General features: G+C 40.8%; 37 protein-coding genes (1 of these 37 running past the window's edge). 20 read left to right on the top strand and 17 right to left on the bottom strand.

What is annotated here, in order from left to right; genetic code table 11:
- Positions 1-3,514, bottom strand: partial view of a DNA polymerase III subunit alpha gene (gene dnaE / locus AB5935_RS02760; protein WP_038611147.1) — the 5' portion only. Its footprint begins 284 nt before the window's first position; the window shows 3,514 of its 3,798 coding nt (coding positions 1-3,514); the start codon lies at positions 3,512-3,514; its stop codon lies off the left edge, out of view.
- A gap of 191 nt (positions 3,515-3,705) precedes the next feature.
- Between dnaE and AB5935_RS02755 the strand changes: the two genes are divergently transcribed.
- The 3 genes from AB5935_RS02755 to AB5935_RS02745 are packed head-to-tail and all read left to right on the top strand — an operon-like array spanning position 3,706 to position 5,460.
- On the top strand, positions 3,706-4,392 hold the full coding sequence (locus AB5935_RS02755; protein ID WP_007845884.1) for a phosphatidylserine decarboxylase family protein: 687 nt from the start codon (positions 3,706-3,708) through the stop codon (positions 4,390-4,392).
- A gap of 11 nt (positions 4,393-4,403) precedes the next feature.
- Positions 4,404-5,111 (top strand): CDP-alcohol phosphatidyltransferase family protein, encoded by a 708-nt coding sequence (locus tag AB5935_RS02750; protein ID WP_007840653.1) that lies wholly within the window; start codon positions 4,404-4,406, stop codon positions 5,109-5,111.
- 52 nt (positions 5,112-5,163) lie between these two features.
- Positions 5,164-5,460, top strand: coding sequence for a DUF4834 family protein (locus AB5935_RS02745; RefSeq protein ID WP_007839287.1), 297 nt, complete (start codon positions 5,164-5,166; stop codon positions 5,458-5,460).
- A 3-nt stretch (positions 5,461-5,463) separates the two neighbouring features.
- Here AB5935_RS02745 and AB5935_RS02740 read toward each other — a convergent pair whose 3' ends face one another.
- Both AB5935_RS02740 and AB5935_RS02735 read right to left on the bottom strand, forming a co-directional pair.
- Positions 5,464-5,898, bottom strand: a complete 435-nt coding sequence (locus AB5935_RS02740) for a nucleoside deaminase (protein WP_005839880.1) — start codon at positions 5,896-5,898, stop codon at positions 5,464-5,466.
- A gap of 1 nt (position 5,899) precedes the next feature.
- Complete coding sequence (locus AB5935_RS02735) at positions 5,900-6,133, bottom strand: hypothetical protein (RefSeq protein WP_008674910.1); 234 nt, start codon at positions 6,131-6,133, stop codon at positions 5,900-5,902.
- A gap of 75 nt (positions 6,134-6,208) precedes the next feature.
- Between AB5935_RS02735 and AB5935_RS02730 the strand changes: the two genes are divergently transcribed.
- From AB5935_RS02730 to AB5935_RS02720, 3 genes are read left to right on the top strand one after another with little or no spacing between them, the layout of a single operon-like run.
- The gene (locus AB5935_RS02730; protein WP_007845885.1) at positions 6,209-6,574 is read left to right on the top strand and encodes a YraN family protein; all 366 of its coding nucleotides are present in this window, start codon (positions 6,209-6,211) and stop codon (positions 6,572-6,574) included.
- A 17-nt stretch (positions 6,575-6,591) separates the two neighbouring features.
- A complete protein-coding gene (locus AB5935_RS02725; protein ID WP_007856201.1) occupies positions 6,592-6,948 on the top strand; it encodes an MmcQ/YjbR family DNA-binding protein in 357 nt (118 codons plus the stop codon).
- A complete protein-coding gene (locus tag AB5935_RS02720; protein WP_007856200.1) occupies positions 6,932-7,699 on the top strand; it encodes a biotin--[acetyl-CoA-carboxylase] ligase in 768 nt (255 codons plus the stop codon). The genes AB5935_RS02725 and AB5935_RS02720 overlap by 17 nt, the downstream gene beginning before the upstream one ends.
- Here AB5935_RS02720 and AB5935_RS02715 read toward each other — a convergent pair.
- Positions 7,696-9,135 carry a S41 family peptidase gene (locus AB5935_RS02715; protein WP_007856199.1) on the bottom strand — a complete coding sequence of 480 codons (1,440 nt, stop codon included), beginning with the start codon at positions 9,133-9,135 and terminating at the stop codon, positions 7,696-7,698. The two genes, AB5935_RS02720 and AB5935_RS02715, sit on opposite strands and share 4 nt — an antisense overlap.
- 156 nt (positions 9,136-9,291) lie before the next feature.
- On the opposite strand from AB5935_RS02715, the gene AB5935_RS02710 reads away from it, so the two are divergent.
- The 5 genes from AB5935_RS02710 to AB5935_RS02690 all read left to right on the top strand — a co-directional run bounded on the left by AB5935_RS02710 (position 9,292) and on the right by AB5935_RS02690 (position 18,307).
- A complete protein-coding gene (locus tag AB5935_RS02710) occupies positions 9,292-10,617 on the top strand; it encodes an MATE family efflux transporter (protein WP_038611150.1) in 1,326 nt (441 codons plus the stop codon).
- Between the two features lie 38 nt (positions 10,618-10,655).
- The gene (pyrH, locus tag AB5935_RS02705; RefSeq protein WP_005839859.1) at positions 10,656-11,366 is read left to right on the top strand and encodes a UMP kinase; all 711 of its coding nucleotides are present in this window, start codon (positions 10,656-10,658) and stop codon (positions 11,364-11,366) included.
- A 257-nt stretch (positions 11,367-11,623) separates the two neighbouring features.
- Positions 11,624-12,862: a glycoside hydrolase family 105 protein gene (locus tag AB5935_RS02700; RefSeq protein ID WP_007840648.1), complete on the top strand. Its 1,239-nt coding sequence runs from the start codon at positions 11,624-11,626 to the stop codon at positions 12,860-12,862.
- Positions 12,863-12,916: 54 nt separating this feature from the next.
- A complete protein-coding gene (locus tag AB5935_RS02695) occupies positions 12,917-15,025 on the top strand; it encodes a hypothetical protein (RefSeq protein ID WP_038611153.1) in 2,109 nt (702 codons plus the stop codon).
- Positions 15,026-15,049: 24 nt separating this feature from the next.
- On the top strand, positions 15,050-18,307 hold the full coding sequence (locus AB5935_RS02690) for a DUF4450 domain-containing protein (RefSeq protein ID WP_038611156.1): 3,258 nt from the start codon (positions 15,050-15,052) through the stop codon (positions 18,305-18,307).
- Between the two features lie 22 nt (positions 18,308-18,329).
- Here AB5935_RS02690 and AB5935_RS02685 read toward each other — a convergent pair whose 3' ends face one another.
- Positions 18,330-18,848: a histidine phosphatase family protein gene (locus AB5935_RS02685; protein ID WP_007836370.1), complete on the bottom strand. Its 519-nt coding sequence runs from the start codon at positions 18,846-18,848 to the stop codon at positions 18,330-18,332.
- A gap of 526 nt (positions 18,849-19,374) precedes the next feature.
- Between AB5935_RS02685 and frr the strand changes: the two genes are divergently transcribed.
- The 7 genes from frr (at position 19,375) to AB5935_RS02650 (ending at position 29,306) form a co-directional block, all read left to right on the top strand.
- Positions 19,375-19,935 (top strand): ribosome recycling factor, encoded by a 561-nt coding sequence (frr, locus tag AB5935_RS02680; protein ID WP_005839846.1) that lies wholly within the window; start codon positions 19,375-19,377, stop codon positions 19,933-19,935.
- Between the two features lie 121 nt (positions 19,936-20,056).
- Positions 20,057-20,989, top strand: a complete 933-nt coding sequence (gene rsgA / locus AB5935_RS02675) for a ribosome small subunit-dependent GTPase A (protein ID WP_007836371.1) — start codon at positions 20,057-20,059, stop codon at positions 20,987-20,989.
- A 13-nt stretch (positions 20,990-21,002) separates the two neighbouring features.
- Positions 21,003-22,025, top strand: a complete 1,023-nt coding sequence (locus tag AB5935_RS02670) for a M28 family metallopeptidase (RefSeq protein ID WP_007836372.1) — start codon at positions 21,003-21,005, stop codon at positions 22,023-22,025.
- A gap of 86 nt (positions 22,026-22,111) precedes the next feature.
- Positions 22,112-23,188 carry an efflux RND transporter periplasmic adaptor subunit gene (locus AB5935_RS02665; protein ID WP_007840643.1) on the top strand — a complete coding sequence of 359 codons (1,077 nt, stop codon included), beginning with the start codon at positions 22,112-22,114 and terminating at the stop codon, positions 23,186-23,188.
- Positions 23,189-23,207: 19 nt separating this feature from the next.
- On the top strand, positions 23,208-26,243 hold the full coding sequence (locus AB5935_RS02660) for an efflux RND transporter permease subunit (protein ID WP_007840641.1): 3,036 nt from the start codon (positions 23,208-23,210) through the stop codon (positions 26,241-26,243).
- On the top strand, positions 26,240-27,559 hold the full coding sequence (locus AB5935_RS02655; protein ID WP_007836385.1) for a TolC family protein: 1,320 nt from the start codon (positions 26,240-26,242) through the stop codon (positions 27,557-27,559). The genes AB5935_RS02660 and AB5935_RS02655 overlap by 4 nt, the downstream gene beginning before the upstream one ends.
- An 88-nt stretch (positions 27,560-27,647) precedes the next feature.
- Positions 27,648-29,306, top strand: coding sequence for an amino acid permease (locus AB5935_RS02650; RefSeq protein ID WP_007840639.1), 1,659 nt, complete (start codon positions 27,648-27,650; stop codon positions 29,304-29,306).
- A 171-nt stretch (positions 29,307-29,477) separates the two neighbouring features.
- Here the strand turns inward: AB5935_RS02650 and AB5935_RS02645 are convergent, their stop codons facing one another.
- Together AB5935_RS02645 and AB5935_RS02640 are read right to left on the bottom strand one after the other, a co-directional pair.
- Complete coding sequence (locus AB5935_RS02645) at positions 29,478-31,634, bottom strand: alpha-N-acetylglucosaminidase (RefSeq protein ID WP_120053236.1); 2,157 nt, start codon at positions 31,632-31,634, stop codon at positions 29,478-29,480.
- Positions 31,635-31,735: 101 nt separating this feature from the next.
- Positions 31,736-33,379, bottom strand: coding sequence for a fumarate hydratase (locus tag AB5935_RS02640; protein WP_007840635.1), 1,644 nt, complete (start codon positions 33,377-33,379; stop codon positions 31,736-31,738).
- A gap of 139 nt (positions 33,380-33,518) precedes the next feature.
- Here AB5935_RS02640 and AB5935_RS02635 point away from each other — a divergent pair, with 139 nt between their 5' ends.
- Positions 33,519-35,426: a CocE/NonD family hydrolase gene (locus tag AB5935_RS02635; protein ID WP_007840633.1), complete on the top strand. Its 1,908-nt coding sequence runs from the start codon at positions 33,519-33,521 to the stop codon at positions 35,424-35,426.
- A gap of 143 nt (positions 35,427-35,569) precedes the next feature.
- Here AB5935_RS02635 and AB5935_RS02630 read toward each other — a convergent pair whose 3' ends face one another.
- From AB5935_RS02630 to AB5935_RS02585, 10 genes are all read right to left on the bottom strand, one after another.
- On the bottom strand, positions 35,570-37,555 hold the full coding sequence (locus AB5935_RS02630; protein WP_007836397.1) for a DUF4954 family protein: 1,986 nt from the start codon (positions 37,553-37,555) through the stop codon (positions 35,570-35,572).
- Between the two features lie 13 nt (positions 37,556-37,568).
- Entirely contained in the window at positions 37,569-38,822 is a 1,254-nt protein-coding gene (gene hflX, locus AB5935_RS02625) for a GTPase HflX (RefSeq protein ID WP_007856181.1), read from the bottom strand.
- A gap of 91 nt (positions 38,823-38,913) precedes the next feature.
- The gene (locus AB5935_RS02620; RefSeq protein WP_007836399.1) at positions 38,914-40,500 is read right to left on the bottom strand and encodes a RagB/SusD family nutrient uptake outer membrane protein; all 1,587 of its coding nucleotides are present in this window, start codon (positions 40,498-40,500) and stop codon (positions 38,914-38,916) included.
- A gap of 23 nt (positions 40,501-40,523) precedes the next feature.
- On the bottom strand, positions 40,524-43,523 hold the full coding sequence (locus tag AB5935_RS02615; protein WP_080549534.1) for a SusC/RagA family TonB-linked outer membrane protein: 3,000 nt from the start codon (positions 43,521-43,523) through the stop codon (positions 40,524-40,526).
- Between the two features lie 990 nt (positions 43,524-44,513).
- Entirely contained in the window at positions 44,514-45,302 is a 789-nt protein-coding gene (locus AB5935_RS02610) for a hypothetical protein (protein ID WP_038611164.1), read from the bottom strand.
- A gap of 24 nt (positions 45,303-45,326) precedes the next feature.
- Entirely contained in the window at positions 45,327-46,868 is a 1,542-nt protein-coding gene (locus AB5935_RS02605) for a RagB/SusD family nutrient uptake outer membrane protein (RefSeq protein WP_007836406.1), read from the bottom strand.
- A 24-nt stretch (positions 46,869-46,892) separates the two neighbouring features.
- Positions 46,893-49,898, bottom strand: a complete 3,006-nt coding sequence (locus tag AB5935_RS02600) for a SusC/RagA family TonB-linked outer membrane protein (RefSeq protein ID WP_257219793.1) — start codon at positions 49,896-49,898, stop codon at positions 46,893-46,895.
- A 183-nt stretch (positions 49,899-50,081) separates the two neighbouring features.
- A complete protein-coding gene (locus AB5935_RS02595) occupies positions 50,082-51,578 on the bottom strand; it encodes a RagB/SusD family nutrient uptake outer membrane protein (RefSeq protein ID WP_007836414.1) in 1,497 nt (498 codons plus the stop codon).
- Between the two features lie 12 nt (positions 51,579-51,590).
- Positions 51,591-54,503 carry a SusC/RagA family TonB-linked outer membrane protein gene (locus AB5935_RS02590; RefSeq protein WP_007850892.1) on the bottom strand — a complete coding sequence of 971 codons (2,913 nt, stop codon included), beginning with the start codon at positions 54,501-54,503 and terminating at the stop codon, positions 51,591-51,593.
- Positions 54,504-55,864: 1,361 nt separating this feature from the next.
- Positions 55,865-57,025, bottom strand: a complete 1,161-nt coding sequence (locus AB5935_RS02585; protein ID WP_007836410.1) for a site-specific integrase — start codon at positions 57,023-57,025, stop codon at positions 55,865-55,867.
- 368 nt (positions 57,026-57,393) lie between these two features.
- Here AB5935_RS02585 and AB5935_RS02580 point away from each other — a divergent pair.
- Positions 57,394-57,671 (top strand): carboxypeptidase-like regulatory domain-containing protein (locus tag AB5935_RS02580; RefSeq protein WP_151849976.1); only part of this gene is annotated, 278 nt, incomplete at its 3' end.

The raw sequence follows: 57,671 nt of genomic DNA, 5'->3' as shown, positions 1-57,671 counted from the left end.
CCCATTCTTCCTGCCGCCATTGTTTTGGCTGACATTTCCCTCGCATAAATAAAAACATACCAGTCATAAAAAAGTTCTTCTTCTCTACCCATTCATTACCGAAGAAAGCAAATTCCGCTGAGCCCGAATAATCTTCCACTTTAGCAATACCGTATGGTTTTCCCGTCTTGGTATATCCCTCACGCACTGCACTCACAATCCCCCCCATGGTTAAGTCTCTGTTCTGCAAAGGGGTTAAATCGGCAAGTTCCGCCATGTGGACATTACATACATTCTCTAATATAACAGCATACTCATCCAACGGATGGGCAGAAAGATAGATACCTACCAAATCACGTTCTTTATTCAAACGTTCCAAATCCCCCCATGCAGGAGACGGAATGATTTCGGGAGTAGCAATATCCACTTGATTCTCACCTCCAAACAAAGAATTTGCAGCTGCGGCTTTATCCATCTGATACTTATTTCCATAACGTACCAAAACTTCGGTAAAGGTTTCATCCTTAGCGTTCTTTACAAAGAAGTCTTCACGCTTTATTCCCGTGAAACTATCAAAAGCACCTGCCAAAGCCAAGTTTTCTATATTCTTACGATTACAAGCCGAAAGATTTACACGCTGTACAAAATCGAAAATATCTTTATATTCTCCATTTCTCTCACGTTCTTCAAGGATAGACTGCACAGCACTTTCCCCCACTCCCTTAATGGCTCCCAGCCCAAAACGGATATCCCCTTTACGGTTCACAGAAAACTTCAGATAACTTTCATTCACATCGGGTCCCTTGGTCATGATGCCAGTCGCCTTACTCTCATCCATCAATTTAGTAATTTCCGTGATATTCGAAATATTCCGGCTCATCGTAGCTGCCATATATTCCGCGGGATAGTTTGCTTTCAGAAAAGCAGTCTGATAAGCCACCCATGAATAACAAGTAGCATGAGATTTATTGAATGCATAAGAAGCAAACTTTTCCCAGTCCGTCCAAATCTTCTCAAGTACTTTGGGATCATGACCGTTCTTTCGTCCGCCTTCAATAAACTTAGGCTTCATATGGTCTAGTTTATCTCTTAGTTTTTTACCCATTGCTTTACGCAAGGCATCGGATTCGCCACGAGTGAAATCCGCCAACAAACGTGATAAAAGCATGACCTGCTCCTGATATACCGTAATACCATATGTATCTTTCAAATATTTCTCCATAATAGGAATATCATACTCAATAGGCTTACGGCCATGCTTACGGTCGATAAAGTCCGGAATATAATCCATAGGCCCCGGACGATAAAGAGCATTCATCGCAATCAAATCCTCAAAAGTACTAGGTTCCAATTCCCGCAAATATTTCTGCATACCGGCAGATTCGAACTGGAATGTACCAATCGTCCGTCCTTCACTATAAAGAGCATAAGTAGGAGGATCCGAAATGTCAACCTCGTCAATGTCCAAGATAATCCCCTTACTATGCTTAATATTTTCAATCGCCTCTTTGATAATAGAAAGAGTCTTCAGACCCAAAAAGTCCATCTTGATCAATCCAGTATCTTCAATAACTGAACCTTCATACTGAGTCACCAGCATTTTTTCACCGGTTTCCTTATCATCTGCCGTACTTACAGGCACCCAGTCCGTTATATCATCTCGACATATAATAGTACCGCACGCATGCACACCTGTATTACGGACATTCCCCTCCAACATCTTTGCATACTTTATCGTATCACGCAAAATAGGATCAGGTGAGACTTCCGCTGCCTGTAGTTCAGGAACATAAGCTATGGCATTAGTCAAATTCATTTTTTTATCAGGAATCTTATCCGGAACCAGCTTACACAAACGGTCAGACTCCGATAAAGGTAATTTCTGTACACGGGCTACATCCTTGATCGCTAGCTTGGTTGCCATCGTACCATATGTAATGATATGCGCCACCTTTTCCTGACCATATTTTTCAGTTACCCAATTCAGTACTCGTCCACGACCATCATCATCAAAATCCACATCAATATCAGGCAAAGAAATACGGTCGGGATTCAGGAAACGTTCGAACAGCAAATCGTATGCAATAGGGTCTATTTTAGTGATACCCAAACAATATGCTACGGCAGAACCTGCCGCCGATCCACGTCCCGGCCCTACAGACACGTCCAATTCTTCACGCGCGGCACGAATAAAATCCTGCACAATCAAGAAGTAACCCGGAAAACCCATCGTCTTCATAATATGAAGTTCGAATTTGATCCGTTCCTGCACTTCCTCATTCAAGACTTCTCCATAACGCTTGTACGCACCTTCCAACGCTAATTTCTTCAGATAATCAGCTTCCAGTTTAATACGATAGAGTTTGTCATAACCACCCAGTTTCTCTATTTTGGCTTTGGCGGCCTCCTCACTCATTACCACGTTACCGTTTTCATCTTGAGTGAACTCATCAAACAAGTCCTTTTCTGTATATTTCTTCCGATACCCCTCTTCTGTCCCAAAATCTTCAGGAATAGCAAAAGTAGGCATAATCGGTGCATGATCTATACTATAAAATTCCACCTGATCACAAATATCCACCGTATTTGAAAGAGCCTCGGGGACATCAGCGAAAACTTCATTCATCTCGGCACGTGTCTTCATCCACTCTTGCTTTGAATAGAGCATACGGTTAGGATCATCCAAATCCTTACCCGTACTCAGACAGATCAGCCTGTCGTGTGCTTCAGCATTCTCTTCATCTACAAAGTGAACGTCATTAGTACAAACCAGCTTGACATTGAATTTTCTAGAATACTCTATCAACTTTTCGTTAGCAATTTGCTGCAATTTATAAGCTTCATGATTCGCACGAGGAACCGTCGCTTTATGACGTTGCAATTCCAAATAGAAATCATCTCCGAATACACGTTTATACCATTGGATAGCCTCCTCTGCCTCTTCATATTTTCCAGCTATTATATTTCTAGGCACTTCTCCGGCAATACACGCTGTACAAACAATCAGCCCTTCATGGTATTTTTCCAATTCCACACGATCAGTACGCGGACGCATATAAAACCCTTCCGTCCATGCCTTTGACACTAATTTTATGAGGTTGTGGTATCCTTTTTCATTTTTAGCAAGCACTACCAAGTGATAACCACTTTGATCGGGTTTTCCTTCTTTGTTAAATAAACGACGGCGTGCCACATACATCTCACAACCGAAAATCGGTTTAAACAATTTCCTCTTTGCCGCCTCCAACTTCTCCTTGCACGCCACAAGTTCCGCCTCGGGATTATCACATTCCACCGTACCTTTTTCCAGTCCGGCTATTCTTTTCTTCAAATCCTTTATCTCACCGTTAGTACTGCTATTCTTCTTATTCACATAATTGAAGAATTCCTTGATACCGAACATATCACCATGGTCTGTTACGGCTATACCTTTCATTCCATCAGCCATAGCCTTGTCTACCAAACGTGGAATAGACGCCTGGCCATCAAGGATGGAATACTGGGTATGGACATGTAAATGGACAAAATCCTGCATAATCGTTACTCTCCTAAAAAATTGTCTAAAGATACTCCGCTTTCATAAAACCTGCAAAAAGATAAAGAAGAAGTTATCAACATTCGCTTTTTTTATCTTAAATGAAGTCGAAATAGGCATTTCTAACAACTTTTATTTGCAGGGTTTTCAAAATAAGTTTATTTTTGCACGATAATTGGTTTTATACAATCATGAACCGACTGAAGAAATTAAAGAAAATAAGACTACATAGAGAAGGAACAAGCATTTTAATTGTCAGTGCCATCCTATTAATTGGTATCAATGCCCTGTTGTTTTGGGGAATTGAGTGCAAAATTCCATTCTATATATTTGCCGCCGCAAGTATCGTTGTTTACCTGTTAATGGTTAACTTTTTCCGTTGTCCCATTCGATTATTCGAGCACGACACCGAAAAAATCGTAGTAGCCCCGGCAGACGGAAGGATAGTAGTTATAGAAGAAGTAGACGAACATGAATATTTTCATGACCGCCGGTTAATGATTTCTATTTTTATGAGCATTGTCAATGTACATGCCAATTGGTATCCCGTAGACGGAGTAGTGAAACATGTAGACCATCATAACGGTAAATTTATGAAAGCATGGCTGCCTAAGGCCAGTACGGAAAATGAACGTTCTATGGTCGTTATTGAAACTCCCGAAGGACATACCGTCATGGCGCGCCAAATAGCAGGAGCAATAGCCCGTCGAATCGTGACCTATGCCGAAGTAGGAGAAGATTGCTACATTGATGAACACATGGGTTTTATTAAATTCGGTTCGCGTGTAGATGTTTATCTTCCCTTAGGAACCGAAGTCTGTGTCAAGATGGGACAAGCGACTGTAGGTAACGAAACCGTCATTGCTAAACTAAAATAAAAAAATCACCAATGGCAAACTGTATCACACGCCACATTCCTAACGCAGTAACTTGCTGTAATCTATTCTCCGGTTGTATTGCCAGTGTCATGGCATTTAATGAAGACTATACCTTGGCCATCTCTTTTATTATACTAGGTGCTGTATTTGATTTCTTTGATGGCATGTTGGCACGTTTGTTCAAAGTATCAGGTCCTTTAGGAAAAGAATTAGACTCGTTGGCCGATGACATCACTTTTGGATTCGCTCCTTCCGCCATTGTCTTTTCCTTATTTAAAGAGGTACACTATCCTGATTTTCTATTGCCTGTTGCCGATTATATGCCTTATACCGCATTCCTTATTTCCGTATTTTCAGCTTTGCGTTTAGGCAAGTTCAATATAGACCCACGTCAGAGCAGTAGTTTTATTGGTATGCCCACTCCGGCTAATGCTTTATTTTGGGGATCATTGACTGTAGGAGCACATTCTTTCCTTATATCCGATTCTTTTAATGCGGCATATCTTTTCATTTTGGTAGTTATTATGTCATTATTGCTGGTGGCAGAAATCCCAATGTTCTCATTAAAATTCAAGAGTCTTGCCTGGAAACAGAACAAAGTCAGCTATATTTTCCTCATTGTATGCATCCCCCTGTTGATTTTTTTTAAAATCAGCAGTTTTGCAGCTATCATCCTGTGGTATATCATTCTATCTCTTTTAACTAAAAAAAGAGCGTAAACAATAAACGTGGCACGCTTGTTGTACGTGATATATAAAAAAAGAAATTACTATGTTTGGATTTTTAGGCTTTCTACTTATTATTTTTCTGCTGATTGTTTTTATCGGCTTCACTATATTAGGTAACATTTTGCGTGTATTGTTCGGGATCGGCAAACGTCCCCCCTATCAAAATCGAACTTCCACCCACCAGAAACAAAATACATATACTCAGAATCAAGCGAATGACGAGAATGAGAATTTTGCAGAATCCTCTTCTTCAAATAGACGTTCTCATTCGTCGGGAAACAGAAAAAAAATCTTTGATGAGGATGAGGGAGAGTATGTAGATTATGAAGAGGTGAAATAAGAATCATCGTTTTTTCTTAAAGAAATCTTTCATCAATCGGGCACATTCATCGGCAAGTATTCCTTTCACCACGATCGTCTTTGGGTGCAAGGCATCGGGAGCATATTTTTGATATCCCCTCTTTGGATCTTCAGCACCAAAGACAAGTTTTCCTGTCTGTGCCCAAGCTATAGCACCGGCACACATCACACACGGTTCCACTGTGACATACAAAGTACATTCATTCAGGTATTTTCCCCCCAATGTATTAGCCGCAGCAGTAACAGCCTGCATTTCGGCATGAGCTGTAACATCATTCAATGTTTCTGTCAGATTATGGCCACGGCCAATGATGCGGTCACGACAGACTACCACCGCCCCCACCGGAACTTCTCCCTGTTCAGCTGCTTTTACAGCCTCCATCAAGGCTTGTTTCATATAATAGGTATCATCTGCCATCTTATCTTCTCATATCATGTTCATTAAACAACGTAGGATAATCCTCTTCCATCTTCTGATGGATAAAAGTCAATACTGTTTCGCGTAACCAACGCGCCTTATTGGTTATCTTATATTTTTTAAGATAACAATCCACAATCCGTACCTCCTCTTCACTCATCAGACATACCATACGCTGCTTGCGTTTAGGGGTTGATGCCGGTACTTTTACCCTCTTTTTTACGTTGTTTGCCATATTCTCTGCAAAATTAGCTTTACTTCTGTAAATACAAAGCATAAAAAAGAGTATTTTTGCGCAAAAAGAAACAGAATGGCAGAACACAACGAATTTGGCAAGGAGGGAGAAGAAGAGGCCGCTGCATATCTCATAGATAAAGGATATTCCATCCGCCACCGGAATTGGCATTGCGGGAAAAAAGAACTGGATATTGTCGCCGAATATCGAAACGAACTAATTGTTATAGAGGTAAAGACCCGCAAGAATACTAGATTCGGTAATCCGGAAGATGCAGTAACAGATAAGAAAATTCGCAGAATCATAGCTTCAACTGATGTATACTTGCGTAAGTTCTCAGTAGATTTACCTGTACGTTTTGATATCATCACCTTAGTGGGCGAAAAGGCTCCTTTCACTATAGAGCATATTGAAGAAGCCTTTTATCCTCCGATTTGGTAGAAATATATACATTATATATGGACATAGAAACAATACGCGATTACTGTATCAGAAAGAAAGGAACAACAGAAGAATTTCCTTTTGATAATGTCACCTTAGTATTCAAAGTCATGGGGAAAATGTATGCCTGCATCGGATTGGACAACCCGGAATGGCTATCTTTAAAATGTAAACCCGAATATGCCTTGGAATTAAGAGAACATCATTCCGGCATTGAAGGAGCCTATCACTTCAATAAGAAATATTGGAACCAAGTATCATTACAAGGTGACATTGACGACAAACTGATTTTATTACTGATAGACCACTCATACGAAGAGGTTATCAAAAAATTCACCCGTAAACTTAAAAAAGAATATGATAAAATCCCCTAACTGGTTAAGCAAAATCTTAAAAGAAGAAACTGTAACCTCTACAAACGACCGACTTGCAGAACTTTGTCAGGAAAAAGAAATCAAGGAATTCACCACGCTTATGGCAGAATATCAAACCGCCGGAAAAGGGCAGCGTGGGAATTCATGGGAATCAGAATATGGCAAGAATCTGACATTCAGCACTGTATTTTATCCCCAAACAATCGCCCCCGCCAGTCAGTTCATTTTATCTATGGCGGTAGCTTCTGCCATTCGTACCGCATTGGCCCATTACGTCCATGCAGATTGCCTGCAAATAAAATGGCCCAATGATATCTATTGGAAAGACAAAAAAATAGTCGGCATATTGATTGAAAATGATTTAACAGGAAGCCAAATTTCACAAAGCATTGTTGGAATAGGAATCAATATTAACCAGGAAGAATTTCATTCATCCGCCCCCAACCCTGTTTCATTAAGACAAATTACTCAAAAGGAAACAGACAGAATGGAAGTTTTAAACAGCGTATTGGAACATATCATAAACCTCTATTCCCGGATAGAAAACAGAGAAACTGATATCATCACCAAAATTCAGGAATACTACCTGAAAGCACAATATCGCAAGGAAGGTTATCACCCCTATTGCGATGCAAAAGGAGAGTTTACTGCCAAACTGATCCGTGTGGAACCCGACGGACATTTGATTCTGAAAGATAAAAACGGTTCTCTTAGAAAATATACCTTCAAAGAAGTTAAATATATCCTTTAGTTGTCCTTCCCTTCAGGAACCATCAACATTCCTCCAGTGGCATGGCGTTCTGTCGATTGATACACAGATTCCCCCCTCATAATCGATTTAGATAACGTATTCATGCCTCTGGCTGATCGTTTTACTCCTGTAATCAAGGAGATGGCTTTACCCAGCATGAATTCATCCGGATCACCCAATGGTAATAAAGCGTCCGTCGGATTTTGAGTCAAATCATACTCGTTCCATTCTATATCCGGTTTAAAACCGGCACTGTAGTCATAATTCACCGCATTAGTCACTCTCAATGTAATAGGCCAATACATCCATTCATATTTATCATTTTTCTGCATCTCCATTCCTACATTTTTTCCTTCTGTCAATTCGCCAATAAGGATAACATCCATAAATGGGTTGAGGCTGTTAATAACGACTTCCGAAGAAGAAGCCGTACTTTGGCTTGTCAATATATAAATTCGATTGGAATTAAGTTTCAAGTAACCTGCCGTTCCTTTCGTCTCCACACAAAAATCATTAGAATAGGATTGTCCTTTATTGTCAGAGAAAACAGCAAATACTTTTTTTCGAGAAGCTTCTGGTATGAGGAGTCCTGCAAGCATATTAGCAGAATTCTCATATCCACCTCCATTATATCGCAAGTCCAACACAAATTCGTTCACACCTTGTGCCTGAAATCCGGCAAATATCTTCTTCATTTCCTCATCATAGGTACGATCCGAATACCCATTCGGTCCGGGAGTAAAATGATTATAAACCAAATACCCTATCTTTTTATCTCCCCGAGTATATACATTGTGATAGAATAAGGGATTGTCCTCCACGGCCCGGGAAGCTTCTATATCAATAGTTCTGACCTCTGTATCGCCACGTTTGACGAGCCATTGAGTCCTATCCCCATTTAATAAGATTCCATAATTATCGGAATTAATATTATTTTTCCCTTTAACACCCACGATCCAATCCCCTCTTTCCAAACCTGCACTTGATGCCGGACTATTAGGAAGAACATACAGGATACGGGCATAATAATATCCTAAAGGTTGATTACTATCGTTTACAACATTAAATAAAGTAAACTCCATACCATAAGTATCATCCGCATCAATGCTGGTACGTGCTTTATAATCTTTATTCTTCTCCATATAAGAATAATAATAAAGATGCTTTCCGTTTCTCGTCTTTCCATCTTTCAAACTGAGCATAGAGCTAAAAAATGTTTGGGGATCAGCAGAGAAATCCAATTTATCTTGAGCAGGAATGTCGTTATTCCACAAATAATCACTGCGCATGACACTCTCTATCCACTCATTGACTTCCAACTCCGTGTTGCCATTTCCCGGTTCATTTCCTTTAGCCGGAGTATCATCCGAACATGACATACCTAACAGACATAACAATAAGCCCAACCAAATATGGATTTGAAAATTCTCTTTCATAATTCTCCTGTTTTGATCATTTTAATAACCGCAAATATATCTATAATCCAATGATATATCATCTTAAACAACAACAAATTTCAGTTCAAATTTAAATTTTCATTGGTTATTTATGAGAAAGAGAGTACCTTTGTATCCATCTATCAATCTACACTCATGATTCAACTTAATAACGGAAACAAAAAAATACTTCAAATTGCCATCCCTTCTATCGTTTCAAACATTACAGTTCCTCTGTTGGGTTTGATTGATGTTACTATTGTAGGTCATTTGGGCTCTGCCGCCTACATCGGAGCAATAGCTGTAGGCGGAATGCTTTTCAACATCATCTACTGGATTTTCGGTTTTCTGCGTATGGGAACCAGCGGCATGACTTCACAAGCATACGGCAGGCACGACCTGAATGAAGTCACCCGGTTACTACTCCGTTCCGTCGGAGTAGGATTATTCATTGCATTTACTTTGCTAGCCTTGCAATATCCTATAGAAAGAATTGCATTCACCTTTATCCAAACGACTGAAGAAGTAGAACATCTGGCCGGTCTCTATTTCCGTATCTGTACTTGGGGAGCACCGGCTGTATTAGGGCTTTACAGTTTTGCCGGCTGGTATATCGGTATGCAAAATTCCCGTTTCCCCATGTATATAGCCATCACACAAAATATAGTGAACATTGCGGTCAGTCTTCTTCTAGTATATGGATTAGGAATGAAAATAGAAGGTGTCGCTATCGGAACATTAACTGCACAATATGCCGGGCTAGTCATGGCATATTTGTTGTGGTTACGCTACTACAGCACCCTGCGGAAACGCATAGAATGGCATTCCTTCTTTGACAAACAGGCCATGTACCGTTTCTTCCAAGTAAACAGGGATATCTTTTTCCGTACCATCTGCCTGGTGGCGGTTACTGTCTTTTTCACCTCGGCAGGTGCGGCACAAGGAGAAGTGGTGTTGGCGGTCAATACATTACTTATGCAATTATTCACTTTATTCTCCTACATTATGGACGGCTTCGCATACGCCGGAGAAGCATTGACAGGAAGATATATCGGAGCCAATAATCAGAAAGCACTCCACACGACGGTTCGCCAACTATTCGGCTGGGGACTAGGATTATCACTTAGTTTCACCTTATTATATAGTATAGGAGGACAATCCTTTCTCGGATTACTGACTAACGAAACAACTGTCATTCATGCTTCCGAAAGTTATTTTTATTGGGTACTTGCCATTCCTTTGGCAGGCTTCTCTGCTTTTTTGTTCGATGGAATATTCATCGGTGCGACAGCCACCCATCTGATGCTGAAAGCCATGATAGCAGCTTCTGTCAGTTTCTTTCTTATTTACTACGGTTTCCGGGGAGCAATGGGCAATCACGCTTTATGGATGGCATTCATTACCTATCTTCTACTTCGCGGAGTAATGCAAGGAGTTATGGGAAGAAATATTTTAGGATATAAAACAAGTAAAAAAGATTAATATTTTTATCTTTGCAAAAAACTAAAAAACAAACCAATATGGCAAGATTTAAAAGAATTCTACTAAAGCTGAGCGGCGAAAGCCTGATGGGCGAAAAGCAATATGGTATAGACGAAAAGCGTCTGGGTGAATATGCGCAACAAATCAAGGAGATACACGACCTTGGCGTACAAATAGGTATTGTAATCGGTGGTGGAAATATCTTCCGTGGGCTGAGTGGAGCTTCTAAAGGTTTTGACCGTGTAAAAGGTGACCAAATGGGAATGTTGGCAACCGTTATCAACAGCTTGGGATTGAGTTCCGCATTGGGAGCAGCCGGAGTCAAGGCACGTGTATTGACAGCTATCCGCATGGAACCCATCGGTGAGTTTTACAACAAATGGAAAGCGATTGAAGCGATGGAAAACGGAGAAGTTGTAATTATGTCTGCCGGAACAGGCAATCCGTTTTTTACTACCGATACCGGGTCTTCCCTACGTGGTATCGAGATAGAAGCCGATGTGATGCTGAAAGGAACACGCGTGGACGGCATTTATACAGCTGATCCTGAAAAGGACCCCACTGCTACGAAATTTGACGATATCACCTACGATGAGGTATTAAAGCGCGGTTTGAAAGTAATGGATCTTACAGCAACCTGCATGTGCAAGGAAAACAACCTACCCATTATCGTTTTCGACATGGACACAGTAGGTAACCTGAAAAAAGTAATGACCGGTGAAAATATAGGAACACTGGTACACAACTGATATTCTCATCAAGTTCATCCATTTGTCATTCCTTATTTCCTTCTAAATGACAAATGGGTGAACAGTTTTTCTCTGTCTTACCATTTTTTCCACAAATTCGTTCTTTATTGACACATATTCCTTAAAAAAGAGACTCAACCGATAGATTTTCCATCTAAATGAACAATTATTCATGGACTTATAGCGTTAATTAGCCTATTTTTACATCAGCAAAAAATGTAAATCATTCAAAGACTATAAAAACGACAGGAAATACCATGAAAAATTACTGTTACATCTATTTATTGGCCGCCTGCATGGCACCCATGTCTCTCCAAGCTAAAAAAGCAATTCCGTACAGTGGAGAAGTATGCATAGCCCCTCTCCCTACAGTCCCCACACCCCTTCCCGGTATATCTTCCGATTCATATGCCCAGCGCTTTGCCGACTCTGAGATGCTCCGCTTTCCCAAAGCCTATCAGCTAGATCATGGCAAACGGCTCTTTTTCGGGTATTCACAAGGAGTAGGCTGTTGCGCCATGCTGGATATGTGGAAAAATACCGGTGACAAACGTTACTTTACTTATGTTGAGGAATGGGCGGATAGTTTGATTAACGAAAAAGGAGAAATCCACCTCTATGATATGTCAACTTACAACCTAGATTACATCAATTCAGGAAAAGTTCTGTTTGACCTCTATAAAGAAACAGGCAAAGAAAAATACAAAGCAGCTATGGACTTACTGGTAGAACAACTCAAAAGACAACCACGTACGCTGGAAGGTGGCTTCTGGCATAAATTGATCTATCAACATCAGATGTGGCTGGACGGACTTTATATGGCTTCCCCTTTCCTAGCCCGCTATGGAGCGGAATTCAACCGTCCTGATCTGATTGATGAGGCGGTAAAACAATTCACACTTTGCCACAAACATACCTATTCACCGGAAACCGGATTATATCATCATGCCTGGGACGAGAGCAAATCCCAACGTTGGGCAAATCCGCAAGACGGTACTTCACCTAATTTTTGGGGACGCAGTATAGGCTGGTGGTTCATGGCCATGGTAGATGTACTGGACTATATTCCCGACAACCACCCCGGACGTGCCTCGCTTATCAGTTGGATTCAAGGTTTGGCAGAAAGCCTGCCCAACTATCAAAGAGACGGTCTATGGTATCAGGTAATAGACCAGCCCGAGCGTGAAGGTAATTTTCCCGAAGCATCCGTAACCACCCAATGTATGTATGCTTATGCCAAAGCGGTGAACAAAGGATATATAGATGCCCAATACCGGACCATCGCGGAAAAAGCCTTCAACGGATTAAAGCAAACATTGCTTCTCGAGAACCCCGACGGAACTCTGACGCTGACCCGTTGCTGCCAAGTAGGCGGACTAGGCGGCACTCCTTACCGCGACGGAAGCTTTGAATATTACATTGGCGAAAAAATGCGTGACAACGATGCCAAAGCTACCGGTCCTTTCATCATGGGTTGCCTGCAGCTTGGCAAATAGAATCATATCGCATAAACAACAGAATTATCCATCTTTTTAAATTAGCTATATACAATGAAACACACCATTTATGCTCTGACAATGTTTGCATTGGCTGCTTGCACCCCTCCCAAAGAGAAAGCCATAGACCGCCATGCACTGGTAACACGCAATAATCCGGAAGTGACTGCCATGGATTCATTATCCTCCCTGTCGGTAGGGAACGGAGAATTTGCCTATACGGTAGATGCTACAGGATTGCAGACTTTTCCCGAAGTCTATAAAAACGGAGTTCCACTGGGTACACAAAGCCAATGGGGATGGCACAGCTTCGGAAATCCCGAAAACTATAAACCGGAGGAAGCCTTGGTGGAGTATGACTTCGGCCACGGGCACAAAGAGCTATATGCCACCCAACCCAAAGAACCCGGCAGAGCAAAGGAAGCATCCGACTGGTATCGTGTAAACCCACACCGCCTGCATCTGGGTATCATCGGACTCGAATTAGGAAATGAAGTACGTCCCTCGGATGTGCAAAACATACAGCAATCACTGGATATGTGGAACGGTATTATCAACAGCCGGTTCACTCTCAAAGAAACTCCCTACTACATTCAGACAGTCTGCCATCCGGAGCGTGATATGATTGCCGCACGCCTATCGGCCCGACAACCTGCCGGCATCAAGTTTCACTTCCCCTATCCCACGGGCGGTCACTGTGACGATGCTTGTAATTGGGAGGCGAATGATAAGCATAGCACGACCCTGATCAGTGAAGACGCACAATCGGCCGTGTTAAAAAGAACACTCGACGCAACCACCTATTATGTAACAATCAGTTGGGAAGGCCCTGCGAAGCTAAGTGAGAAAAGTGCAAACTATTTCGTACTCACGCCAACGGACAGTATATTTACATTCACCTGCCAATTCACACCACAAGTATCCGCTTCTCCCATTCTGACTTTTACAGAAGTACAACAAGTCTCTTCCGGACACTGGAAAAATTACTGGACACAGGGAGCTGTTGCCGACTTCTCACAATGTACTGATGTCCGGGCCAAAGAATTGGAACGCCGGGTCGTATTAAGCCAATATCTGCTCGCTATCCAATGCGCAGGCTCAACCCCGCCACAGGAAACCGGACTAACTTACAACTCCTGGTTCGGGAAATTCCATTTGGAAATGATCTGGTGGCATCAGGCACAATTCGCCTTATGGGGACATCCCGAATTGTTGGACCGCACTTTATCCTGGTATGAAACCGTGGAACCCATAGCCCGCCAGATAGCGGAAAGACAAGGTTTCAAAGGCATACGATGGATGAAAATGACTGATCCCAGCGGTCTTGAAGCCCCCTCTAAAGTAGGCAGCTTCCTGATCTGGCAACAGCCTCATCTCATCTACCTGGCAGAATTGCTCTATCGGGCTAATCCATCGGAAGAACTGCTAAAAAAATACAATAACCTGATACAGGAAACCGCCGAATTCATGTATTCATTCGCCACATACGAGGAAGAGCACGACCGTTATGTCTTGAAAGGTGCTATCCCCGCACAGGAAACGTTGCGCGCTGCCGAAACTGTCAATCCGCCTTTTGAGCTTTCGTACTGGCATTTCGCCATGCAAGTTGCCCAAACATGGCGTGAACGTACAGGGATGGAACGTGTACCCGAATGGGATGTACTGATAGAGAAATTATCTCCGCTGGCATACAACGACGAACAGCTGTATCTGGCAGCCGAGACCGCGGTGGATACCTATAAAGATATCCGTTTTACCTCAGATCACATGGCAGTGCTGGGCGCTGTCGGCATCCTGCCCATGAATCAGCTGATTCATGCCGGATATATGAAAAACACCCTGCACTGGATTTGGGATAACTGGAACTGGGACAAGACCTGGGGCTGGGATTATCCGATGACAGCCATGAATGCCGCCCGAATGGGTGAGCCTGAGAAGGCAGTCAGCGCATTATTGATGGACAAACGTACCAACACCTATCTGGTAAACGGTCACAATTACCAGGACGGGCGTCTGCGTATTTACCTGCCCGGCAACGGTGGATTACTGACCACAGTCGCTATGATGTGCGCCGGATGGGATGGATCGGAAGGGAACAATCCCGGATTTCCGAAAGATGGCAAATGGAATGTACGCTGGGAAGGATTACAGCCATTACCGTAAGAACAGGAGTTAGTAGTTATCATCATGAAAACGACATATTTACTTCTATGCCTGTTGGGCATCGGTAGCGTTTCCGGCGCAGGACAAACCAAGCAGCCACAAAAGATAGGCGATTTCATAGAATCCACTTCGTACAACGAGCATCGCCGGAATGCCACCCGAAGCCTGCAATATACTCCTGACGGAGACGATTTTGTCTGCATCAACGGTAAGAATCGCTTTACCCGTGCCTTATACGGCAGCCACACAGCATTCCGGCTGGAGACAAGCGACCGGCCCGTATTCGCTGCTTATACCAAGAAGAACCCGAAACACATCTGCTTTAAACTGCAGACCTCCGGAGGAACGGTAGCCCTTGATTCTACCGAACACTGCGAGTCCCGTTATACAGCGGGACGCCGCAGCTACAATTTATTCCACCCATCCTTCGAAGGTGGAAACTTATCTATTGCCACATTGGCACTTCCCGATAAAGAAGGGGCCATCTGGCAATTCAACGCCCGGAATTTCAAGGGATCCAATCCCATTCTACTGACATCCATTTCAGAGATACGTAATTCCAAGCTAAACCGTAACGGAGATATGGGAGCCGACCCTGCCGACAGTTTCGAAGCTCCTCTCCAGCCTCAACAGTTACAATCCTGCCCGGCACAGATAGATGGAACACTTTATATTCTATTGGAAAACCAGGAACTACGTACACTGACAACTGCCGAAGGCGAAACCCTGTTTAAAAAAGCAGAAGCTGCCCGCTCCGAAACAGCCTCACGCATCCGCATTGAAACACCCGACCCTTATTTCAACACCTTAGGAGGCACTCTGGCCATGGCAGCTGATGGAATCTGGGACGGCGAAGTATGGTTACACGGTGCCATAGGATGGCGGATGCCACTCAGTGGTTGGCGAGCCGCTTATACCGGCGATGTTTTGGGATGGCATGACCGTGCCCGGACCCATTTCAACGCATACGCGGCAAGTCAGGTCACCGAAGTGCCCAACACCCTCCCCCATCCGGCACAAGATTCCGCCCTGCATCTGGCACGTTCCGTCAAGAAATGGGGTACCCCCCAATACAGTAACGGATACATCTGCCGTAATCCGCATCGCAATAATCAGATGCACCACTACGACATGAACCTTTGTTACATAGACGAATTGTTATGGCATTTCAAATGGACGGGGGACTTGGATTATGTCCGCCAAATGTGGCCTGTCATCACCCGTCACCTCGCATGGGAAAAGCTGAACTACGACCCAGATAACGACGGGCTGTATGACGCATACGCCTGCATTTGGGCCAGTGACGCCCTTTATTACAATAGCGGAGGAGTCACCCATTCATCGGCTTATAACTACCGTGCCAACAAGACAGCGGCCCAATTGGCTGAAAAGATAGGCGAAGATCCCACTCCTTACCGCAACGAAGCCGAAAAGATTCTGAAAGCCATGAACGAGAGGCTATGGCTTCCCGGTAAAGGACATTGGGCGGAATATCAAGATTTTATGGGACACAAGCGAGTACACGAAAGTGCCGCTGTATGGACCATTTATCATGCTATAGACAGCGAGACAGCTAACCCGTTCCAAGCCTATCAGGCTACCCGTTATATAGACACAGCCATTCCTCATATTCCCGTCACAGCCCATGGATTAAAAGAGAATGGATATGCCACTATCGCCACCACCAACTGGCTACCCTACTCATGGAGTGTCAATAATATCGCCTTTGCCGAAGTCATGCATACCGCATTGTCATACTTCCAGGCCGGACGTGCCGAGGCCGGATACAAACTTTTGAAAAGCTCTGTTCTAGACGGCATGTATCTAGGAGACAGTCCGGGCAACTTCGGCCAGATCAGCTTCTATGATGCCGCACGCGGAGAATGCTACCGGGATTTCGGCGATCCCATCGGGGTCGCTTCACGAGTACTGATCCAAGGACTGTTCGGTATCCTGCCGGATGCCCTGAACCAGCAAATCATCCTCCGGCCGGGCTTTCCGGACGACTGGGACAAGGCTTCCGTCAGTACTCCCGATATAAGCTATCGCTTTACCCGAAAAGAAGATACGGACACCTATCATATCACACAACGGTTCCAGACTCCTCTCCATCCGGTATTGCAAATCAATGCCAGAAAAGAGAAGATCCGTTCAGTAAAAGTGAATGGTGTTCCTGCCACATGGCAATCCATCGAATCGGCCCATGGCTATCCTCTTCTTTCAATCCAGGCGGAAGGAACATCTTCAACCACCATTACCATCGAATGGGAAGGAGCATCACTTCATACGTTGGCAGTCCAAGAACTAGTCATCGCTTCAAACGGGAAGTTGGCTTTGCAAATACCTTCGGGAGCATCCATCTCCCAAGTATATGATCCTCAGAGCGTTTTAGCAAAACACACAGTGGAAGCCACCGCTTTCAACGCACAGCTAAAAGGTGAACCGGGACACCACACTTTCTTTGTTTACACTCATCAAGGAGAAATGGATTGGTGGCAACCTGTTAATATCTATATAGAGAACACCCAGAAAGCCCCTTCCTATACAGACTTTGCAGATATCCGTCCCGAAAAATGCCGGATGATTGATTTTGACAGACAACTGAATGCTTCTGTCACCGATATTTATCAAAATGAATACCTGTCTCCCCGGTCTCCATACACTACTTTGCAACTTCCCACACAGGGAATAGGAGAATGGTGTCATCCGCTGCTGAGCGCTACCATAGACGACTCGGGATTACGCAGCCTTGTACATCATGATACTTTCCAAACGTCTTTAGGCATCCCTTTCCGTCTGAAAGAAAAAGGGAACAACATTCTTTTCACCTCCCTATGGGATAATTACCCGGACAGTTCCACCATCTCACTATCTGGTACAGCCTCACATGCTTATCTGCTGATGGCGGGAAGTACCAACCACATGCAATGCCACATTGCCAATGGAATAATCCGCATACACTATGCAGACGGAACTTCCCAAGCAACGGAGTTGATCAATCCGGACAACTGGTGTCCCATAGAACAAGACCTCTATGTGGACGGCAAAGCGTTCCAAGTACCTGCTCCCCGGCCGTACCGTCTGCACTTGAAAAGCGGTAAAGTAAGCCGTGACCTGGGTAAAGAACTCAACATCACTGGTGTATATGGACGTGAGATAGAAGGTGGTGCAGGCATATTGCTCGATATTCCTTTGGATCATTCCAAGGAACTAAAAGGGCTGACCCTGGAAACCCTGTCCAATGATGTAGTGATAGGAATAATGGGAATCACTTTGCAATAACCACGTGTTATTCAATGCGGAATTACGTTAACTTGAACCGGCGTAGTTCCGCATTATTCATCTTTGGCACACTACGCAAATGTTCCAAAGTTACTCCTTGAATGTGTGCCTGTACCGCCCTGTTTATCAGTCCATGTCCGACAGCCAACACCTGTTTTCCATCATATCGCTCTTTCAAGTAGTCCACAAAACGCCCCGCACGCTCATACAGCATCGCCTCCGTTTCCACATCTGCCGGAAAATGTCGCAAATCAACTTCTTTAATGGCAAGCCCCGTCCAGCTCCCCCAATCGATTTCACGCAACAAAACCATTTTCTCCCAAGGCAGGTTCCGACCTTCCACCGCGATACGGGCCGTATCCACACACCGCTTCAAATCACTACTGACCACTGCGTCCAAAGAGATGTCCCGCAAAGTATCACGCAGCGCTTCAGCCTGTGCTATTCCTTCAACAGTCAGCGTGCCCGGCATATGTCCTTGGAAAATACGGGTCATATTCTCTTCTGTCTGCCCGTGACGGGCTAAATATAAAGTTATCATCTTTTTTAATGCAAAGATAATGCTTACCAACCAAATTTACCCTAATTCTGTTGATGTCTTTGTCTGTCTCGTCGTTATACCTGATTACAAAAGTATTCTCCCCGTAGACTAAGGGCTTTCTTCCGCACAGCTAAGGCCTTTCATACGGCAACCTACTACAGACTCCGTCAGTGGACCGTACAGTCTATTACAGCAGACCCTACAGTCCACTACAATAGTTTATACAGTCCATTATCGGAGTCTGTAATAGGTTGCCGTATGAAAAAGCTTAATCATGCAATAAAAAAGACTTAGTACACAGGGAAGAAAGGCTTAAGGTGTTCATCATTTCAATCCTGTTATCCGATAGGACACAAAAACTTTTCACCTATTTTTAATAAAGCCTCAACAACTTAAACTGGTGATGATAAAGTAAAGAGCCGTTAGAAATATAAAATCATCCCCCTTTTATTGCAGATAATCAAAAAATAAATTACTTTTGTTTCACTTAAAACGAATCAATAAACAACTTAAATAACAGAACAGTATGATAGACGCAAAAACTTGCATCAACGACGCACAAGAGAAAATGGACATGGCCGTTATGTATTTGGAAGAGGCCTTAGCGCACATTCGTGCAGGAAAAGCCAGTACCCGGTTGCTGGACGGCATTCGTGTTGACTCTTATGGAAGCATGGTTCCCATCAGTAATGTAGCTGCCGTGACTACTCCCGATGCACGCAGTATCGCCATCAAGCCATGGGACAAAAGTATGTTCCGTATCATCGAAAAAGCTATCATGGACTCTGATCTGGGCATCACTCCCGAAAACAACGGTGAAATCATCCGTTTGGGTATTCCGCCATTGACAGAGGAACGCCGCAAGCAACTGGCCAAACAATGTAAAGGCGAAGGCGAAACCGCAAAAGTAAGTATACGCAACGCACGCCGTGACGCTATAGATACACTGAAAAAAGCTGTTAAAGAAGGTATGCCCGAAGACGAGCAAAAGAATGCGGAAGCCAAACTTCAGAAAGTACACGATAAATATATCGCGAAGATTGAAGAACTTCTGGCAGAGAAAGATAAAGAAATTATGACGGTTTAATGAAGAAACTTAAAATAATGAAGCAATAATAATGAAGAAGGAAGAATTGTCCTGCACAGCCTTGCTCTTGTCCGTGCGGTCCAATCCCTCTTTCTTCATTTTTCATCCTTCATTTTAATTTATGAAAGGACTAGTAATAAAAAACACAGGCAGCTGGTATCTTGTCAAAACAGAAGACGGACGTACCATCGAATGCAAGATCAAAGGAAATTTCCGTTTAAAAGGTATTCGGAGTACCAATCCCATTGCTGTAGGAGATTATGTACAAATCATTATCAACAATGAAGGAACCGCCTTCATCAGTGAGATAGAAGACCGCAAGAACTATATCATCCGGCGCGCCTCTAACCTTTCCAAACAATCGCACATACTGGCGGCCAATCTGGATCAATGTATGCTGATTGTTACAATTAATTATCCCGAAACCTCAACTATATTCATTGACCGTTTTCTAGCCACTGCAGAAGCATACCGTGTACCCGTCAAACTGATATTCAATAAAATAGACAGGTATAATGAGGATGATACACGCTATATGGATGCTCTGATAAACCTGTACACATACATCGGTTACCCTTGCTTCAAAGTTTCCGCACTGAACAACATAGGTACAGACGAAGTGAAAAAAGACCTGAAAGGAAAGGTCACTTTGCTTTCAGGCAACTCAGGAGTAGGGAAATCAACATTAATCAATGCTATTTTGCCTGAACAAACCTTGAAAACAGGTGAAATTTCCGATTACCATAACAAAGGAATGCATACCACAACCTTTTCCGAAATGTTCCCAGTAGACGGTGGTGGATACATCATCGACACTCCGGGTATCAAAGGTTTCGGAACATTTGATATGGAAGAAGAGGAAGTAGGACATTACTTTAAAGAAATATTTGAATATTCCGCTCAATGCAAGTATGGAAACTGCACCCACAGGCACGAGCCCGGATGCGCCGTACGCGATGCAGTGGAGAAACATCTAATCAGCGAGTCACGCTATACTTCTTACCTGAACATGTTGGAAGACAAGGAAGAAGGCAAGTATCGCGCCGCTTACTAAAAACCACAACTTTATGAAAAAACACCTCTTAGCTATTGCACTGTTTGCATTATGCACCACCGGGCTGAATGCCGCTTCTCCTAAAAAAGTGACTCCTGAAAAAAAAGGAGTAGAAACTATCAACCGTGCCACAGCCGAAGCACATATCGGCTTTCTGGCCTGTGACGAACTGGAAGGACGCGAAGCCGGATGGAAAGGTGGACGCATTGCAGGCAATTATATCATTTCCTGCCTGAAACAGATGGGAATAAAACCACTGCTAGCCGGAGATTATATACAACCCTTTGATGTATATCATGCTGAACGGCAAGTGAAAGGAAAACGCTGGCAAGTACATCCCGATTCTATTGCGGAACTGAAAAAAGTGGTACATCAAAAATTGGCATTACGTAATATCTTAGGTAAAATAGAAGGAAAGAATCCAAATGAAATTGTCATTATCGGCGCACATTACGACCACATAGGCTACGATCCTATGCTGGAAGGAGATCAGATTTATAACGGTGCAGATGATAATGCATCAGGCGTTCAAGCCGTATTACAGGTAGCCCGTGCCTTTCTTGCTACCGGTGAGCAACCGGAACGTACCGTTATCTTCGCCTTTTGGGATGGTGAGGAAAAGGGATTGCTGGGATCCCGTTATTTCGCCATGAACTATCCGGATATTAAGAAGGTAAAAGGCTATTTGAACTATGACATGATAGGACGTAACAACCGGGAGGACCAGCCCGATTATTTCGTTTACTTCTATACCGCAGCCCATCAGGCCTTCGGTGACTGGCTGAAAAAAGATATTGAAGATTACCGCTTGCAGCTATCTCCTGACTACCGGGCTTGGGACAATCCGGTGGGAGGCAGCGACAACGGCACGTTCGCCAAACTGGGAATACCTATTATATGGTATCACACTGATGCCCATCCCGATTATCACCTTCCGGGAGATGAAACACAGAAAATTAATTGGCTGAAGATAGTCGATATAACCAAAGCCTCTTTCCTTGCGATGTGGAAGCTGGCAAACGAAAAAAAATATTAAAAAAGAACGTGGCGTTTAAACTGAGCGCCACGTTTTTTTATCTAACCTTACATTAACGTATTTATTTAACCCATATAGAAAGGCACATGAACAAACGAATCAAATGGGGCATCATTATATTAATCGGAGCCGGCTTGGCCGGACTAGGCATCTATCAATTTACCCCTCACGAAAATGAAGAACTGACAGCCGCCGACGCGTTACCTAAAGAAAACAAGCAACGTACATTGAAAGTCAATGCACAAGTCATAAAACCACACTTGCTGACAGATGAAATATTGGTTACCGGACGCCTGGTTCCTGACGAAGAAGTGAGTTTGTCTTTTGAAACCTCCGGAAAGATCACCGATATTTTTTTCACAGAAGGCACATTGGTAAAACGAGGAGAATTACTTGCCAAAGTAAACGACCGGCAGTTACAGGCTCAATTAAAACGTCTGGAAGCACAAATACCTTTAGCCGAAGACCGTGTGTTCCGTCAAAACGCTCTGTTAAAACGAGATGCAGTCAGTAAAGAAGCATACGAACAGGTAAAAACCGAACTTGCCACCCTTAACGCCGATATCGAAAATATCAAGGCCAATATTGACATGACCGAACTCCGCGCACCATTCGACGGTATCATCGGATTGAGACAGGTCAGTACAGGAGCATACGCCTCCCCTACCACTGTAGTAGCCAAACTGACCAAAGTGACCCCATTGAAAGTAGAGTTCGCTGTACCGGAACGTTATGCCCGGGAAATAAAAAAAGGGACTAATCTGGAGTTCAAAGTAGAAGGAAAACTGGATACCTATCATGCACAGGTTTATGCAACCGAATCCAGTATAGATATGGAAACCCATTCATTGAACATCCGTGCCATCTACCCCAACCGCAACGGCGAACTGCTGGCAGGCAGATATGCAGATATTCAATTAAAACAAAAAGAAATAGAAGACGCGATAGCGATTCCATCCGAAGCTATTGTCCCCGAAATGGGTAAAAATAAAGTATTTGTTTATCGTAGCGGAGTTGCAGACCCTGTAGATGTTATTATAGGACTCCGTACCGAAGCCGAAGTACAGATTGTACGAGGATTGTCTGTGGGTGATACCATCCTGACATCGGGTACACTGCAATTACGTAAGGGAATGCCTGTGGAACTTCAGGCCATTAACTAACAACTAAAAAAATACTTTTATGAATATTTCCGAACTTAGTATCCGTAGGCCTGTGCTTGCCACCGTGCTTACCATCATCATATTACTTTTCGGACTGATCGGTTACAATACATTGGGAGTCCGCGAATATCCTTCGGTAGATAATCCGATCATCTCTGTTACCTGTAGTTACTCGGGTGCCAATGCCGATGTAATCGAGAATCAGATAACCGAGCCTTTGGAACAAAACATCAACGGTATTCCGGGAATCCGTTCTTTGTCCAGTGTCAGCCAACAAGGACAATGCCGTATCACAGTGGAATTTGAATTATCCGTCGATTTGGAAACTGCCGCCAATGACGTACGTGACAAAGTGTCCCGCGCACAACGTTACCTGCCACGCGACTGTGACCCTCCTACTGTATCCAAGGCTGATGCCGATGCAACGCCTATCCTGATGGTAGCTATCCAAAGTGACAGCCGCTCTCTGTTGGAACTGAGTGAAATAGCAGACTTGACCGTAAAAGAACAACTGCAAACCATTTCGGATGTAAGCAGCGTATCTATTTGGGGAGAAAAACGTTACTCCATGCGCTTATGGCTCGACCCCACCAAGATGGCAGGGTATGGCATTACTCCGGTAGATGTAAAGAACGCGATAACCAATGAAAATATAGAACTCCCTTCGGGCAGCATTGAAGGTAATACCGTAGAATTGACCTTACGCACCATGGGACAAATGCACACCGCTAAAGAATTCAATAACATCATATTAAAAGAAGTAGGCGGAAGAGTTGTCCGTTTCAGCGATATCGGTTACGCCGAACTAGGTCCGGCAGATATCAAGAGTTATATGAAAATGAACGGAGTGCCGATGGTAGGTGTCGTTGTCATTCCACAACCCGGTGCCAACCATATCGAAATCGCCGATGCCGTATACCAGCGTATGGAGCAGATGAAGAAGGATTTGCCCGACGATGTGAAATACAGCTATGGCTTTGATAACACTAAGTTTATCCGCGCTTCTATTGATGAAGTAAAAAGTACGGTGTATGAAGCGTTCGTACTGGTTATCATCATCATTTTCCTGTTCTTGCGCGATTGGCGCGTGACACTGATTCCCTGCATCGTTATTCCGGTTTCATTGATCGGAGCTTTCTTTGTGATGTACATAGCAGGTTTCTCCATCAATGTGCTGACCATGCTGGCGGTGGTATTGTCTGTAGGTTTGGTAGTGGATGACGCCATCGTTATGACAGAGAATATCTATATCCGCATAGAACGAGGTATGCGTCCGTTCGAAGCAGGAATAGAAGGGGCAAAAGAAATTTTCTTCGCTGTTATCTCCACCACTATCACCCTGGTGGCAGTGTTCTTGCCCATCGTATTTATGGAAGGAACCAGCGGACGTTTATTCCGTGAGTTCAGTTTCGTTGTGGCAGGTTCGGTCATCATTTCTTCCTTTGCCGCATTAACGTTCACCCCTATGCTGGCAACCAAGTTATTGATTAAACGGGAAAAACAGGGATGGTTCTACCAAAAGACAGAGCCTTTCTTTGAAGGTATGAACCGCATATATGCCCGTTCACTGAATGCTTTTCTTAAAAGACGCATATGGGCAATACCTGTTACAGTGATTATGTTGATAGCCATCGGAGTACTTTGGGGCCAAATACCCGCTGAAATGGCTCCTATGGAGGACCGTTCGCAAATAAGTATCAATACACGTGCAGCTGAAGGAGCCAGCTATGAATACATCCGTGATTATACGGAAGATATCAACAATCTGGTAGATTCTATTATACCCGATGCAGAATCAGTAACCGCACGCGTTTCCAGTGGCAGTGGAAATATACGTATCACATTGAAAGATATCAAAGATCGTGATTATACCCAGATGGAAGTTGCCGAACGTATTTCACAGGCCATCCGCAATAAAACGAAAGCACGTGCCTTTGTGCAACAACAGTCTTCTTTCGGCGGGCGGAGAGGAAGTATGCCCGTACAATATGTACTACAAGCTGTCAGTATAGAAAAACTGGAGAAAGTATTACCGGATTTTTTAAGCAAAGTATATGATAACCCTACTTTCCAGATGGCGGACGTGGACCTGAAGTTCAGCAGCCCGGAAATGAGAGTGAATATTAACCGTGATAAGGCAGGCACAATGGGAGCCACTGTGCGTGATATAGCCGAAACACTGCAATACGGTCTCAGCGGACAACGTATGGGCTATTTTTATATGAATGGAAAACAATATGAGATTTTGGGCCAGATAAACCGCCAACAACGTAATACACCGGCCAATATCAAATCTATTTACATACGAAGCGACAAAGGGGAAATGATTCAATTGGACAATCTGGTAGAATTTGTAGAATCCGTAGCTCCTCCTAAATTATACCACTACAACCGTTTTATTTCCGCTACCGTATCTGCCGGACTAGCAGATGGAAAGACCATCGGACAAGGTTTGGAAGAAATGGATAAAATCGCCGCCCAGACTTTGGACGAAACCTTCCGTACCGCCTTGTCGGGAGACTCCAAAGACTATCGGGAAAGTTCATCCAGCCTGATGTTTGCTTTCATTCTGGCATTGATACTTATCTATCTTATTCTGGCAGCACAGTTCGAAAGTTTCAAGGATCCTTTCATTATCATGCTTACCGTTCCGCTAGCCATTGCAGGAGCACTGATTTTCATGTATGCCGGAGGTATCACGATGAACATATTCAGCCAAATCGGCATTATCATGTTGATAGGTCTAGTGGCAAAGAATGGTATTTTGATTGTGGAATTCGCCAATCAGAAGCAGGAGGGCGGAGAAAACAAGATGCAGGCCATCCGGGATGCCGCTTTGCAACGCTTGCGCCCTATTCTCATGACAAGTGCCTCTACCGTATTAGGTTTGATTCCACTGGCATTCGCAACAGGAGAAGGCGCCAATCAACGTATCGCCATGGGTACGGCTGTTGTGGGAGGAATGTTAGTATCTACTTTCCTGACCATGTATATCGTACCGGCTATTTATAGTTATATATCTACCAACCGAAACGTTAAAACAGAAATTGTATGAAACGAATCATTATAACTTTATGTATCTGCACCGCATGGGTGGCTTCCACCTATGCGCAATATCCTTATACGCTGAAAAAATGTCTGGAGGAAGGGCTTGCAAACAATTATTCCATACGTATCACCCGTAATGAAGAACAAATCAGCCATAACAATGCCACATTAGCAAATGCCGGTTATCTGCCAACTGTTGATTTGTCTGCCGGATATACAGGAACGTTGGACAATACGGATACCAAAAGCAGAAGTACAGGCACTACAGCCAGTGAACGAAACATCTACGACCAAACCTTAAAGGCCGGGCTGGATGTAAACTGGACTCTGTTCGACGGATTCAATATCAGCACCACCTACAAAAAACTTAAGGAATTGGAACACCAGGGAGAAACCAACACGCGTATCACCCTTGAAGATTTCATAGCGGGACTCACTGCCGAATACTATAATTATGTACAACAGGAAATCCGTCTGAAGAACTTCCTTTACGCTGTGTCTTTATCCAAAGAACGCCTGCGCATTGTAGAAGAACGATACCATATCGGTAATTTTTCCCGGCTGGATTATCAACAAGCCAAAGTGGACTTCAATGCAGACAGTGCACAATATATGAAACAACAAGAACTGGTGGTTACCTCACGTATCAACCTGAACGAGTTAATGGCTGTACAGGAAGTCAACCGGCCGCTACGTGTCAATGACTCTATCATAACAGTGAATGACGCGCTGAATTATGATGAATTATGGGAATCCACCCTTAAGACGAATGCCAACCTGCTGAAAGCTGATCAAAATACAACAATTGCCCAATTGGATTACCGTCAGGTTCTATCCCGTAATTATCCCTATGTGAAATTGAACGCCGGTTATGGCTATACATTCAACAAATATGAAACAAACGCCACCAGCCGGAGAAGCAATTGGGGACTAAACGGAGGAATTACCGTAGGCATTAACCTATGGGATGGTAACCGTCGCCGTGAAAAGCGCAATGCCAGCCTGCAAATACGTAACTCGCAACTGGAAAGAGAACAACTGGAATTGGGTTTGAAAGCAGATTTAAGCAATCTGTGGCAAGCCTATCGCAATAATTTACGTTTATTAAATTTGGAACGCCAAAATCTGGTTGCCGCCCGTGAAAACCATGAAATAGCCAAAGAACGTTATCTGCTGGGAGATCTCTCCGGTATCGAGATGCGTGAAGCCCAAAAGAGTCTGCTTGATGCGGAAGAACGTATTTTATCTGCTGAATATAACACCAAAGTCTGTGAAATTTCCCTGCTCCAACTAAGTGGAAGAATAACGAAATATCTTGAATAATCGTTATAGCCTTTACTTATAGCTTGTAATTCATAGCAGTTATCCGTACCTTTGCACACAATTATCACTAAGTACGTTGTAAAAAGATATGGGATTATTTATCAAGAAACCTTTTGCTGCATTACAAGCCGAAGCCTATGAGTCTGGAAACAAGACCCTGAAAAGAGTCTTGGGACCATGGAGTTTAATCGCATTAGGAGTAGGTGTTATCATCGGTGCCGGATTATTTTCCATCACCGGAACAGTGGCCGCAGGATACACAGGTCCTGCCATTACTTTATCTTTTGCCATAGCGGCAATCGGTTGTTGTTTTGCCGGTTTATGCTATGCTGAATTTGCTTCCATGATACCTGTAGCAGGTAGTGCTTATACATACTCATATGCTACAATGGGCGAACTTATAGCATGGATTATCGGCTGGGATCTAGTATTGGAATATACTGTTGCCGCTACTACCGTCAGTATCAGTTGGAGCAGATATCTCGTTGTTTTTTTGGAAGGAGTGGGGATCAATATACCCCATGCATTTGCTGCTTGTCCCTGGGACGGAGGTATTGTGAATATACCGGCCGCACTGATTGTAGTGCTGATGAGTATTTTTCTGATTCGTGGAACAGAAGGAAGTTCTATTTTTAACGGCTTCATTGTATTCCTGAAGGTGGCAGTGATTCTTATTTTCGTTGTATTAGGATGGAAATACATTAATGCAGAGAATTATGTTCCTTATATCCCTGCCAATACAGGTACTTTAGGCGAGTTCGGATTCTCGGGCGTATTGCGTGGAGCAGCGATTGTATTTTTCGCCTTTCTTGGTTTTGACGCCGTAAGTACAGCCGCTCAGGAAACAAAAAATCCGAAGCGGGATATGCCCGTCGGCATTCTAGGTTCCCTGCTGATTTGCACCATTCTTTATATGGTATTTGCTTACGTAATGACGGGAGTTGCCCATTATTCTGACTTTGCAGGACAACAAGGTATCGCACCTGTTGCCGTAGCGATTGACCACATGGGACATGCAGATGCCACAGGAGTAATTCATCCGGATTATCCGTGGTTGAACCGGGCCATCGTACTGGCTATCCTGTTTGGTTACTGCTCGGTTATTATGGTAACTTTGCTAGGACAAAGCCGTGTATTTCTAAGTATGAGCCGCGACGGACTGTTGCCTCCTTTCTTTTCAAAGATTCACGAGAAATACCGGACACCGGCACACAGTAATTTGTTATTCATGGCCATTGTAGGAGGGCTGGCAGCATTTGTTCCGGCACGTGTAGCCGGAGAAATGACCAGTATAGGTACCTTATTCGCCTTCACATTGGTTTGCGCGGCAGTATTGATCGTGCGCAAAAGTATGCCTGACGTACATCGTGCCTTTAAAACTCCTTTTGTTCCCACGGTACCGATTCTAGGCATCCTTACCTGCCTTTGTATGATGTTGTTTCTTCCGGCTGATACTTGGATCCGATTGGTATTATGGATGCTGATAGGTCTGGATGTTTATGCCTGCTACGGAGTAAAACACAGCAAGCTAGAGCATAATGTAAAACGACGCAAAGGACTCACCATATTGAATATGGCAGGAATCGCCCTGTCTGTACTTTCAGTTATTACAGGATTATGGCATCAACAGACTGTAGGCTGGGAGGAAGACAAGACATTGCTCGCTATTTCGTTCGTCTTTGCGTTCACACATTGTGCATTCTATATGGTACGTATCTGGAAACAGACATCCGAAAAGAAGAAGTAAGCGTTTTCTACACGCTATCTGCTTCCATAACTTTCATTCACTGTAAGGGGTAAATTCAATCACCCCCTACCGTGAATAAAGTTATCATAATTTCATACCCATCAGTTCTGAACCCATAATCAAGCCTTATAACCTATGAAAGTCTTAAGTTATCCATAGTAGAAAGAACATTTAAAAAACTTCTTCAAAAATGTTTTTAGCTACTACCACAGTATTTCCTTCAGGAATTGAGGAATAGAATCCTGTTTCTTTAGTCCATGCTTCTTCCAAGGTATAAAAATCAAGTTCCTCCGGTTGCTTTCCATCCAGGACACAAGCTAAATAATCAAAATAAGCCTTCCATCTCATAAAATAAAAATCTTTCAAAATGCCATTCCATTCTTTATGAGCATAATCACGAAGTCCGCCTTGATCTGCCGCTACACGATTTCCCCATGTAGTAATCTGAACACGTGCATTCCATTCGTATAATGCTTTTTCTTCCTGGGTCTGTCCTGCTGAACGTGCCGCTTCAATCCAAATTCCAACCTTGAATTCTTTCCGGGTACCCAGCAAGTGGTCTTGCAATAGAATAAGATGCAGAAAATGCTGTGAAGCCAACTCAAATACTTGCTTGTCTCCTGCCCGGAACGCAGCCGTTACCACTTTTTGCATCAAACGCCCCTTTTCTGCCAATGCCTGCCGTAGCACATCCACCAAATCGAACTCAAAATTATTATTACCCTGATATTTATCAGCCACAGAAACCATCAGTCGGGCAGCCTCTATCACATCCTGCGGATTATAGTATTCTTTCATCTCCGACCAACTGGATACCTGATATACATCCAACCCCGGACGAGCACAGAATACAGACTCATGCGTTCCCTGTTGTATCTTCTCCTTGGGACTATTATAAATACCGTTACCTAGTAAATCCCAAGCTTGTTGCAAAGCCTCATCCTCTACCCCATAACGAGCATATACATATCCTTTCAACCACTCATCACGAGTAAACCGATGCTCACGCCATGGCAACTCCATCACCAGCTCATACATAACCGGGTTGTTCTCAATACCTTCCGGAGTCATCCCTACTCCACACAACGTCTTTCCGGCATGGTTATCTGTTTTCGCATCATAAAAACCATTAATTAGCGCGTCCATTTTACCATGCAATCCTATATTACCACCAAAATTCAAAAGCATACAATACACCCACCCATGTTGTCCATATCCCCCTTTGCGACACCATTCTGATGCCGGATCCCCCCATTGCGGACGGCATTCGCTGTGCAAATCCAAGACTAATAAATCTCCTGCTTCCAAATGTTCTATCATCGAAGTACGAGGGTTGTCTTGCCATGCCTGAGCCACCCACACAGCATCCGGATTTGTTTTTTTCATGGCTTTCATGATGGCTTTACCGGCTGCATCCAAATTTACTCCTTGAGTACTTCCCCCTTCATGAAACGGATCAATAGCGTAAAAACCAGTTTTTCCATACAGTTTTGTCAGTTCTTTATAATACAAAGCAGAGATTTCTTCAAAGCGTTCATCCTCCGGCTGTAAAAAGGCAGGACGATGATAGCTGCACCAAAATCCGGGATCAGCAACATTCAATCCTAATTTCTCCTTTGCATTATGGGGAACCATGCCGCAATATCCCGGCAACACAGGTTCGATGCCATATTCACGCATTCTTTTTACGATCTTCTTCTGAAGTTTCTCCTGGCGGATGTACCAGCTTTCAGGATTAGGTCCTCCCCACCCTTCCAGATTATTCATCAACCACCAAGCTGTAAAACCCGGTCCGGCTACAAACTCATTAATTTCATCCTTAGTATATCCTAGTTTTAGAAGTACATTTCTCCAAACCGACTCAGTCCCTGTCAATGCCAGGGAAAGATTGATACCATGAAGCGCCATCCAATCTATCTCCTTTTCCCAACGCTCCCAGTCCCAAAAAGCCATGGAGTAAGAGAAAGTACAATAATTCAGATCATAACGATAGGGCAGATCCGTTTCATGCCGTTCCTTTTTAGTCACAGGGGGCAAAACAGCAGGCAGTTTTGCAGTCATTCCATTCCAAGAAAGATGTATGCCTGCATAATATTTCAAATACCAATTCAATCCAGTAGCAATATTTACATAATCATTACCCCGGATAATTACTTTATCACCTTTCTGATCGAGTTCAAAAAAATCGGTCCCCGATTTCTGACGTTCGATAATAAATTTGGAGGAAGCTCCTTTGTCGATGCGCTCTAATAATCCTGTAACAGGAGAAGAAAATAAGTTGCTTGTCACCCATAACAGCACAAACAACAATCGTAGTTTTTTCATCATATTATTAAGGTAACGGATAACACCAATTAAATAAAAAACAGAACAGCCCCCTCTCCTTTAAAGGGAGGAAGGCCGTATTAGTATTATTACGAAATAATTAATTATTTACAATTTCCAAGGCAACGCGGCTTCAACTGCTTGAAGAAGTCATTACCTTTATCGTCCACTAAAATGAATGCCGGAAAATCTTCCACTTCTATTTTCCAAATAGCTTCCATACCCAATTCCGGATATTCCACACACTCAATGCTCTTGATATTATTCTGAGCAAGGATAGCAGCCGGACCACCAATAGAGCCCAGATAGAAACCGCCATACTTCTTACAAGCATCCGTTACCTGCTGGCTACGATTACCTTTTGCCAACATTATCATGCTACCACCATGTGACTGGAACAAATCCACATACGGATCCATACGTCCTGCCGTAGTGGGCCCCATAGAACCACAAGCCATACCTTCCGGAGTTTTTGCCGGACCGGCGTAATAGATAGGATGATCTTTGATATACTGCGGCAAATCTTCGCCACGATCCAAACGTTCTTTCAATTTAGCATGAGCAATATCGCGACCTACAATAATAGTTCCGTTCAATGACAGACGGGTAGCTACCGGATATTTGGTCAATTCTTTCAGAATATCCGCCATAGGTTGGTTCAGGTCAATCTTAACCACATCTCCTTCACCTGCTTCACGAAGTGCTGCCGGAATCAGTTCACCCGGTTTATCATCCATCTTTTCAATCCAGATACCGTCTTTATTGATCTTACATTTTATATTACGGTCAGCAGAACAGGAAACACCCAGACCGATAGGACAAGAAGCACCGTGACGGGGCAAGCGGATGATGCGGACATCGTGAGCCATATACTTACCGCCGAACTGTGCACCCAAACCAATCTTATAAGCTTCTTCCAATACTTGTTTTTCCAGTTCCACATCGCGGAAAGCACGCCCGTATTCATTACCGGTAGTAGGCAGCTCGTCGTAATAGTGAGTGGAAGCTAACTTAACAGTCAGCAAGTTCTTCTCTGCTGATGTACCACCGATTACAAATGCAATATGATAAGGGGGACAAGCGGCCGTACCCAAAGTCTTCATTTTCTCAACGAGGAAAGGAACCAATGTAGCCGGATTCAATACAGCTTTCGTTTCCTGATATAAATAGGTTTTGTTCGCCGACCCCCCCCCTTTAGTCACACAAAGGAACTTGTATTCCATACCCTCAGTAGCTTCCAAATCAATTTGTGCAGGCAGGTTGCATTTGGTGTTCACCTCATCGTACATAGTCAAAGGAGCATTCTGAGAATAACGAAGATTTTCTTCCGTATAAGTCTTATAAACTCCCAAGGAAAGGGCTTCTTCATCACAATAGCCGGTCCATACCTGCTGACCTTTCTCACCATGGATAATAGCAGTACCCGTATCTTGACAAAGAGGTAATTTGCCTTTAGCTGAAACTTCTGCATTACGCAAGAAAGTCAATGCTACATATTTATCGTTATCACTGGCTTCGGGATCACTCAGAATCTTAGCAACCTGTTCATTGTGTGAACGGCGAAGCAAAAAAGAAACATCACGGAAAGCAGCGTTAGCCATAGCAGTCAGACCTTCTTTTTCAATTTTCAAGATAGGTTTTCCTTCAAACTCACTTACTGACACATAATCTTTAGTCAGCAAATAATACTCGGTTTTATCAGGTCCCAACGGGAACATGTGCTGATAGTGGAACGGAGGTGTTGCCATATTGATACTTATTTTTAGTTAAAAGTTATTAGTGTGACAAAGGTAGTAACTATTATCGAAATTTTTCCTTAATTAGCGTGAAAACTTTCAAGGAATGTCCTTACCTTTGCCAACTCATTAAAATAACATCGCATTATACATGAAAAAATTAGGCAAATTATTATTTATTACTTCATTACTGTTATGCTTTCTCATCCCTCGAGGATGGACACAAACCCAAGCAAAAAACCAACCGGACAGTATCGAACTCAAACTGAAGGAAATCTACACGAAACGAGAAGTCATGATTCCCATGCGTGACGGAATCAAGCTTTACACCGCTGTCTACGAACCGAAAGACAACAGCAGGCAGCATCCTATCCTGATGCACCGCAGCCCTTACTCTTGTTCCCCATACGGAGAAGGATTTGACCGTCATTTCAGGACTAATCTGAAAAACTATATAGAGCACCGATATATTATCGTCTTCCAAGATGTACGTGGACGGCATAAGAGTGAAGGGATATTTATCCAAGTACGCCCTCTCAACAAAAACAAAAAGGGTAAGAAAGATAAAAAGAATATAGACGAAGCTACGGACACATACGATACCATAGAATGGTTGATTCACAACACATATAATAACGGAAATGTAGGAACATGGGGAATCAGTTATGATGGTTTCTATGCCACTATGACAGCTTCCTCCAATCATCCGGCTTTGAAAGCTGTTTCTCCGCAAGCTCCCGTCACCGACTGGTTCCGTGGAGATGACCGTCATCACAACGGAGCCTTCACCCTGCTGCAAACCACTAATTTCCTTCCCAGACTGGAAGGACGCCACATAGGGAAAGGAGTGATGAACCAAATTGTAAAGAATGATGTTTACACAGATTTTTTGACACTCGGTACCTTTAAGAACGTGGACGACTTGGTACGTGATACTACACAGACATTGTGGAATGATATCAAAAACCACCCTGATTTCGATGATTTCTGGAAAGAGCGCGACGCACGTACCTCCTGTTATAACTTGAAGCCCGCCATATTGGTGGTAGGTGGACTGTATGACTCCGAAGACTGTTACGGAGCTTGGAATCTTTATAAAGCCATCAAAGAGCAATCACCGGATACAGATTTATATCTGACATTCGGTCCTTGGTGGCATGGAGCCTGGACAGTACGCGGGTTCCAAGGTTTCGGTAATCTGTATTTCGGCAAAAGCACTTCGGCTTATTACATGGACAATATAGAATATCCTTTTTTCCGATATTTCCTGGAAGGAAAGGGAGAAAAGCCCAAACATAAAGTAAATATATTCCATACAGGTGAAAACGAATGGAAAACATACGACGAATGGCCTGTACAAAAAACTACTGGCATACCTTATTATATACATAAAAACGGATCAGTATCCACACAAGCACCGGCAGAACAAGAGTCTTATTCAGAATATATTTCAGATATGTCACGTCCGGTACCCTATACGGCAAACCCTACCACTTACCGGACAAAAGAATTCATGGTAGATGACCAACGCTTTGCCACTTCACGTCCCGATGTCATTACTTTCATGACGGAGCCGCTATGTGATACATTGACACTGGCCGGCCCTATAGAAGTGGAATTAATGACTGCCATTAGTAGTACTGACGCTGATTTTATGGTGAAAGTAATTGATGTATATCCTGAAAAATTTGAATATTCCAAAACTGCACGCAATTATTTAAAGAGTGACTATCCAATGAGTGGGTACCAGCTGATGATTCGTGGCGAATTGTTCAGAGGACGCTTCCGTAAGGGATTCGACAATCCCCTGCCTTTCAAACCGGAAGAAATAACTCCGGTTAATTACACACTGTATGATGTGGCACACACATTCCTACCGGGACACAGACTGATGATTCAAATTCAAAGCTCTTGGTTCCCCATTATTGACCGCAATCCACAAAAATTTATTGATACCTATCATTGTACGGTAGAAGATTTTGTGATGAAACAAAAAATCAAAATTTATCATCAGCAAGGAGCTGCAAGCAGAGTTATACTACCTGTGGTAAAAAAATAAAAAAGGGAGTGTCCAAGCTCAAATGTCATCCAATAGCAAGAGCCGTATAACTACTCCAGCGTTCATACGGCTCTTTTATATATAACTACCATCTGTAACTTTTCCGAATGTTCATCTTAGTTTGAATACTCTCATCAAAAATATCATATAGAAGCAATCCGTTCTATCAACTCGTTACCTAACGCTGTTTTCGCTTCAATATGCTGCAACACCGCTGTCACAAACGGATTACTTTCAAATACCCCACGCACTTGTTCAAAATCCTGCTCCATTTCTTCACGTGATCCATCTGCACCGAACCCCGTCATAGCAGACAAAGAAAATTCCTTTTTCGCATCGGCATAGACCATTTTATCCAATCCGACAACAGCCTCCTGCCACTTCTTCACGATAGCAATAACATCCTTTGCCGTTATTTCATCGGAACGCAGATTATAAAACTCAAGCATCTTCTCGTACGCCCATGTCCACTCGTATGTATAATAATTACGATGCATCTCAACAAAACGGTCATGAATCTGATCCACATTAGTCAGAATTCCAGATTCTATATCTGCCATCAACTTCTCTATCTCACTTTTAGGAGCGATCAATCCGGAAATATCCACCCATTCTCCTGTCCCTATCTCTGTATCAGGAATCAACCGGGCACGGATTTCCTCATCACTGTTAAAACGAACTTCTTCCAAACGCTTGATTAATGAATTACCCAAAAATTTATGAATAGCCGTTTCATAAAAACGAATGCCATTATTTAAAGAAGAATTCTTAATTTTCGCACTTTGGTAAGAGTAAGTTTCTGAGGTTTCTCCGGATACTTTACGTAATTCCTTCAGAATACTACGCCCTTTCATCATTTTCTGAATAGTATAAGGACTCAACAGGTTATAATTAATTTGATCCAAACGGTTCGGATCTTTACGTTTGTCACGTTTAGGCCACTTTTGAGCATCTCGAATCGTACCTACACTCCGCAAATTTACCCCCGGCACCAAATAAGTGGTATTTTGCTGCTCTATCAGATAAGAAAAAGGCAGATTAGAAGTATCGGCATGGTTCACATGACGCCCCATAACCAAAGAAAATGCACCTACACGTGCGGGCCATAAAATATAAGAATCGGAAGTAGTCTTCGCCCCACGCTCCATAGCTCCCTGATGAATCGGACCTAACTTATACATATGGTTGCTTTGATTAGAGCCGGAACCCGCATTCATAAAAGAGAACATTCCGGCAATCAGCAAAGTAGACTTATGATGAGTCACCGTAAAGGGTCCGGCAAAAATGGCACATGCCTCACCGTTCTCTTCTTGACAATTACTAAAAAACAAAGAATCAGATGCAGAATAGTTATGTCCCAAATGACATGCCTGGCTGATAAAGCAACGGGTCAACATAGTTCCATCTTCCACATTAGAACCGCTTGATATAATAAAATCATCGCATACCACTCCATAGCCGATATGAATAGGCGCCTGCTCATTACTGTTCAAGCTGCCGTTTTTCAATCGTCCCGCCCCTTCTATCTTACAATAATCACCTATTCGTACATTCTTTATATATCCCGCATCAACAATAGTAACATGCTGGCCAATAGTACCTGTATCCGAAGCATTCTCTTCAGCATACTGGTCAATAATGGCTTTCATCCGACAAATCAATTCAGGACGATGACGATACAATGCCAAAATATAGGCCTGATGCGCTGACAGACGATCATGAATAGGCACTTCACGTCCACCCGTTTCATTCAATACAGCTACTTCAACGCCATTTCCAAACTTGCTCCAGCCATCTACCAGAATAATATCTACATTCTCTATAAATGCATAATCCCCAATTATATAGTTGGCTATATAGTTTTTTATATTCTCAATACAACAATTATCGCCCACCGTTACATTATGCAAAGTCGCATGATACAATCCGGAATGTTTACGCATGCCACCCGCCAACATAAACTCGTCTTCAAAAACTCCCAATCTGACCCTTCCAGAAAAACGGGTATGACAAATATAGTCCGTCTTAAAGTTCTCTACTACTTCAATTTCAGCCCAATCAACCGCAGTGCATGATCTCTCTTTTAATTGTTGTATTTCTTCTTGTGTAAGTGAACGATAAGTTTTCATTTTCTATATGTATTTATTCTTCATCATAGGTTTGATAAAGAAAATCGTTATAAGGATACTTCTGTACGTGTAGCTCGCGTACCTTATTATATATAATAGTCTTCAATTCATCCATATTTATTTTCTCTCTAGCAGAAATGAAGATACAATTATCATTCAATTTCGCCATCCATGTCTTCATCAGTTCTTCCAATGTAATATTTTCCCTGGTTTTAGGAGTCAAATCATCCTCTGCTTTCTCTACATAGGTATAAGCATCTACCTTGTTAAAAACAATCATGGTAGGCTTTCCACCTGCCTCCAAATCAGCAATCGTTTTATCAACCACAGAAATTTGTTCCTCAAAATCCGGATGAGAAATATCCACCACATGAATCAGCAGATCCGCTTCACGTACTTCGTCCAAAGTTGATTTAAAGGAATCAACCAAATCCGTTGGTAATTTACGGATAAATCCTACGGTATCTGTAAGCAGAAATGGCAGATTCTCAATAATCACTTTGCGTACTGTGGTGTCCAATGTTGCAAAAAGTTTATTTTCAGCAAAGACCTCGCTTTTTGAAAGCAAATTCATTAAAGTAGATTTTCCCACATTAGTATACCCTACCAAAGCTACACGTATCATACGTCCGCGGTTTTTACGTTGAGTGGACTTCTGTTTATCAATTTCAGCCAACCGCTCTTTCAACAATGACATACGATTCAAAATAATACGACGGTCCATTTCCAACTGAGTTTCACCCGGACCACGTAATCCCACAGAGCCTTTACCTCCACCGGCACCAGATCCACCTCCCTGACGTTCCAAGTGAGTCCATAAACGTTGCAGACGAGGCAACATATACTTGTATTGGGCCAATTCCACTTGTGTTTTAGCATTTGCTGTTTGAGCCCGCATGGCAAAAATATCCAGAATCAGCGAAGTACGATCCAAGATCTTCACTTTCAGTTCAGCTTCTATATTACGTATCTGTTTAGCAGAAAGTTCATCATCAAAAATCACCATTCCGACTTCACGCTCATTTTCCTCTTCCTGATGAATATATTCCTTGATTTCTTCCAGCTTTCCTTTACCGACATAAGTCACGGAATTGGCAGCAGGCAGTTTCTGAGTAAACCTTTTCACCACTGTTGCCCCAGCCGTTTCGGCCAAGAACTCCAACTCATCCAAATACTCCTTGGTCTTACGCTCATCTTGTGTCTGAGTAATCAAACCAACTAAAATGGCAGTTTCAACCTGTGCTTCAGAAATTACAAATTCTTTCATTTATCTATCAATCTAAATAAGTTCGCGACAAATATAACAAAAAAAGAGGATGAACGTTGAACGTCATCCTCTTTTTTATTACAGTTATTCCCTATAGTTGTGGTTGTGGAGCCGCCGGATTGTTATCAGTATCACTGATTCCGGAATTGGTTTCCATTTCACATTGCGGAATCCGGTAGATCAGGATTTGTGCTTCTGCAGCTGAATTATATTGTACAGACGGGTCATAATTCGTATTCTTACGAATCACCGGCTTTTTCAAGCGCAGGATATCGAACAGTGAGAAACCTTCTCCCCAAAGCTCCATACGACGCTGCAACCAAACCTCATCCTGAAAATCCTGTGCCGAATTAGCTTTACTTGTAAAGGAAGGGTCCCGATATGTTCGTACAAAATTTTCCAATGTACTCTTTCCGCCACTCAAATTACCACCCATGGCTTCTGCCTCAGCTTTTATCAGATACATTTCTTCAACACGCATCAAAGGCCAGTCTGATGCATTGGTTGTGTTACCAAATATACTTTGATAAGCTCCGAACTTTGTATTTACATACGGAGTCAAACCAAAATATTCAACGATGGAAGTACCCTCAATCTGTTCATTATCAATCAATGAAGATTTATTATCCGGAGACAAAAACCATTGTTTACGAATATCTGTTTCGGGTATTAAATCATATAATGCAGAGTTCACCTTTCTATATCCATCGGGCACTCCTGAAGTATAACCGTTTCCGGTAAAAGAACACAAGTGCGAAGGCCAGTTGATAATACCAGTCTGGACAACATCATTATCAGGCGTAATCATCACTCCCCATAACCATGAACTTGCCGATGCCGAATTAAAGGTAGGAGTAGACACCTGAGCTAAAGTCTGAGGTGTACCGCCAGCGATGGCACGTTCTGCATCTTTAGCTGCATCCGCCCATTTTTGCATTAACAGATTAGCACGAGCACGCAATCCGTAAACTACCGTCTCATCAATCTGATCTTTGTTTGAGCCATTATCATACCCGGCCAATAAATCAGCAGCCGTATTCAGGTCACTCATAATTTGGTCATACACCTGCTGTACAGTTGCACGCGGATTATTCTGCATATCTTCATCAGTCATTGTTTCTGTAACAATAGGTACTGCCAGACTATTTTCATGACCTGCATAAGTAAACTGATAGATTTGAACCAAGTTCAGATAGTCATAAGCACGAGCAGCTAAAGCTTGCCCACGATAAACCTTCAAAGAAGAATCTTCCGTATCTGCCGCTATCAATTTCAGTACATTGTTTGCAGCTTTCAAGTGATTATAGAACGTTTTCCAAATCAATTCATCGCTTGAACTATCGTATACTCTGTCACTATAATTCTGAGATGTATTAAACCAATTATATCCATTAACCAATGCAACCAAGTCCTGCCCTCCTGATTCCAATATCATAGATACCGCAGGAATACCATAATCATTATGATAAGTAGTGGCATCATCTGAAATCGTACCAAAAGTATTTAATTTGGCTGCCATAGCATTCACTTCAGCAGTTATCAAATTAGGTCTGCCATTGATTATATCTTCTTTCTGTTCTTCAGATATGTAATCTCCTTCAGGGAATTTATCCAAATCGCAAGATGCCATTAATAAAGCGACACTTGCAAATGCTATATATTTATTTGACAATTTCATATTCTTAAAAATAGGTTGCTAAATTAGAAATTTAAAGATATACCTCCGGAAATTGTGCGGATAGGTGAATACACATTGTCAGCAGCCACATAACCTTGACGTGGATCCAGCCCTTTGCGAGCTGTCAGCAAAGCCACATTATCTGCAACAAAGAAAACACGAACACCGTCAATCTGCATTTTACGTGTCAGACTCTTTGGCAGAGTATAACCCAATGTAATATTCTGCAAACTTAAATAGTCCGAACTAGTCAAGAAACGATCTGTTAATCTGTTCGTATATTGGTCATTAATATTCATACGAGGAACATCCGTATTTTTATTTTCAGGAGTCCATGCTTTTAACATATCTTTATGCAAAGCACTACCTGTAGCTGCTACGTCCATTAATCCTTGGTAAGTATAGTCCAAAATACGTCCACCAAGCTGATATGCAAACGAAACAGAGAGATCAAAGCCATAGGCTGTGACACTTGTTCCAAAACCACCATAAACTTTAGGTAGAATATCACCTGATGCGAATCTGTTTTCAGAAGCGACAGAATAAGATTTTGTAACTGTATTACCATTCTCATCCGGAGTCACCAGCGCCCACAGACTCTCTCCTGTCTCAGAATCCACACCTACATATTTAGGTAAATAAAGCTGGTACATAGACTCGTCTTCACGATAAATCCGACCACCATCAATCAATTGTCCATTCAGTTCAGGAGATAATTCCAAGACTTTATTCTTAAAATGTGTAAGATTAAAGTTTATATTCCAGGAAAAGTTCTTGTTTTCAATTATATTGGAATACAAATCCAATTCAACCCCACGGTTTACCATTGAACCCACATTCTCGGGATAGCGGGAATAACCCATTGAAGCTGCTACCGGTTTGAAATAAAGCATATCAGTTGTTTTACGTGAGAAGTACTCAACAGAACCACCTAACTTACCACCCCAAAAAGCAAAATCAAATCCAGTATTAAAGCTATGTGAAGTTTCCCAAGTAATATCCTTATTACCTTTATAATATAAAGAAGTTGAAAAATCACCATTACTGTTTGCCAATGTATACTGGTCTTGATACGGATAGTAGTTACGGTACAAACCACCTTGGAACATCAAGTTATCATTACCTTGCAAACCATAGCTAATTTTAAATTTCAACATATCAATCCAAGACTGGTTTTCCAAGAATCTCTCTTTGCTCAATAACCATCCTGCTCCTACAGACCAGAAGTTACCCCAACGATTATCCGGGTGAAAGCAAGAAGAAGCATCACGACGGAAAGAAGCTGAAACAAAATACCGTCCATCATAGTCATATTGCGCACGGAACAACCATCCTTCTGTTGCATAATTACGAGAATATGAATTATTGCTCTGGTTCATAATACCATTGCCTAATTCAGGAACATTCGGATCGTACAATTTCTCACGTTGTCCGTACAAATATTGATATTTATAGTCATAACTTTCATGTCCGGCCAAAATATCCACATTATGAACATCATTAAATGTTTTGTTGTATGTCAACAAATACTGCTGATTTACACTAAATGTACGCTCAGTAGCTACACTGATCAAACCTCCGACTCCGCTAGTTTCGGAATACTGTCCGTAGAAGGGGTTAACCATATTTGTAGAACGCACATTATTTACATCAACACCTATATTCACTTTTGCCTTGATTCCATTCCATATATCAATATCAGCAGACCATTTTCCACTAACCACATCACCAGAATATTTCATTTTATCCAACATATAACTTGCCAACGGATTTGCATTAGGAATAGTATTACGGCTACCATTCGAATCTTGTCCTTGCTTTCCATAATCATAACGAAGGAAACCTCGATTATCTACCATAATATTGCCCTGTGCATCACGAACATACATAGGATAAATAGCTCCCATAATATTTGACGCATAAAAGATATTTGCATTTGAGGTACCACCCTCAGTATCCTGTTCACGGCTATCATAATGAGTAAATGATACATTTCCTCCCATTTTCAACCAAGGCTTCACTTGATAGTCAGCTTTCAAACGTGCAGAATAACGTTGAAAACCAGAGTTAGGAACAATTCCCTTATCATCCAAATAGCTGGCCGACATATAATAATTCATTTTTTCGGTCGCACCGCTAATACTTAAATTATACTCTTGGCGCAGATTATTTTCAAAAATTTCATCCGACCAATTATCCGGAATATAATAATATGTACCATCAGAATAACCTAATGTCGCACTAGGATTCAATTTGCCATCCATACCGATCAGTTGCTGTCCTTGAGGAATGGAATACACCTGATATCCCAAATATGTAGAAGAAAGCATCGCTTGATTAGCGTACGCATTAGCTTTAGCCAAGTCTCCGGCTGCCGCATATCCTTTCAAATCAGCATTATAGATAGAAGAATAGTTTAATTCATAGAATGTAGCCGGATCCGTAATTGTTTCATAATTAGGTACTCCACGTTTATTTATACCCCATTTAGCATCAAAAGTAACACGGGCTTCCCCACTCTTACCACGCTTGGTAGTAATCAAAATTACACCATTGGCACCACGTGCACCATACAGAGCGTTAGAAGCAGCATCTTTCAACACTGTCATCGATTCTATATCAGAAGTGCTGATAGCAGAAATTTCACCATCATACGGAACTCCGTCTACCACATACAAAGGTTTGTTACTAGCCGATATAGATCCAATACCACGAATACGCACCTCAGCATCTTTGCCCGGCTGACCATTATTACTCGTAGTTTGCACTCCGGCTACTTGACCTGCCAAAGCATTTGTCACATTTGAAGTTTGTCTCGTCGCTATTTTTTCATTTTTTATAGTGGCAGCCGAACCTGTAAATGCAGATTTTTTCGCCGTACCATAAGCCACCACCATTACCTCTTCAAGCTGTTCTGTATCAGACTTTAATACAATATTCAAGTTTGCTTTGACTGCCACTTCTTGTGTAGCCATTCCGATAAAGGAAACTACCAAAGTCTTTGCAGAACTAACAAGACACAGAAAGTGCTTATAATCAAAAGATTAAAATTTATCGATTCTCTTTATTTACTCTGCGGGAATTACTTTAAACAAAGTTATGATAACCTTTTTTTCTACTTTTGTTCTACCTCAAAATTACTTTATACGATAAAAAAGTCTAATTGTGATAAATCTCATTATAATGATTGTATTATAATAAGATTATAATTTTTTTGCAAAAAAAATGCATGAAATAATGAAAGAGGAAATCCAAATTGGAATTTAGAAATGGGAGAGAGCAAAAAACGTCTGTTACTTTGGACGAAATACTTAGCTATCTAGGAAAAGCAGACAAAATCTGCCTAGTAGCGATTGACTAATTTCAAGTTATCGCTCAATATCCGGGAAAGAACGTTAAAGCCATTTTGAGCATCTATATATAACATTGTACAATGTCCATTTATATATTTATGTTCACAATGTCATATGACGGGAGAAATTTTTATAAGTCTTCCGGCTTTTTTATCAAAGTACTATGATTTTGGATTTACAATCTATCAGACTGAAAGAATATACAAAATTTGTTACACACCATTTCCAGAAAAACGGGAAGTACATTAATAAAAATGTTATATCTGAAATATATCAACTGTTTGACGGCATAATATGCTACATCCGGTCTATGATCGTTTTTTTGAGTTTTGGCTGAGAAGAACATTAAAAAAACTGATGGAAGATTCCGTGTGTAATCAAAATTTGACTTCCCGTCAGGAGTTACAATCAGTTCATAAGGATTGATGGTGGTTTGTTGTGTTTCTTCCAAATATGTAACTAAATATTTAACATATATGTCTTTACAAGCACATTTATATAGTAATCGAATTCGAGTTAACAGATGTTTATCAATAATTTCTAAAGACCGATTTACTATATAGATTTACCCAAGTATACATTAATTTTGTATACTTGGGTAATAATTTATTGGATAATTAAGGAGAAAGTTTCATCTTTTCCTCATATCTTAAATCTAAATTATTTAGCAGGTAGGTAAAGTATTTCTTTAAATTCACCAAAACCACCAACATTGGGTACATCATGCGACAGCTTCACAGTAATAACCCCGTCTTCCAAAGCACCTTTGCCTGAAACAAAAACTTCTCCATAGGATGCGTGCTTCCATGCCGGCTGAGATTCTACAGTGACCTCATTGGCTTCATTAACTTTGAAGACAATGTTATATCCTTTTTCATATAAGTTCATAGCTTTATACCATGATATCTGGTCTGCTTTTTGAACTTCCACTTCCCAAGTTGCAAAATCTTCTCCTTCCTCTGCCATAGCCGCAGATTTAAATGTTCCAGTTCCTAATGAAGAAAAAGTATAATCCCTATAAACAGTTATGACTTTATCCGAAGTCTGGTCTATCGTAACCATTTCCTCCGGCAAAGATATCTTGACTTTATAATTCTGTCCAGGAGTTATATCTCCAACTGTAACATGAATATTGGTCTTAAATTCCCCTGCTGCGAATGAAACCGAGGAAGGTACGGTAATGGAGGCAGGGAGTTCCTGCTCTTTATCACCGACAACTAATGTTGCTGATAAATTAATTGTAGTAGCTTCCGAAGATTTCGCGCGTAAGACTTCTACATCAAAACCCTCATATCCTGTGGAAGGAAAGGAAACCGATTGTGTGCCTGTGGCGAATGTCACCCCCATTGTTGTGCTATTGTATATATCTCTTTCATTGTCGGTGTTGCACGATACAAAAAAAGTTGCAGTGGCAACAAACATGCCGATTATATATTTATTTACTTTCATAATTTACTTGCTTACAGATTAATACTATTTATGATCACCTATCGGATTCTGATCTTTGCTAGGATCCATGTTCGGATTACCATCAAATTCCGTTTGAGGAATAGTTAATACCCATGCATACGACTCAGGATCTTCCGTATCTGTACCAGCAATTAAAGCACTGGATGGCCAGCCCATGTCTGCAGTACGTCTGAACCCTTGTTTCAGACGGCGTATATCATAGATACGTCCAAATTCTCCCCAAAGTTCAATACGGCGTTGAATTATAATTTCTTCAAGTAAAGAACCAGTTTCATCTGAGGTGAGCTTACCTAATGCCGTTCCTGTTTTTTTGCAAGTGTAATCCTCATCACGTTTTTGCATTAAACTGTTCAACATCAGTTGTGCGCCTTTGTCATCATTTAAACGACAAGATGCTTCTGCTGCGGTTAAAAACATTTCCTCAATACGCATAAAAATATAGTCACCCGTCCATTTCGCATAATCTTTAAACTTGAATTTTTCTTGTTGGTAACCATTCTTTTCATTATTCTCGTCTTGTGGATTCCACCATTTTTTGCGGACATCATTTGTGCCTAGCTTTGCATAAAGCAGTTTGTTTATCTGTTTTCGAGCACTAGCTCCATATTTCCCTTGATCCGCATCCATGTGTGTAAAGAAACCTGCATACATTCCGGACTGGTCGGCTATGATTTCGGCCGCCCACATCACATTATTGGCAGTAGCATCATTCATTCCACCGGTTACCGCAGTTCCAGTGCCGATACTACACCCACTTTTGCTTATTGCGGCATTCGCGGCATCCAAAGCGGTCTGCCAGTCTTCCATCACTAAAGCGACACGAGCCTTTATACCTGAGGCAACAGCCTCATTGATATGGCTGATATGTTTTCTTTTACCTGAGTTGCCCAGCATGGTAATTGCTTTGTCAAGATCCGAAGTGATTTGTTGATATACTTCTTCAACCGTTGCGCGCCCTTTACCTTCTGTTGCAATATCAGTCGGTTCTGTATAGAGTGGTACACAAGGTTCGCTTTCATGTCCTTTATAAGTGCGAGAAAACATTTGTGCCAGCATAAAATAACTGTAAGCACGTACAGCGTAGGCTTGTCCAAGCACATAATTCTTTTCGGTTTCACTTCCAGACATGGTTTCCTCTTCTGCCAAAATGTAATTGACATTAGAAATCCAAGTGTAATAGCCATTCCACATATCATAAGAACGCCATCCGGTAGAGGTATATCTTGATTTTACGTTGTAAACGCAATCATACCAAAACCAGCCGCTACCTTGTCCGTTCATAATGCAATCTTCACCCATAACATCTGCCACCAGATTATAAGCTGTGATACCGAAACATTGATGAGTGTTAGAGCTGTTTGAAACCCCTGCTGTATACATTGCTCGATATACACCATTCAATGATACTAATGCATTAGTTGCTGTTCCTAATAATTCGTTGCCAGAAACAGAAGATGAAGGACTGGTTTCCAAAGCATCCTCACTGCAAGCTACCACAGACATTGCAGCCATCCCGGCAAATATGTATTTAAATATTTTTTTCATACTTTCCTGTATTCTTTTAAATTGTTAGAAATTAATTTCAAAACCTACTGAATAAGTCTTGTTGGGAGCATAAGAATAGTCTGTTTCGCCCTTGAAGTTATACTGTGGGTCCATACCGTCCAAATGAGAAAATAAAGCGAGATTATCTACCGATCCGAATATGCGGACAGACTCTAGCCCGGCCTTCTTTAGCCATTGTTTGGGAATAGTGTAGCCCAAAGTGATATTTTTGATAGCAAAGTATGAAGCATCAACTAAAAAACGGTCTGAAGCTGTGTAGGAACCTCCAATTTGAATACGAGGTACATCTGTGATGTCACCAGGTTGTTGCCAACGTCTCAAAGCATGTTTGTTCCATGTATTGCCTGCATACATAACTTCCATAGAACCAGCGTATAATGAATCATAAACTTTACCTCCTATAGAATATGTACCCAATATTGACAAATCGAAATTCTTGTAAGAGAAATCGGTATTGATACTACCATATAAATCAGGTATACGGCTGCCGGAATAATATTTGCTGTTCGCAGCTTTTTGATAGTCACTGCTGATATATTCGTTAGTGATGTTGCCATTATCATCCTTATCATATACCCAATAGAGCTGCGCTCCTGTTGCAGGATCCACACCGGCAGATTTAGCCATATAATATGTATTAATAGGCATTCCCTCTTTAATACTGAAAACTCCCTTGATAATTTCAGGAGATTCCCCAGTTAGTTTCAGCACTTTATTGGTTACAGTAGAGCCCATCCAAGTTAAGTTCCATATAAAATCAGTGGTTTTGATAAGGGAACCACCTAAACTAAATTCAAACCCGGTATTACGCATAGAACCGATATTCGCATTGTATTCAGAGAATCCACTAGAAGTAGCCTTAGGGTATCCCAGCAACATATCCGTTGTTTTGCGGTTATAATATTCAGCACTAACATTCAAGCGTCCGTCAAACATACTTGCCTCAATACCGACATTTAAATTACCGCTTTTTTCCCATGAAAGTTTTTTGTTTTCCAAAGCACCGATCAGACCTCCTACTTGATTGGCATTCGGATATTCCAATGGATAGAGTCCTTGCCAAGGATAATAATCCGGTACATATCCTCCTTCAAGACTATCATATCTTAACAGATTATCATTACCTTGTTCACCATAACTGATTTTAGCTGATAAATTAGAAATCCAAGTCAAATTCTGCATAAACTTTTCTTGTGAAATTCTCCAGTTGGCACCGACAGACCAGAAAGTACCCCAACGGTTATCTTTTTGGAAGCGTGAAGAACCGTCCGTACGGATAGAGGCTGAAAAATAATATTTTTCATTAAAGTTATAATTGAATCTCCCAAAGAAGGATTCCACACGATAATCTTCCGAATACGAGTCTGCATTGTATAGATTTGTACCCGGACGCAATTCAAGAATACCATCTACTAAATTGGTTTTTCCGGCAGACAGAAATTCATATTTGTATGCATAAAATTCATGACCAACCAAAAGATCGATGTTATGAAAGTTAAAAGAACGCCCCCATGTCAGTAACTGGTTAAAAGTATAAGATTGGGTTCTTCTGTTATATTTCATCAACAAACCGCCGGCAGCTGCCTGATTACCATGGTGCATATTCATATATGATTTTTGAGATTTGTTCCGGTAGTCCAGACCAAAGTTTAAAGTCAGCTTAATACCTTTAGCCCATCCGGCATCTTCCGAATCTGAGCCGAATGCCAAAAATGTGCGCAAACCGGCTACATCTGTTTTTATATCAGCCTTGTCATCTACCAAACCGCCTACGGGATTGAAATCACTATACTGTGGGCGTTGTACACTACCGTCACCGTAGTCCAGTTGGCGATTTCCATCGGCATCTAATACATCTTTACCATCTTCTCCCTTTATATACACCGGGTAAATCGGAGCCATAAATTGTGCAGAGTACCACACATTTGAATTAGATGAACCTTCGTAATCACTGAAATTTTGTGTGGAATTGGAAAGTGACACATTCAATCCAGTCTTCATCCATTTATTCACTTCTGTGTTTATGTTTGCACGGGCATTATAACGTTGGAAACCGGTATTAATCAAGATGCCATCTTCATTTAAATATCCCAAAGAGAACATATATTTGGTCTTTTCTGTACCTCCATTAACAGACAACTGGTGTTCATGACGAAATGCATTGTCTCTTTGTATTGCATCCATCCAAGATTCATTCCATGCGGATGTAGCATCACCCTGCACTCTACCTGTTGCAGGATCTATAATTGTTCCCCATGTGTAATTTTTAAATGGATTATATTGTTCTCCACCTAAAACGCCACCTAAATCTGCTGATGCTTGTCTACCGGCAGCTTCCCAGTTATATCCATTGTCAAAGATATATCCGTTGCGTAAACCTTCATACGTTAACTGTACAAATTCTTTTTGGTCAACCATGTCATAGGCTTTCAAGGAACGTGAAGACCAACCTGCCGTAGAACGCCAAGATACCTTAGTCTTGCCTTCTTTTCCTTGTTTGGTAGTAATCATAATTACACCATTTGCACCACGGGCTCCATAAAGGGCTCCGGCTGAAGCATCTTTTAAAACTGTCATGCTTTCAATATCGGCAGGATTGATAGAACTCATATCTCCACTAAAAGGTATTCCATCAACTACATACAAAGGATCTTGTGAGGCATTGATGGAACCGTAACCGCGAATCACGATCTTGGCAGCTTCGCCAGGTTGACCTGAGCCTGAAGTTGTTAACAGACCTGTAGTCTGTCCTTCCAATCCTTTAGTAACATTACTTATAGGACGTAATTCCAGTTTCTTATTATTAATAACGGATGCTGATCCTGTAAAAGATTCCTTTTTTGCAGTACCATATGCAACAACCATCACTTCTCCAAGCACTTTAGTATCAGATTTTAAAATGATGCTAACATTCTGTTTGATAGAAACCTCTTGACTAGCCATCCCGATAAAGGAAACCACCAAAGTCTTTGCAGAACTAAAATATACAAAAAAGCATCTAGTAATCAAAGTTTTAGCATTCTGTTTTCTTACAGATATACAATATTACGTCTATTATAACAAACTATAAATCAACTATATATTATAAAAAGAAAAAAATAATTTGATTTTATGTCTACTTTTATTCTACCTTAAGCATAAAAAAGATGCCTAGTAATCTAGGCATCTTTTTTATTATAGACTTATTATTAGTTATTCGTTTTTATCAGTAATCTCACTATTGGCATTTAACTCTTTATCGGGGATTTGATAAATGAATAATTTACTACCTGCAGGGACTTCCTTTGGAGCAATCGCACTATGATTAATTGCATGTGTCCTATCCAAACTTTCATTACGACGTTTCATATCAAATAAACGACGACCTTCACCCCACATTTCAATACGCTTTTGAAGTTCAATTTCTTGTAAAAGTGCATCACTTGTTGCGGATGTTTCATATTTTGGATTACGAGTTTTCATAATCGTAGTCAGCATTGTTTTGGCTTCACTTTCTTTCCCTGCCCTATATAATGCTTCTGCAGCTACAAAATACATTTCACCAGTACGCAAATAAATATAGTCAGAGCAAAAAGTATCACCTGTAGGAGTAAAACCAGGCGCGGTAGAACCTACATCAATAAATTTGCGCTGCACATATTGTCTTACTTTATAATGAGTATTTGCTTCTCCCAAATCAACTCCAAACCATTTTTTACGAATGTCATTATCTGAAATTTTTTCATACAAATCACTGGAAATCATTTTGTAATTTCCTAAATTACCACCATATCCCGGACCGTAAGGATCAACTTGACTCATGAATGAAGCGTAGAATGTATTCGTTTCACCATTAATATCAGCCCCCCACAACACTTCGCTCAAAGAAAGGTCATTAAAGCCGGAAAGTAATTCTTTTTCACTCATCAGTGAGCCACCTTCAATAGCCAATTTTGCGTATTTAGCAACTTCATTCCATTGATCGGGATAATCATTAACAAATGAAAGAATGTTTGCATAAATAGCAGCTGCTGCATATTCATTTAATTCATCTTTCTTGGATATTCCTTTTCCTTTCAAATAATTATATCCTTTATCTATATCACTTAATATCTGTTCATAGACCTCACCTACAGGAACACGATTCAATTTGGTTTCAGATTCAGTATAAATAGGAATACCTAATTTATCTTTATTCCATTCATAAGGTTGTTGGTACATGTTTATTAACCAAAAATAGCAGTAAGCACGTATAGTGTAACTTTGTCCCAGCATCTTCTCAACACTCTCATCACCGCTGTCCGCTTGTTCTTTCAGACCGCTGATTACTTCATTTGCACCACTGATTACAGCATATAATTCTTGCCAGTAAGTGGTAGTACGACGATAACTTGAAGCACGGTTGTCAAGCAGATAATCATATACGAAGAAGTGTGAAGTCATATACGCCATATCATCTCCCATCAAGTCTGTGGCCAATTCAAATGCCTTTAACCCGAAATCATCATGACTTTGCTGTGCTTCCGGAGAAAACATATTTTTGTAATATCCTGTAATGTATGCTTGAATAGCTGTAGGATCTTTATCAAGCAAATCTTTAATTTGGTCCTCTGATGCATTTTCTGAAGGTTCCTTGTCCAAAAAGTCATCGCTACAAGATCCCATCATAAACGCTGCAGCCAATATTGCTAAATATTTTGTATATTTCATAATTCTATTCTTTTAAAAGTTCAAATTAATGCCGAATGATAAAGTACGAATCGCAGAATAATTGGCAGCCGAATATCCATAAGCATATTGGCGGGGGTCCATACCTTTACGTTTAGAGAATAAAGCTACATTATCGGCAGATACGTAAATACGTGCACTGCTTGCTGATATTGCTTTCATCCATTCTTTCGGGAAAGTATATCCTAATGAAATGTTACGGATGTTAAAGAATGATGCATTTATCAAGAAACGTGAGGATTGGCTATTACTATTTTGCGCACCATCCATTATAGGCACATTTGTATTTTTGTTTTCCGGAGTCCAAGCATTCAAGATATCCTTATGCCAGTTGCTGCCAATATTGCTTCCCGCATGCATGAAAGAAGAATACATGCTGTCATATATCTTTCCACCAATTTGAAAGTTTGTAGCTATAGAAAGATCGATTCCTTTGTATGCAAAATCAGTTGAAAAACCTCCTTGGAAATCGGGCAAAGTAGAACCTAATTCATATTTGCTTGCCTGAGTATAGTCTTCGGTTACGGTCCTTCCGGTCACCTTGCCATTAGCATCTTTCTCATCCATATACCATTGTGCCGCTCCTGTCTCTGGATTAACACCTGCATATTCATACGTATAAAGATCATAAATAGACCCTCCTTCCATTAAGCGGAACAAAGAAGCGGTACCATGAATAATTCCATTCTCTCTTTTGTCTTCTGGAAGATTCAAAATCTTATTGCTATAGTGTGTACCGTTAAAAGATAAATTCCATATAAAATCTTTTGTTTGAATTGGGGTGGCAGAAATGGTAAATTCAATCCCCTTGTTCTGCATATCCAACAGGTTCATTGGAACGTAAGAAATTCCAGAAGAAATGGGATAAGGCATATTGTACAACATATCCGAAGTCTTCTTCAAGAAATATTCAGTTTCTAGTTTCAAACGGTTATTAAGAAAAGCAGCTTCCAAACCGATATTTAAATTTTTGCTTTTTTCCCAAGTCAAATCTTTATTTCCACGATAAGTTTCGACTACAGAGAAATCTCCGTTATTATTGGTTACAGAATATTGCTTCAAATATGGTTGATAGACTACATAACCATTTATATCAAGAATTCCATCATTACCTTGTGTTCCATAACTTGCTTTTAGTTTAAGATTAGACAACCATTCCACATCTTTCAAAAACTCTTCCTGTGTTAATCTCCAAGAACCTCCGACAGACCAAAAAGTACCACGCCGGTGATCAGGATGGAATTTGGAAGATTCATCTGAACGAATACTTGCAGATAGATAATACTTGTTATCAAAATCATAGTTTACACGACCAAAGAAACTTTCCATACTATGTTCTTGTGTATATGAATTCATATCACTCATAGTTATGGCATTGTTGAACTCAGGATTTCCAATAGTATAAAAATTGTATTTATGAGTATACTGATATTTCAGTGTATATGAATAAGATTCGTGACCAGCCATTATGTCAATATTATGATGGCCAAATGCTTTACTATAAGTTAAAAGTTGATTTGCTGTAAACGATTCAATACGTTGATTATATTTATAAGTACGACCATTCACATTAGCAGCATCCCCATATAACTGATTCATATGGTCTGTACGGATTTGATTCATTAAATCATAACCAATGTTAGCAGTCGCTTTTAAACCATCAATAATATTAATGTTGATAGTACCACGGCCATTAAAATTGTCATTCAAAGTCTGATGCACATCCAACCCAGAGTTAGCTGCAACATTTTGATTACTGAAACCGCCCATACGTGTACTATATGTACCATCACCAAAATCATAAACAGTGTTGCCTTCTTCGTCATATATGCGATTTCCGTTTTCGTCATACGCATATACAGGATAAATAGGAGCGATTTGCTGAGTGAACATAAAGGCATTAGAGTAATTAGACAAACTAGCATTTTGTGACTGGCCTGCATTTTTTTCCGCTCTTGCGTAAGCCAAATTACCATTGATGTCAATAAACTTATTTACAGTATGATTAATATTGGCACGTGCTGAAATACGTTCGAAGTCAGTATGCCTTAAAATTCCTTCATCTTTCAAATATCCCAATGATAAAAAATGAGTTGTCTTAGCGTTACCACCTTGCAGACTCAAATTATATTCCTGACGCATACCATTATGTAATGCGGCATCAGCCCAATCGTCATTATGGCGGAGAGCCGCAGAACTAACTACACCATCTGCTGAAACCATGGCATTATTAGCTACACCGATGAATGGATTGTACCCAATGCTACCTATTAATCCTTCGGAAGCTTCTGCACCTGTAGATTGATTTTTCAAAGTATTCCAAGCTGTTAGTACGTATTCTCTTTGATCTTTCATGATATCATATTCTGGAACACCACGAGTATTTACTCCCCAGCGTGCATCAAGAGTTACTTTGGATTTATCTACCATACCTTTTTTGGTAGTGATCATCACAACACCATTTGCCGCACGTGAACCATAAAGAGATGCAGATGCAGCATCTTTTAATATAGACATGCTTTCAATGTCGGCAGGATTCAATGCATTAACAGACTCTTCATCATAAGGCATACCATCAACTACGTATAAAGGAGCCGACGATGCACTAAAAGAGCCAATACCACGGATTCTTATTTTAGCATTTTCTCCAGGCTGCCCACTGGTGTTGATTACTTGTACACCTGCTGCTGCACCTTCCAAGGCTTTAGAAACTGAAGAAACCTGCATTTTTGCTATTTTTTCTCCACTAACAGCAGTCGCAGAACCTGTAAAAGACGACTTTTTCGCAGTACCATAAGCTACAACTACCACATCGTCAAGCATCTCTGTATCAGATTTCAAAGTGATATTAACAGTCTGTCTTATAGCCACTTCTTGTGTAGCCATTCCGATAAAGGAAACCACCAAAGTCTTTGCAGAACTAATCAGTTATTTAATTTATTGATAATCAGTATTTAATACACTAAAGTCTTATCTGTTTTTCTTTATTTAAGCCATTCTAAGAGTATGAAAATAATTGTTTTCTACCTTTCTTCTACTGAAAGAAATAATAGACGTATAACATTTTGTAACACTCACCGCTGCCCTGTTCATAAAATGAAACTAAATTTATTATCTTCACTGAAAAGATATCGATAGCCCCTAAATAACATAAATTTGTTCTTAAAAGAGCCCCTTATCTTTGCTTTAAAACAATCTTGGCTTTTTAATAAGGTTCATCCTGTATAAATAGAAAATATGTGCAAAAAGAGTGCTACGAAAATTTTCACTATTAATAGAAATATTCTTTTCAAGCTAATAGGAAGATTTTATATCGTACAGAGTTACACATTCCTAAATATACAAAATGATATTATAAGGTTACATGTTTTTCTAATATATGAGTTTATACAATACTAATCTATGAATAACAATTAATATTAAGTTGTATCATTATATCCATGTTCTCACTTTTTGTTTTTTACATAATATTCTAAATCTTTGTTTTACAGAACAATATGTATACAGGTGTATAAATATCTGTTTTAGTATCCTTCTCTTTTCCCGTTTCTCTACAAAAAGTGAGGTAAACGAGAGCATAATCCACATAACTTTATATTAAATCAAATGAAGACAAATATTATTAGTCAAAATGGCTTTGATTAGTTTTATTCTTGAATTCTAATTTATCCATTTTAGGTCTATTTGTTTTAAGCTATACTTGTATATTACTTAAGTTACAATTTGATTCTATAATTATTACAAAATTATTAATTCTGTAATTCGTATATATATTATATAGATCTTAAGAATGTCCTACAATTTCTAAGCATTGAGCTTTAAGTAAAGTTTTTGGATGGATAGCCTATATCTTTCATTTATGTATTGAATGTATTGCCAAAGTTGATATTTCTTGGTCTTTTTATATTTTAAGGCTTCCAAAAGATTGTTTGCTCTTCGAATTACAGAAGAAAACAGGGGGCATGAAGTAAAGTGGCAAACTATTATCATCATTTTCCGATGCAAAATTTTATATATGAATATTATATGGTATACATATATGATTCTTGCAGAAATTCAAGAACTTTGGTACCTATTTTCTACCCAGTTATGCCAAGATATGAATATTGTCACATTTTATTTCTTTTAGTTTATCGTATTGCAACCACAACAAAAATTTATCATGTTCACAAAACGATAAACTTTATTAAGAAGATAAGACTACATTCACTTTTGAAAATGACCCTTCCTCGTCTTTATAAGAAATATTGTATAGACAATAGAGTTTACTACCTTTTTTGACATTTTTTTAGATCTCGTACGATTGTACTTCCCATTACTTCTCCATAAATTTGTGTTGTAGCAAGATTTTTATGTCCTAACAATTTTTGTACAGTTGTTATATTAGCACCTTTATATATCAATAAAGTAGCATTGGTATGCCTTGCAGAGTGGAATGAAAAGTGTTTGTTTATTCTAGCCAATTTACCAATTCGTATCAATTCTTTATTTACGCTTGAATTATTTTTTATTGAAAAAAAAGAACTCCATTTTCCTTGGTATTTTTGTAACAAAGTTAAAGCTTTACCTTCAAACAATAAACTTAAAGGCAATTTCACTTCTGCACCAGTTTTGACAGAGTCAAAGATTAGCCATAATTTTCCATCCATTTTTACGATATTTTTCTCATTTAAGCTTACAAAATCAGAATAACGCAATCCCGTATAGCAGCAAAATAAAAATGCATCAAGAGTATGTTCCAAACAACTATTTCTTCCTATCAAAGACACTTCTTCTAATTTTTTCATTTCTTCCGGTAATAAAAAAACATGCTTTCCTTCTTTCATTTTAATTTTATATCTTCTAAAAGCATAGTTATTAGGATCGATGTATCCTTTATTAATTGCAGCATTAACAAAAGATTTCAAATGCTTCATGTGTTTAGCTACTGTATTTGTTTGATAGTCGGAATCATAAAGAAATTTTTCAAAATCTGTAACGAAATTATAGGTTAAGTCTTCAAACTCAATTGTCGGTTTGAACGATTGTAAAAGGGATATTGTCGTTAAATGGTTACGCTTTGTGCTGTCTTTTAGCTGAGAAGACATTATTTCTTTACGTGCAAACCCTAAAAATGAAGCATCTGTGTTCGATTTGAACTCTTCTTTTATGAGGCTTAAGGTTATTGTCTTTCCTTGCCTCCACAAACTTAATTCTTTCTTTTCTAATTCTATAATAAATTCATTAAGCATGCCATTCAGTGCATCTTGATTAGGATGCTCTTTAATAATCTTTCTTTTTACATCCCATTGTTCTGGCCGTAAATAAACATGCGTAGAAAAATACACTTTTTTTTTATTCAAGTAAGCTTCAACTTGAACTAAAGCAGTTCCTCTGTCATTTAAACTTTTTTTTCGATTGTAAACGAAACGATAACTGATTTTCCTCATAATTTAATTCTTTAAATTGAAATTCTATAATAAGACGCAATAAAGAAAAGTAGAAAAGCATTATTCTGCTATTTTGTTCTCATCTTTATATTTATTAGGCGATTTGTTAACGTTTATAGGTTAATGTATGTTTATATGGTCAGTTATAATTTGAAACTCTCTTTTTCTTACGACTTTAAAAAAAGAATAAATATGAGGTTTATTTTCGTTTTTTGTGAGTTTTAAATGCCCAAAAGCATAAAAATATAGCAGTTTAGTATGATTTTTACAATAATTTGTTTGAGATTACAATTTTATTCATACCTTTGCAATTTGTTAGAGTGAATGAATTTATATTAATGTAAAGTTAAACTTTAAGAGAGAATTTTATGAAAAGAAAATTAATGCTGTTATTGACCTGCCTTTTTGTAGGTATAGGTTTGGTAACCGCTCAGATCACGAAAGTAACAGGTACTGTTATTTCGGAAGAGGACGGATTACCCGTAGTTGGCGCCTCTATTTTAGTAAAAGGTACCACTGTAGGTACAGTTACTGACATGGATGGTAAATTTACATTATCAAATGTTCCAAGTTCTGCAAAGACTTTGGTAGTTTCCTTTATCGGAATGGCTACACAAGAAGTGGCTATAAAACAGACTGTCAATAT

Source organism: Phocaeicola sp. RTP21198st1_B8_RTP21198_201120 (genome assembly GCF_040929485.1).
Classification (GTDB): Bacteria; Bacteroidota; Bacteroidia; order Bacteroidales; family Bacteroidaceae; genus Phocaeicola; species Phocaeicola dorei.
This window is presented reverse-complemented; position numbering and strand designations above follow the sequence as displayed.

Excerpts from the sequence above, each read along its gene's own strand:
- AB5935_RS02685 (WP_007836370.1), bottom strand. The coding sequence starts at position 18,848 with ATGATAACTTTATATTTAGCCCGTCACGGGCAGACAGAAGAGAATATG.
- AB5935_RS02670 (WP_007836372.1), top strand. The coding sequence starts at position 21,003 with ATGAAAAAACACCTCTTAGCTATTGCACTGTTTGCATTATGCACCACC.
- AB5935_RS02640 (WP_007840635.1), bottom strand. The coding sequence starts at position 33,379 with ATGGCAACACCTCCGTTCCACTATCAGCACATGTTCCCGTTGGGACCT.
- pyrH (WP_005839859.1), top strand. The coding sequence starts at position 10,656 with ATGGCAAGATTTAAAAGAATTCTACTAAAGCTGAGCGGCGAAAGCCTG.
- AB5935_RS02715 (WP_007856199.1), bottom strand. The coding sequence starts at position 9,135 with ATGAAAGAGAATTTTCAAATCCATATTTGGTTGGGCTTATTGTTATGT.
- AB5935_RS02700 (WP_007840648.1), top strand. The coding sequence starts at position 11,624 with ATGAAAAATTACTGTTACATCTATTTATTGGCCGCCTGCATGGCACCC.
- AB5935_RS02740 (WP_005839880.1), bottom strand. The coding sequence starts at position 5,898 with ATGGCAGATGATACCTATTATATGAAACAAGCCTTGATGGAGGCTGTA.
- rsgA (WP_007836371.1), top strand. The coding sequence starts at position 20,057 with ATGAAAGGACTAGTAATAAAAAACACAGGCAGCTGGTATCTTGTCAAA.
- AB5935_RS02730 (WP_007845885.1), top strand. The coding sequence starts at position 6,209 with ATGGCAGAACACAACGAATTTGGCAAGGAGGGAGAAGAAGAGGCCGCT.
- hflX (WP_007856181.1), bottom strand. The coding sequence starts at position 38,822 with ATGAAAGAATTTGTAATTTCTGAAGCACAGGTTGAAACTGCCATTTTA.
- AB5935_RS02750 (WP_007840653.1), top strand. The coding sequence starts at position 4,404 with ATGGCAAACTGTATCACACGCCACATTCCTAACGCAGTAACTTGCTGT.
- AB5935_RS02660 (WP_007840641.1), top strand. The coding sequence starts at position 23,208 with ATGAATATTTCCGAACTTAGTATCCGTAGGCCTGTGCTTGCCACCGTG.
- AB5935_RS02725 (WP_007856201.1), top strand. The coding sequence starts at position 6,592 with ATGGACATAGAAACAATACGCGATTACTGTATCAGAAAGAAAGGAACA.
- AB5935_RS02655 (WP_007836385.1), top strand. The coding sequence starts at position 26,240 with ATGAAACGAATCATTATAACTTTATGTATCTGCACCGCATGGGTGGCT.
- AB5935_RS02595 (WP_007836414.1), bottom strand. The coding sequence starts at position 51,578 with ATGAAATATACAAAATATTTAGCAATATTGGCTGCAGCGTTTATGATG.
- AB5935_RS02645 (WP_120053236.1), bottom strand. The coding sequence starts at position 31,634 with ATGATGAAAAAACTACGATTGTTGTTTGTGCTGTTATGGGTGACAAGC.
- AB5935_RS02665 (WP_007840643.1), top strand. The coding sequence starts at position 22,112 with ATGAACAAACGAATCAAATGGGGCATCATTATATTAATCGGAGCCGGC.
- AB5935_RS02650 (WP_007840639.1), top strand. The coding sequence starts at position 27,648 with ATGGGATTATTTATCAAGAAACCTTTTGCTGCATTACAAGCCGAAGCC.
- AB5935_RS02690 (WP_038611156.1), top strand. The coding sequence starts at position 15,050 with ATGAAAACGACATATTTACTTCTATGCCTGTTGGGCATCGGTAGCGTT.
- AB5935_RS02745 (WP_007839287.1), top strand. The coding sequence starts at position 5,164 with ATGTTTGGATTTTTAGGCTTTCTACTTATTATTTTTCTGCTGATTGTT.
- AB5935_RS02735 (WP_008674910.1), bottom strand. The coding sequence starts at position 6,133 with ATGGCAAACAACGTAAAAAAGAGGGTAAAAGTACCGGCATCAACCCCT.
- AB5935_RS02605 (WP_007836406.1), bottom strand. The coding sequence starts at position 46,868 with ATGAAAAAAATATTTAAATACATATTTGCCGGGATGGCTGCAATGTCT.
- AB5935_RS02710 (WP_038611150.1), top strand. The coding sequence starts at position 9,292 with ATGATTCAACTTAATAACGGAAACAAAAAAATACTTCAAATTGCCATC.
- frr (WP_005839846.1), top strand. The coding sequence starts at position 19,375 with ATGATAGACGCAAAAACTTGCATCAACGACGCACAAGAGAAAATGGAC.
- AB5935_RS02610 (WP_038611164.1), bottom strand. The coding sequence starts at position 45,302 with ATGAAAGTAAATAAATATATAATCGGCATGTTTGTTGCCACTGCAACT.
- AB5935_RS02585 (WP_007836410.1), bottom strand. The coding sequence starts at position 57,025 with ATGAGGAAAATCAGTTATCGTTTCGTTTACAATCGAAAAAAAAGTTTA.
- AB5935_RS02720 (WP_007856200.1), top strand. The coding sequence starts at position 6,932 with ATGATAAAATCCCCTAACTGGTTAAGCAAAATCTTAAAAGAAGAAACT.
- AB5935_RS02620 (WP_007836399.1), bottom strand. The coding sequence starts at position 40,500 with ATGAAATTGTCAAATAAATATATAGCATTTGCAAGTGTCGCTTTATTA.
- AB5935_RS02755 (WP_007845884.1), top strand. The coding sequence starts at position 3,706 with ATGAACCGACTGAAGAAATTAAAGAAAATAAGACTACATAGAGAAGGA.
- AB5935_RS02695 (WP_038611153.1), top strand. The coding sequence starts at position 12,917 with ATGAAACACACCATTTATGCTCTGACAATGTTTGCATTGGCTGCTTGC.
- AB5935_RS02635 (WP_007840633.1), top strand. The coding sequence starts at position 33,519 with ATGAAAAAATTAGGCAAATTATTATTTATTACTTCATTACTGTTATGC.
- AB5935_RS02630 (WP_007836397.1), bottom strand. The coding sequence starts at position 37,555 with ATGAAAACTTATCGTTCACTTACACAAGAAGAAATACAACAATTAAAA.